The organism is Levilactobacillus humaensis, from assembly GCF_024345185.1.
Taxonomy (GTDB): Bacteria; Bacillota; Bacilli; order Lactobacillales; family Lactobacillaceae; genus Levilactobacillus; species Levilactobacillus humaensis.
Genome location: NZ_BROB01000018.1, coordinates 1 through 56,364, shown reverse-complemented (window position 1 = coordinate 56,364; position 56,364 = coordinate 1). Strand labels below are relative to the sequence as shown.

The 56,364-nt window shown below is 50.0% G+C and carries 57 protein-coding genes, 18 tRNA genes, 1 pseudogene and 1 other annotated feature (1 of these 77 only partly in view); of the genes and pseudogenes, 12 read left to right on the top strand and 64 right to left on the bottom strand.

Features of this window, described 5'->3' with window-relative positions:
* Together OCU14_RS07320 and OCU14_RS07315 are read right to left on the bottom strand one after the other, a co-directional pair.
* A protein-coding gene (locus tag OCU14_RS07320; RefSeq protein ID WP_057877956.1) for an HD domain-containing protein crosses the window boundary here: on the bottom strand, positions 1-199 show its 5' portion. 299 nt of this gene lie to the left of the window's left edge; the window shows 199 of its 498 coding nt (coding positions 1-199); the start codon lies at positions 197-199; its stop codon lies beyond the left edge, outside the window.
* 122 nt (positions 200-321) lie between these two features.
* Complete coding sequence (locus tag OCU14_RS07315; RefSeq protein WP_261810446.1) at positions 322-1,089, bottom strand: TrmH family RNA methyltransferase; 768 nt, start codon at positions 1,087-1,089, stop codon at positions 322-324.
* A gap of 108 nt (positions 1,090-1,197) precedes the next feature.
* Here OCU14_RS07315 and OCU14_RS07310 point away from each other — a divergent pair, with 108 nt between their 5' ends.
* Both OCU14_RS07310 and yidC read left to right on the top strand, forming a co-directional pair.
* A complete protein-coding gene (locus tag OCU14_RS07310) occupies positions 1,198-1,470 on the top strand; it encodes an acylphosphatase (protein ID WP_261810445.1) in 273 nt (90 codons plus the stop codon).
* A 104-nt stretch (positions 1,471-1,574) separates the two neighbouring features.
* Positions 1,575-2,480 (top strand): membrane protein insertase YidC, encoded by a 906-nt coding sequence (yidC, locus tag OCU14_RS07305; RefSeq protein WP_261810444.1) that lies wholly within the window; start codon positions 1,575-1,577, stop codon positions 2,478-2,480.
* A 217-nt stretch (positions 2,481-2,697) separates the two neighbouring features.
* On the opposite strand, the gene OCU14_RS07300 is transcribed toward yidC, so the two are convergent.
* The 3 genes from OCU14_RS07300 to OCU14_RS07290 form a co-directional block, all read right to left on the bottom strand.
* On the bottom strand, positions 2,698-3,102 hold the full coding sequence (locus tag OCU14_RS07300) for a YxeA family protein (protein WP_261810443.1): 405 nt from the start codon (positions 3,100-3,102) through the stop codon (positions 2,698-2,700).
* 157 nt (positions 3,103-3,259) lie between these two features.
* The gene (locus tag OCU14_RS07295; RefSeq protein WP_261810442.1) at positions 3,260-4,897 is read right to left on the bottom strand and encodes a HAMP domain-containing sensor histidine kinase; all 1,638 of its coding nucleotides are present in this window, start codon (positions 4,895-4,897) and stop codon (positions 3,260-3,262) included.
* A complete protein-coding gene (locus OCU14_RS07290; RefSeq protein WP_057877962.1) occupies positions 4,894-5,580 on the bottom strand; it encodes a response regulator transcription factor in 687 nt (228 codons plus the stop codon). Before OCU14_RS07290 ends, OCU14_RS07295 begins: the two co-directional genes overlap by 4 nt.
* A 416-nt stretch (positions 5,581-5,996) precedes the next feature.
* Here OCU14_RS07290 and adhP point away from each other — a divergent pair, with 416 nt between their 5' ends.
* Positions 5,997-7,013, top strand: a complete 1,017-nt coding sequence (gene adhP / locus OCU14_RS07285; RefSeq protein WP_261810441.1) for an alcohol dehydrogenase AdhP — start codon at positions 5,997-5,999, stop codon at positions 7,011-7,013.
* Positions 7,014-7,081: 68 nt separating this feature from the next.
* Here the strand turns inward: adhP and OCU14_RS07280 are convergent, their stop codons facing one another.
* From OCU14_RS07280 to OCU14_RS07140, 29 genes are all read right to left on the bottom strand, one after another.
* Entirely contained in the window at positions 7,082-7,723 is a 642-nt protein-coding gene (locus OCU14_RS07280) for a matrixin family metalloprotease (protein ID WP_261810440.1), read from the bottom strand.
* Positions 7,724-7,979: 256 nt separating this feature from the next.
* Entirely contained in the window at positions 7,980-8,618 is a 639-nt protein-coding gene (locus OCU14_RS07275; RefSeq protein WP_261810439.1) for an HAD family hydrolase, read from the bottom strand.
* 5 nt (positions 8,619-8,623) lie between these two features.
* Positions 8,624-9,451, bottom strand: a complete 828-nt coding sequence (locus OCU14_RS07270; protein WP_261810438.1) for a Cof-type HAD-IIB family hydrolase — start codon at positions 9,449-9,451, stop codon at positions 8,624-8,626.
* A 120-nt stretch (positions 9,452-9,571) separates the two neighbouring features.
* Complete coding sequence (gene rpmF / locus OCU14_RS07265) at positions 9,572-9,760, bottom strand: 50S ribosomal protein L32 (RefSeq protein WP_057877966.1); 189 nt, start codon at positions 9,758-9,760, stop codon at positions 9,572-9,574.
* A 67-nt stretch (positions 9,761-9,827) separates the two neighbouring features.
* Positions 9,828-10,382, bottom strand: a complete 555-nt coding sequence (locus tag OCU14_RS07260; protein WP_261810437.1) for a YceD family protein — start codon at positions 10,380-10,382, stop codon at positions 9,828-9,830.
* Positions 10,383-10,434: 52 nt separating this feature from the next.
* Positions 10,435-11,604 (bottom strand): nucleotidyltransferase, encoded by a 1,170-nt coding sequence (locus OCU14_RS07255; RefSeq protein ID WP_261810436.1) that lies wholly within the window; start codon positions 11,602-11,604, stop codon positions 10,435-10,437.
* Positions 11,605-11,608: 4 nt separating this feature from the next.
* Positions 11,609-12,352 carry a class I SAM-dependent DNA methyltransferase gene (locus OCU14_RS07250; protein ID WP_261810435.1) on the bottom strand — a complete coding sequence of 248 codons (744 nt, stop codon included), beginning with the start codon at positions 12,350-12,352 and terminating at the stop codon, positions 11,609-11,611.
* Complete coding sequence (rsfS, locus tag OCU14_RS07245; RefSeq protein ID WP_057877970.1) at positions 12,349-12,711, bottom strand: ribosome silencing factor; 363 nt, start codon at positions 12,709-12,711, stop codon at positions 12,349-12,351. Before rsfS ends, OCU14_RS07250 begins: the two co-directional genes overlap by 4 nt.
* Before the next feature lie 25 nt (positions 12,712-12,736).
* Positions 12,737-13,357, bottom strand: a complete 621-nt coding sequence (gene yqeK, locus OCU14_RS07240) for a bis(5'-nucleosyl)-tetraphosphatase (symmetrical) YqeK (RefSeq protein WP_261810453.1) — start codon at positions 13,355-13,357, stop codon at positions 12,737-12,739.
* The gene (locus OCU14_RS07235; RefSeq protein WP_057877972.1) at positions 13,347-13,979 is read right to left on the bottom strand and encodes a nicotinate-nucleotide adenylyltransferase; all 633 of its coding nucleotides are present in this window, start codon (positions 13,977-13,979) and stop codon (positions 13,347-13,349) included. The genes yqeK and OCU14_RS07235 overlap by 11 nt, the downstream gene beginning before the upstream one ends.
* A gap of 14 nt (positions 13,980-13,993) precedes the next feature.
* A complete protein-coding gene (gene yhbY / locus OCU14_RS07230; RefSeq protein WP_261810434.1) occupies positions 13,994-14,317 on the bottom strand; it encodes a ribosome assembly RNA-binding protein YhbY in 324 nt (107 codons plus the stop codon).
* Between the two features lie 4 nt (positions 14,318-14,321).
* On the bottom strand, positions 14,322-15,464 hold the full coding sequence (yqeH, locus tag OCU14_RS07225; protein ID WP_261810433.1) for a ribosome biogenesis GTPase YqeH: 1,143 nt from the start codon (positions 15,462-15,464) through the stop codon (positions 14,322-14,324).
* Positions 15,445-15,987, bottom strand: a complete 543-nt coding sequence (locus OCU14_RS07220) for a YqeG family HAD IIIA-type phosphatase (RefSeq protein WP_057877975.1) — start codon at positions 15,985-15,987, stop codon at positions 15,445-15,447. The genes yqeH and OCU14_RS07220 overlap by 20 nt, the downstream gene beginning before the upstream one ends.
* A 233-nt stretch (positions 15,988-16,220) precedes the next feature.
* Positions 16,221-16,580, bottom strand: coding sequence for a 50S ribosomal protein L20 (rplT, locus tag OCU14_RS07215; protein ID WP_057877976.1), 360 nt, complete (start codon positions 16,578-16,580; stop codon positions 16,221-16,223).
* Between the two features lie 70 nt (positions 16,581-16,650).
* A complete protein-coding gene (gene rpmI, locus OCU14_RS07210; RefSeq protein ID WP_057877977.1) occupies positions 16,651-16,845 on the bottom strand; it encodes a 50S ribosomal protein L35 in 195 nt (64 codons plus the stop codon).
* 50 nt (positions 16,846-16,895) lie between these two features.
* Positions 16,896-17,399 carry a translation initiation factor IF-3 gene (infC, locus tag OCU14_RS07205; RefSeq protein ID WP_057877978.1) on the bottom strand — a complete coding sequence of 168 codons (504 nt, stop codon included), beginning with the start codon at positions 17,397-17,399 and terminating at the stop codon, positions 16,896-16,898.
* 347 nt (positions 17,400-17,746) lie between these two features.
* Positions 17,747-19,690 (bottom strand): threonine--tRNA ligase, encoded by a 1,944-nt coding sequence (gene thrS, locus OCU14_RS07200; RefSeq protein WP_261810432.1) that lies wholly within the window; start codon positions 19,688-19,690, stop codon positions 17,747-17,749.
* Between the two features lie 708 nt (positions 19,691-20,398).
* Positions 20,399-21,325, bottom strand: coding sequence for a primosomal protein DnaI (gene dnaI / locus OCU14_RS07195; RefSeq protein ID WP_261810431.1), 927 nt, complete (start codon positions 21,323-21,325; stop codon positions 20,399-20,401).
* Positions 21,326-21,328: 3 nt separating this feature from the next.
* The gene (locus OCU14_RS07190) at positions 21,329-22,696 is read right to left on the bottom strand and encodes a replication initiation and membrane attachment family protein (protein WP_261810430.1); all 1,368 of its coding nucleotides are present in this window, start codon (positions 22,694-22,696) and stop codon (positions 21,329-21,331) included.
* 18 nt (positions 22,697-22,714) lie between these two features.
* Entirely contained in the window at positions 22,715-23,200 is a 486-nt protein-coding gene (nrdR, locus tag OCU14_RS07185) for a transcriptional regulator NrdR (RefSeq protein WP_057877982.1), read from the bottom strand.
* 11 nt (positions 23,201-23,211) lie between these two features.
* Entirely contained in the window at positions 23,212-23,832 is a 621-nt protein-coding gene (coaE, locus tag OCU14_RS07180; RefSeq protein ID WP_261810429.1) for a dephospho-CoA kinase, read from the bottom strand.
* On the bottom strand, positions 23,825-24,685 hold the full coding sequence (gene mutM / locus OCU14_RS07175) for a bifunctional DNA-formamidopyrimidine glycosylase/DNA-(apurinic or apyrimidinic site) lyase (RefSeq protein WP_261810428.1): 861 nt from the start codon (positions 24,683-24,685) through the stop codon (positions 23,825-23,827). The genes coaE and mutM overlap by 8 nt, the downstream gene beginning before the upstream one ends.
* A 17-nt stretch (positions 24,686-24,702) precedes the next feature.
* The gene (gene polA / locus OCU14_RS07170; protein WP_261810427.1) at positions 24,703-27,360 is read right to left on the bottom strand and encodes a DNA polymerase I; all 2,658 of its coding nucleotides are present in this window, start codon (positions 27,358-27,360) and stop codon (positions 24,703-24,705) included.
* A gap of 140 nt (positions 27,361-27,500) precedes the next feature.
* Positions 27,501-28,205: a Bax inhibitor-1/YccA family protein gene (locus OCU14_RS07165; protein ID WP_261810426.1), complete on the bottom strand. Its 705-nt coding sequence runs from the start codon at positions 28,203-28,205 to the stop codon at positions 27,501-27,503.
* Positions 28,206-28,347: 142 nt separating this feature from the next.
* Entirely contained in the window at positions 28,348-29,073 is a 726-nt protein-coding gene (pnuC, locus tag OCU14_RS07160; protein WP_261810425.1) for a nicotinamide riboside transporter PnuC, read from the bottom strand.
* A 246-nt stretch (positions 29,074-29,319) separates the two neighbouring features.
* On the bottom strand, positions 29,320-30,651 hold the full coding sequence (gene murC, locus OCU14_RS07155; RefSeq protein WP_261810424.1) for a UDP-N-acetylmuramate--L-alanine ligase: 1,332 nt from the start codon (positions 30,649-30,651) through the stop codon (positions 29,320-29,322).
* Between the two features lie 139 nt (positions 30,652-30,790).
* Positions 30,791-33,475 (bottom strand): DNA translocase FtsK, encoded by a 2,685-nt coding sequence (locus OCU14_RS07150; protein WP_261810423.1) that lies wholly within the window; start codon positions 33,473-33,475, stop codon positions 30,791-30,793.
* Positions 33,476-33,760: 285 nt separating this feature from the next.
* Positions 33,761-34,399: a YtpR family tRNA-binding protein gene (ytpR, locus tag OCU14_RS07145; protein WP_261810422.1), complete on the bottom strand. Its 639-nt coding sequence runs from the start codon at positions 34,397-34,399 to the stop codon at positions 33,761-33,763.
* 21 nt (positions 34,400-34,420) lie between these two features.
* Positions 34,421-34,753: a thioredoxin family protein gene (locus OCU14_RS07140; RefSeq protein ID WP_261810421.1), complete on the bottom strand. Its 333-nt coding sequence runs from the start codon at positions 34,751-34,753 to the stop codon at positions 34,421-34,423.
* A gap of 234 nt (positions 34,754-34,987) precedes the next feature.
* Here OCU14_RS07140 and OCU14_RS07135 point away from each other — a divergent pair, with 234 nt between their 5' ends.
* Complete coding sequence (locus OCU14_RS07135) at positions 34,988-35,254, top strand: PepSY domain-containing protein (protein ID WP_261810452.1); 267 nt, start codon at positions 34,988-34,990, stop codon at positions 35,252-35,254.
* A gap of 70 nt (positions 35,255-35,324) precedes the next feature.
* Here OCU14_RS07135 and OCU14_RS07130 read toward each other — a convergent pair whose 3' ends face one another.
* On the bottom strand, positions 35,325-35,813 hold the full coding sequence (locus OCU14_RS07130; RefSeq protein WP_261810420.1) for a universal stress protein: 489 nt from the start codon (positions 35,811-35,813) through the stop codon (positions 35,325-35,327).
* Between the two features lie 32 nt (positions 35,814-35,845).
* Complete coding sequence (pepV, locus tag OCU14_RS07125; RefSeq protein WP_261810419.1) at positions 35,846-37,246, bottom strand: dipeptidase PepV; 1,401 nt, start codon at positions 37,244-37,246, stop codon at positions 35,846-35,848.
* Between the two features lie 145 nt (positions 37,247-37,391).
* Between pepV and OCU14_RS07120 the strand changes: the two genes are divergently transcribed.
* Complete coding sequence (locus OCU14_RS07120; RefSeq protein WP_261810418.1) at positions 37,392-38,219, top strand: NAD(P)H-hydrate dehydratase; 828 nt, start codon at positions 37,392-37,394, stop codon at positions 38,217-38,219.
* A gap of 139 nt (positions 38,220-38,358) precedes the next feature.
* Here OCU14_RS07120 and OCU14_RS07115 read toward each other — a convergent pair whose 3' ends face one another.
* Positions 38,359-39,063 (bottom strand): S4 domain-containing protein, encoded by a 705-nt coding sequence (locus tag OCU14_RS07115; protein ID WP_261810417.1) that lies wholly within the window; start codon positions 39,061-39,063, stop codon positions 38,359-38,361.
* Positions 39,064-39,075: 12 nt separating this feature from the next.
* Positions 39,076-40,716, bottom strand: a complete 1,641-nt coding sequence (locus tag OCU14_RS07110; RefSeq protein ID WP_261810416.1) for a putative polysaccharide biosynthesis protein — start codon at positions 40,714-40,716, stop codon at positions 39,076-39,078.
* A 225-nt stretch (positions 40,717-40,941) separates the two neighbouring features.
* On the opposite strand from OCU14_RS07110, the gene OCU14_RS07105 reads away from it, so the two are divergent.
* Both OCU14_RS07105 and OCU14_RS07100 read left to right on the top strand, forming a co-directional pair.
* Complete coding sequence (locus OCU14_RS07105) at positions 40,942-41,265, top strand: hypothetical protein (protein WP_057877999.1); 324 nt, start codon at positions 40,942-40,944, stop codon at positions 41,263-41,265.
* 189 nt (positions 41,266-41,454) lie between these two features.
* The gene (locus tag OCU14_RS07100; RefSeq protein ID WP_261810415.1) at positions 41,455-42,219 is read left to right on the top strand and encodes a flavodoxin family protein; all 765 of its coding nucleotides are present in this window, start codon (positions 41,455-41,457) and stop codon (positions 42,217-42,219) included.
* Positions 42,220-42,278: 59 nt separating this feature from the next.
* On the opposite strand, the gene OCU14_RS07095 is transcribed toward OCU14_RS07100, so the two are convergent.
* On the bottom strand, positions 42,279-43,040 hold the full coding sequence (locus tag OCU14_RS07095; protein ID WP_261810414.1) for a hypothetical protein: 762 nt from the start codon (positions 43,038-43,040) through the stop codon (positions 42,279-42,281).
* A 142-nt stretch (positions 43,041-43,182) separates the two neighbouring features.
* Positions 43,183-45,612, bottom strand: coding sequence for a leucine--tRNA ligase (gene leuS / locus OCU14_RS07090; protein WP_261810413.1), 2,430 nt, complete (start codon positions 45,610-45,612; stop codon positions 43,183-43,185).
* Between the two features lie 70 nt (positions 45,613-45,682).
* Positions 45,683-45,883 (bottom strand) — a binding site (T-box leader).
* A 130-nt stretch (positions 45,884-46,013) separates the two neighbouring features.
* On the opposite strand from leuS, the gene OCU14_RS07085 reads away from it, so the two are divergent.
* Entirely contained in the window at positions 46,014-46,655 is a 642-nt protein-coding gene (locus tag OCU14_RS07085; protein ID WP_261810412.1) for a phosphatase PAP2 family protein, read from the top strand.
* Positions 46,652-47,218: a tRNA 5-(aminomethyl)-2-thiouridylate-methyltransferase MnmM gene (gene mnmM, locus OCU14_RS07080; protein WP_261810411.1), complete on the top strand. Its 567-nt coding sequence runs from the start codon at positions 46,652-46,654 to the stop codon at positions 47,216-47,218. The genes OCU14_RS07085 and mnmM overlap by 4 nt, the downstream gene beginning before the upstream one ends.
* Positions 47,219-47,354: 136 nt before the next feature.
* Here mnmM and OCU14_RS07075 read toward each other — a convergent pair.
* The 6 genes and pseudogenes from OCU14_RS07075 to OCU14_RS07050 all read right to left on the bottom strand — a co-directional run bounded on the left by OCU14_RS07075 (position 47,355) and on the right by OCU14_RS07050 (position 52,313).
* Positions 47,355-48,655: pseudogene (locus OCU14_RS07075) on the bottom strand (glycosyltransferase family 2 protein).
* A gap of 11 nt (positions 48,656-48,666) precedes the next feature.
* Positions 48,667-49,176: a hypothetical protein gene (locus OCU14_RS07070; protein ID WP_261810410.1), complete on the bottom strand. Its 510-nt coding sequence runs from the start codon at positions 49,174-49,176 to the stop codon at positions 48,667-48,669.
* On the bottom strand, positions 49,173-49,985 hold the full coding sequence (locus tag OCU14_RS07065) for an EAL domain-containing protein (RefSeq protein ID WP_261810409.1): 813 nt from the start codon (positions 49,983-49,985) through the stop codon (positions 49,173-49,175). Before OCU14_RS07065 ends, OCU14_RS07070 begins: the two co-directional genes overlap by 4 nt.
* A 110-nt stretch (positions 49,986-50,095) precedes the next feature.
* Positions 50,096-50,818, bottom strand: a complete 723-nt coding sequence (locus tag OCU14_RS07060) for an adaptor protein MecA (protein ID WP_057879392.1) — start codon at positions 50,816-50,818, stop codon at positions 50,096-50,098.
* A gap of 137 nt (positions 50,819-50,955) precedes the next feature.
* Positions 50,956-51,372: a transcriptional regulator SpxA gene (spxA, locus tag OCU14_RS07055; RefSeq protein WP_261810408.1), complete on the bottom strand. Its 417-nt coding sequence runs from the start codon at positions 51,370-51,372 to the stop codon at positions 50,956-50,958.
* A gap of 200 nt (positions 51,373-51,572) precedes the next feature.
* Positions 51,573-52,313 (bottom strand): MBL fold metallo-hydrolase, encoded by a 741-nt coding sequence (locus OCU14_RS07050; RefSeq protein WP_261810407.1) that lies wholly within the window; start codon positions 52,311-52,313, stop codon positions 51,573-51,575.
* Positions 52,314-52,437: 124 nt separating this feature from the next.
* Here OCU14_RS07050 and OCU14_RS07045 point away from each other — a divergent pair, with 124 nt between their 5' ends.
* The 3 genes from OCU14_RS07045 to OCU14_RS07035 all read left to right on the top strand — a co-directional run bounded on the left by OCU14_RS07045 (position 52,438) and on the right by OCU14_RS07035 (position 54,504).
* Complete coding sequence (locus tag OCU14_RS07045) at positions 52,438-52,980, top strand: monooxygenase (RefSeq protein ID WP_261810406.1); 543 nt, start codon at positions 52,438-52,440, stop codon at positions 52,978-52,980.
* Positions 52,981-53,062: 82 nt separating this feature from the next.
* A complete protein-coding gene (locus tag OCU14_RS07040; RefSeq protein ID WP_261810405.1) occupies positions 53,063-54,283 on the top strand; it encodes a DUF2075 domain-containing protein in 1,221 nt (406 codons plus the stop codon).
* Between the two features lie 53 nt (positions 54,284-54,336).
* On the top strand, positions 54,337-54,504 hold the full coding sequence (locus tag OCU14_RS07035) for a hypothetical protein (RefSeq protein ID WP_261810404.1): 168 nt from the start codon (positions 54,337-54,339) through the stop codon (positions 54,502-54,504).
* Between the two features lie 108 nt (positions 54,505-54,612).
* On the opposite strand, the gene OCU14_RS07030 is transcribed toward OCU14_RS07035, so the two are convergent.
* From OCU14_RS07030 to OCU14_RS06945, 18 genes are all read right to left on the bottom strand, one after another.
* Positions 54,613-54,686 (bottom strand) — tRNA-Asp (locus OCU14_RS07030).
* 5 nt (positions 54,687-54,691) lie between these two features.
* Positions 54,692-54,765: transfer RNA gene (locus OCU14_RS07025), tRNA-Met, on the bottom strand.
* 22 nt (positions 54,766-54,787) lie between these two features.
* A tRNA-Glu gene (locus tag OCU14_RS07020) sits at positions 54,788-54,860 on the bottom strand.
* Between the two features lie 9 nt (positions 54,861-54,869).
* A tRNA-Ser gene (locus OCU14_RS07015) sits at positions 54,870-54,957 on the bottom strand.
* Between the two features lie 4 nt (positions 54,958-54,961).
* Positions 54,962-55,036 (bottom strand) — tRNA-Ile (locus OCU14_RS07010).
* A gap of 5 nt (positions 55,037-55,041) precedes the next feature.
* Positions 55,042-55,112 (bottom strand) — tRNA-Gly (locus tag OCU14_RS07005).
* Between the two features lie 21 nt (positions 55,113-55,133).
* A tRNA-Phe gene (locus OCU14_RS07000) sits at positions 55,134-55,206 on the bottom strand.
* 50 nt (positions 55,207-55,256) lie between these two features.
* Positions 55,257-55,330, bottom strand: a tRNA-Asp gene (locus OCU14_RS06995).
* 5 nt (positions 55,331-55,335) lie between these two features.
* Positions 55,336-55,409, bottom strand: a tRNA-Met gene (locus OCU14_RS06990).
* A 10-nt stretch (positions 55,410-55,419) separates the two neighbouring features.
* Positions 55,420-55,509, bottom strand: a tRNA-Ser gene (locus OCU14_RS06985).
* A gap of 30 nt (positions 55,510-55,539) precedes the next feature.
* Positions 55,540-55,613: transfer RNA gene (locus OCU14_RS06980), tRNA-Ile, on the bottom strand.
* 14 nt (positions 55,614-55,627) lie between these two features.
* A tRNA-Met gene (locus tag OCU14_RS06975) sits at positions 55,628-55,701 on the bottom strand.
* A 28-nt stretch (positions 55,702-55,729) separates the two neighbouring features.
* Positions 55,730-55,803: transfer RNA gene (locus OCU14_RS06970), tRNA-Pro, on the bottom strand.
* A 6-nt stretch (positions 55,804-55,809) separates the two neighbouring features.
* Positions 55,810-55,883, bottom strand: a tRNA-Arg gene (locus tag OCU14_RS06965).
* A 43-nt stretch (positions 55,884-55,926) separates the two neighbouring features.
* Positions 55,927-55,998: transfer RNA gene (locus OCU14_RS06960), tRNA-Gly, on the bottom strand.
* A 9-nt stretch (positions 55,999-56,007) separates the two neighbouring features.
* Positions 56,008-56,080, bottom strand: a tRNA-Thr gene (locus OCU14_RS06955).
* A gap of 46 nt (positions 56,081-56,126) precedes the next feature.
* A tRNA-Lys gene (locus OCU14_RS06950) sits at positions 56,127-56,199 on the bottom strand.
* Positions 56,200-56,202: 3 nt separating this feature from the next.
* Positions 56,203-56,275, bottom strand: a tRNA-Val gene (locus tag OCU14_RS06945).
* Positions 56,276-56,364 lie beyond the last annotated feature (89 nt).

The following is a 56,364-nucleotide window of genomic DNA, read 5'->3' as shown; positions in this document are numbered from 1 at the left end:
CCCGTGCAGTGGCCCGGGTATTCAAACCAAGTTTCTTCGCAATCAAATAACTGTTATACGACACCGAAATAGAATGTTCCAAGCGTGTCGAATGGTGGTGCTGGGTGTAATTCGCCAGGCGTTGGACCGGCTCCTTTTCCAACAAGTCAGAAACTAAGGCAAGGTACTCGGGGTCATCACGCCAAGTAAGTTTGTTCATAGAATGCTTCCTTTTCATATAGATTATGATTTTTGTCTCTCAATTACACTATATCATACTGCCTTTGGCGCAAAAAGCAACCAAATTGCTCGTGATCGACCGCGGTTAACCCTTTCTTAACCTTATTCGGCTAACCGAAACATCACGATCCCCGCGGCGATAGCGACGTTCAATGACTCCGCCTGACCCTTAATTGGAATGTAAAGGTTCTGTGTGGTCATCCGTTGTAGATCGGGGGCCATCCCATTGCCTTCATTTCCCATGACAATGGCTCCCTGGCTCAGACCGGGCACGTCACGATAGTCCTTGGCCTGCGGGTCCAGATTGGTCCCATAGACGGGTAAATCACGTTCCGTAAAGGCTGTGATCCAGTCATGAAGGTCACCTTCGACCAGCTGAATGTGAAATTGGCTTCCCTGCATGGAACGCAGCACCTTGGGCAGAAAACGGCTAACACTCCCACGTCCCAAGACAACGCCGGTCAGACCGGCCGCATCGGCAGTTCGCACCATGGTGCCAATGTTTCCGGGATCTTGAACTTGATCCAAGAATAACCAGATGCCACTGGTTTGCTTCGGATCAACGTGATCGTCGTTAGGCATGGACGCCGTTGCAAAAATCCCCTGTGGTGTGCTGGTATCCCCAATCGTTTGGGCAATGCTGTCCGTCAATTCATAAATTGGGACCGCCGGGAAAGCCCCCTCATGTGCCGTGAGCTGTTCTTCAGTGCCCATGATGGCTGTGAGTGGGAGACGGGCCTTAATGGCCTCCTGCACCAAATGCCAGCCCTCTAAGAGGTAAGTCTGCGTCGCCTTGCGTCCCTTCTTCGTCGTTAAGGCCCGCCATTGCTTGACCCGTTTATTTTGACTCGATGTAATCCGTTCTCTCACCTTTGATTACTCCCATCCGTTACTTTTTTCTAATTTTACCACACCACTAGGCAGACCTGAGCACTCGCGGTATGATTAACCTAAATCTTTTATAGGAGGTTATTCGCCTTGGAAACGCAAAAAATCATGGTTGCCGGCCAGGTTCAGGGCGTCGGCTTTCGCTGGTCGGCCAGCCAATTGGCCCAGCAAATCGGACTGACCGGCACCATCCGTAACTGTCGCGACGGTCAGGTAGAACTGATCGCTACCGGGTCAGCGGATCAGCTCGCCGAACTCATTGTCCGACTCAAGCGGGGACTGACTCCCTGGATTGTGGTCGATCGGCTCAGTATCACCCCGCTCCCCTTACATAAGTTTTCTGACTTCCAGATTATTATTTGAAAAACGGCGTCAGATCAAGTAATATGTTGACTGTTAATGACGATTTCGTCGTTTGGGGGCGTGCGCGCTCTACATCGTTTACTAAAAAGGGGTTCAAATTAAATATGAAGATTTCCAAAAAAGTCTCGGTAACCGCCGCATTGGCGGGACTAGCCTTAGTCCTCAGCGGTTGTGTGCAGACTAAGAATGGTAAACCGTACGGCTTTGTCTACGATTACCTCGCCATTCCGGGACAACATGTCATGGATTGGCTTGCTAACGCCTTTGGCGGTAGCTATGGCTGGGCCATCATTGTCTTGACCTTCCTCGTTCGGATGGTTCTGCTGCCAGTCATGATTCGCCAGATGCGTAGCGCGACCGTTCAACAAGAAAAGGTCTCGATGATTCGACCACAACTGGCCAAGTACCAAGAGATGCAAAAGAATGCCAAAACTCAAGAAGAAAAAGCAGCGGCTGGCCAAGCAATTATGGCTGTCTACAAGAACAATGGCGTTAGCATGACCGGTGGTCTCGGTTGTCTGCCTCTGTTGATTCAAATGCCAATCTTCGCGGCCCTCTATGCGGCAATCCGGTACTCACCAGAACTTTCCAAGGCTGCCTTCTTCGGGATTCCTTTAGGAAAGTCTAGCTGGATTCTCGCCATCTTGTCCTTTGCCGTCTACCTGTTGCAAGGTTACCTCTCCACATTGGGTGTGCCTGCTGAACAGAAGAAGCAAATGCAAACGGCGATGCTGATGTCACCCATCATGATCTTATTCTTCACGATGAGTTCACCCGCTGGTCTGGGACTTTACTTCTTCGTCGGTGGACTGTTTGCCTGTGTGCAAACCTTAATCATTAACTTCTACCGTCCTCGTATCCGACGTGAAATCAGTGACCAAATGGCTAAGAATCCAAAGCCAGTCGTTGAGGTGCCAATCGTCAAACCAACAGAAGTTAAGGCCGCTAAGAAACAAGTTCAACAGAAGAATCGCCAACGTAACGCTGGTAAGCAACAACATCATAAATAAAGTCATTTCAAAAGGGCCATTACTGATAACTCAGTAATGGCCCTTTTTGTATCTAACAATATCCGATTTTTTCGTTTTGACTTAAGCCAATCAATCATCTCAAACCACTCTGGTTAAACAACCGAATAGCCCGCTCCAATCATGAAATCATCAGAATAGATAGATTAATTATTGCTAATAGCAATATGCTTACCAACAGCGTTAATGACATGCAACTTTAGCTCATCATCAGGTTCTGCCGCACACCACTTGGAACGTTTTCTCGTTCGACAGCTTTCCAAGTCTCGACATTTTGTCCCTTGGTTTCAATTTTCAGGTAATGATGTGGTTTGAGCTTCCACTGAACGTCAAAAGTCAGCTTCCGTGATTTACCTTGTTCGTTGTAAGTTTGTAACACGTAGGTGTACTCGTCCTCACCGCCACCCCCGATAAAATGTTTGATCGGTTGACTCGTGGTGTCAGCATACACCGTCTCATTCTTCACCCAGGGATTCACGTTATCGAGTGCCATGGCCATCTCACTCCCCCGATTACGTGTCATGGCTGGGGCAAAGATGGCCCCAATTGCCAACAAAATTAACAATGTCCCCACGATGGTCAATAACGTTTTAAGAATTTTCATGAATAGTCTCCTCCAAGTTGCTTAGTTACTAGACTAACTAACTAGTTATCTTAGAATACCCATTCTTTGCTAACCTGTCAACCCCATGATCGTTTTTTGACGACAAAAAAGTCGCGAACAAAAGATCCGCGACTCACAACACTGTATTTAGTGATAATTAGGACTTTGGTTCTTCCGAATGATTAGTGTCATCCTCTAATAGGGCTGACTTAATCCCGGTTGGCACACTGCCATTGGCGATTGCCTGGGCCTGTTCCTTTTTGGCATTCAAGATCTTGGCCGTCGCATCTGGCAAGATAGGTAACGAAATCCGGAACACGGAGCCGTGACCTACCGCACTTTCGATGGTGATTCGCCCATGGTAGGCCTCAATCAGACGCTTGGCAATTGCCAGACCTAATCCATTGCCACCCTTGGTTCGAGAACGGGCCTTGTCAACACGATAGAACCGATTGAAGACCCGATCCATATTCTGTTGCGAGATCCCTTCCCCGAAGTCCTGAACAGCGACCTCGACGTTACGCATGTCACTCTCGAACGTCAGGTGAATCTCCTTACGTGCCTGGGCCTGGGTGTACTTGACCGCATTATCCAAGAGAATAATAAGAATCTGTTCCAAATGGTTTCGGTAAATTTGCACCTGAACTGGGCGATGAACATCGTCGTCCAGAATAAAGGTGAAATCTGGATGAATCATCTTGAAGTTATCGTAGACCTGTTGGACAACCTCACTAACATTGGTCACCTCGTTGGTATAGTTGACTTCAATCTGTTCAGCCCGCTGGAGATCTAACATCTCTTGGACCAGACTCTTCATCCGCTTCGTTTCCTGCAAGGAAGCCTTGATCGACTCGTCTAAGACCTCTGGATCATCTTTCCCCCAGCGATCCAACATTTCCATGTGGCCTTGAATAATCGCCACCGGCGTTCGCAATTCGTGAGAAACGTCTTCAACGAACTGCTGTTGTTGGTCCATATACCCCTGGGTTGTGTCTAACATGTCGTTAAACAGCGTTCCCAGGTCGCTGAGCTCATCGGTATGCCGAATCTCGGGCACTCGCCGGTCAGTCTGTGGGTCTTCTCTAACGGCATGAATGGTCTCTCTGATAGCTTCTACTGGCCGCAGTAGAAATGACGCCAAAATGTAACTCAAAACGGCTGCCGCCAGTCCCGCAATAAGTCCAAGCACCAAGGCGACTTGGTAGAGTTTCACCTGTGTCGCCCGATAATCTTTCAGATTGTCGGTCACTTGCACGTATCCTAACAAACGATTCCCTTGCTTACTGCGGATGGGCATCCGACCCACAAGGTGTTTCACCTTATTAATCGTCTTCACGCCAATGTGCTGGTGTGAAGAAGTCTTAAATGGGACCACTGTCTTGTCAGTCGCATAAAGAATTTGACCTTGGGTATCGTACACCGTCACCGTTTGACTATCCCGTGACAACGTCGATAGCACGGCATTGTTGTATGGCATAGCCGCTTTGCCTTTACCACTGGGTTCGTCAGCCAGGACTGTCCGTGGCCGTAACAATTCGTCAACTTGGCCACTCGACAACGCCTTCTTCTGACTACTCAAGCGTTCCACGACGACGTTTAGTGAATCTGCCACGTGAGTCCGTTCCTGCCGCATTAACACCGTCATAAAACTGTTAAAAATAAGAATGATGATAACCGCGAAGATGACGAGCACCCCAAGTGCGGTGGACAGAGTCCATTCCCATTTCAAAGAAAGACGGAAGCCCCGCTTTCTAGGCTGTTCTTCCGTTTCCTGTTCTAATTCAGTTGCTTTCACGACCGCATCACGTACCCTGTCCCACGGACCGTCTGGATGTAACTCTTCTGGCCAGGAACATCAATTTTATTTCGTAGGTAACGCACGTAAACGTCGACCACGTTGGTTTCAACTTCGGATTCATAACCCCAAACCTTGGTTAACAACACGTCACGCGCTAACACAACGTTGATATTTTCCATTAAGGCCAGGAGCAATTCGTATTCTCGCTTCGTGAGATTGATCACTTCATCGCCACGCCGAACAATCCGGTTTTCCTTTTCGATGGTTAAGTCCTTGAATTTAACCGTGGTTTGCTTGGTGTTCTTTTGTTCGCCCTCAAGGTGAATCCGCCGTAAGAGTGCCCGGACCCGAGCCAAGAGTTCTTCAATGGCAAATGGCTTCACAATGTAATCATCGGCCCCATGGTCCAACCCAGAAACGCGATCGATCACGGAATCTCGCGCGGTCATCATGATAATTGGCGTACTCTTCACTTCACGGACCCGACGAGCCACTTCAATCCCATTCAGTTCGGGGAGCATCAGGTCGAGCAGAATCACATCAAAATCCTGTGACAAGGCTGCTTCCAACCCCGTCCGTCCGTTAAACTGCACGTTGGTTTCATACCCTTCGTGCTTTAGTTCCAGCTCAACAAAGCGAGCAAGATTTTTTTCATCTTCAATAATTAAAATTCGACTCATTGCACTTTAACTCCTCTGGTTGGTTAACTGCGTTCAAGTCGCCGCAAAACCACCAGCGACAAGGACGTCCGATATTCATTTCAACATTTAATTTTATCATAGTTTCTCATAATTGTATGCGAAAACCACCATCCCTTTCATATTTATCTAATTTTTAAGGCTTCTGGTCCTTCCCACAAAGCTAGACAAGAAAATGCAACCGGTTGTACCCATTTAGCGTTCTTGCTTCTGAAAGGCCTACTAGCACGTTGCTTCACATTCGGTTATTCAGCGTATAATCTGATTGATCCGGTTGTGACGGGCCCAGGTACGACGGCGTTTGAAAAATATTTATTTTTTGTTCATTTTTTCACTTGAAATTGAGAGCGAATTTAGTATACTAGCCTTGTAGACAAAATAAAAAGGAGTCTTAAATTATGAAAGCAGCAGTTATTCGCGATTCAGTTGACGGTTACGTTGACATTAAAGATGTTACCTTACGTCCTATCACCCATGGTGAAGCCTTAGTTAAGATGGAATATTGTGGTCTTTGCCACACCGACTTACACGTTGCCGCTGGTGACTTCGGTAAGCAGCCAGGCCGGATCATTGGCCATGAAGGTGTTGGTCGTGTTATCCAAGTTGCCGACGATGTTGACAACTTAAAGATCGGCGACCGTGTTTCTATCGCGTGGTTCTTCAAGGGCTGTGGCCACTGTGAATACTGCTTGACTGGCCGCGAAACACTTTGCCGTAACGTCAAGAACTCTGGCTTCACTGTTGACGGTGCCATGGCTGAAGAATGTATCGTTGATGCCAACTACGCCGTTAAGGTTCCAGAAGGCTTGGACCCAGTCGAAGCAACTTCCCTTACCTGTGCCGGTGTTACCATGTACAAGGCTCTCAAGGTCGGCGAAACGAAGCCAGGCCAATGGGTTGAAGTTGTTGGTGCCGGTGGTTTAGGTAACTTGGCTATCCAATACGCCCACAATGTCTTCGGTGCCCACGTCGTTGCCGTTGATGGTAACCCTGACAAATTAGCTGCTGCTAAGGAAAACGGTGCTGAACTCCTGATCAACCGTCATGACAACAACGTTGCCGAACAGATCCAAGAAAAGGTCGGCGGTGTCAACAACGCCCAAGTCACTGCTGTTAACAAGGATGCCTTCACGCAATCCGTTAACGCTTTGAAGCCAGATGGTAAGTTAGTTGCCGTTGCCTTACCACAAGGTGACATGGAATTAAACATTGCCAAGACTGTTCTGGATGGTATCTCCGTACGTGGTTCCCTGGTTGGAACTCGTCAAGACTTAGCCGAAACCTTCCAATTTGGTGCCGAAGGTAAAGTTCACCCAATCGTTCAGACCCGTCGTTTGGATGAAGTTAATGACATCATTGACGAAATGAAAGCTAACAAGATTGTTGGCCGGATGGTCGTTGACTTTACTAAGTAATTAAAAACTTCAATACTTCCATGAAAAGCCCGCTCTCCGTGACAGAGCGGGCTTTTTGCTGATCTTTTTTAGATGTACAAAGCGTGTAGTGTTTTAAGATCCGCGGCCGAGAGTTTTAAGTGCCCCTGATCCATGTGATACATGACCGAGCGGCGGCTCTGACTGTGGTCGAGGCCGATGGCGTGGCCGACCTCGTGAATCGCCACCGACGTTCGAATTCCCGTCTGTGGGTGCGCCAGGTTCATTCCAGCATGGGCCCGATTGATGGTATAGGTTCCCAGGCCGACGTAGTGCTCGATCTCAGGTCCGCCCTCACCCAACTCTAAATAGTCCGGTCGCCGGTCATCGGCCTCGCGGTGATAGGTAAAGAAGGTAATCCCATTCTGGCGTCCTTGCGGTTTTCCAGGAATTAAACGGACCGCCCCGGTTTGATTATAAACTGCCACCGCCTTCTTAAAGGCAGGCCGCACCTCACTGGGAACCTTGGCGTCGAAATGATAGTAATAGGTTCGCCGAAGTGGATGTTCGCCGGCAATTTTTTCAATTGGTGTTGGTGCGCCATCCTTTGGTCGTGGAAGCGCTGTCTCTAATTTTCGCACAACATGTTTGGCCTGGATTAGGCTGGCGTGAAAGTTACGCGGCATTTCCCAAATTAAAAATACGAGTGACACAACAAATATAACGAGCAGTCCCCATCGACGTTTGGTCATCGGTAATCTCCTTGTCTCTTATGATTAAAACTAGTTTAGCCGCTTTAGCCGCTAATCCCTAGAGATATTCGACCGAATGCTCAAATCCTGCGACGCTAACTTTTATTTTTGAGCCGCCGATAATTATTCTTATTATATTTTAATCAACCGACCGTCAAAGCTATCTAGTTGTGCACAACCTTTCGATCATATGAGAATTTGGTAAAACTTTTGAAATCAAAAAAGACGGAACCAATCGGTCCGTCTTCACTATCATTTATATCGTTAGTAAGTCTGCCGGGGTCTTTAATAAATACGTCGGTTGTTCCGCCTTGACCGACTCGGGGTCAGCCGCTCCCCACATGGCCGCTGCGGTGGCTACCCCGGCATTATGGCCCATCTTCATGTCATACTTGGCATCGCCAATCATGACACTCTCTGCCAAGTCCAGGTCAAAACGGGTTACCAGGTTCCAGATACCATCTGGCGCCGGCTTGTAATGGTCGACTGTGTCAGATCCACTCACCGCCGCAAAGGTCCCGCTTAATCCCACTTGATCGAGATTACGCTGAAGGGGAACCGAATGCTTGCTGGACACCACGTAGAGGTTAGCCCCCCGTCGGGTTAATTGTTCCAGAGTTGTTGCCATGCCGTCGAACAAGGTAATCCCCTCTTGTTCCGTGACATGATACTGAGAACGAAAGACCGTATAAAGGTCTTCCAAATCTTGGTCGCTCAAATCTTCCTTCGCCATTTTAGCAAAGGAGACTTCGATTGGCACGCCCATATAGCTCACGACGGCCTCGCGACTAGGAATGGCCAGCCCTTGCGCGTCATAGGCGCGTTGCGTCGACAACACCGCAACATTACGGGTATCTGCCAAGGTACTATCAAAATCAAAAAAGAAGTTTTTCATATCACTCACCTCGTCAAATCATCTGCTAGCAACGCCGCTTGAATCGTTCGCAGGACGCCATCATGCTCGTTGTCGAGACTGGTGGTCTGCGTCGCTGCCTCCCGGATTCTTGCCGGTGCATTGGCCATGGCCCAGCCTTGACCAGCATAACTGATCAGGGGGAGATCGTTATCCCCATCGCCAAAAGCCATGATATCGTCAGCCAGCACGTCAAAATGCCGGGCTAACCACTGGACGGCAGGAAGCTTACCAACGTTCGCCCCGACCACGTCAACCACGCCATAGCCACTGTCATGAGCGCGTAACCGGCCATTAAAATAGGTATTGAGGGCTGTCACCAGTTCAGCCGCCTGTCCCGGTGCTGTTGAGACACTGATCTTTTTGATACGATCGGTCACCGTTGCCAGATCATCAACCTGTTGGAGATTGTCATAGAACTTGGCCGCGGCATCGAGCAACACTTGCGGTGCACCAGTCTCGGTATAAGATGCATTCTGTCCCACCAAAATGATATACGCATTCGCTAGGACTGCCTGCTGACGATCAACCGTCACAAACTGATGAACCTGTTCGTCCGTCAGACTGCCATCAAAGACCTGTTTACCTTTGAGATAGATAGACGCCCCATTCTCCGCCACGATCGCTAAGTTGTCAGCCATGACGTCCTTGAAAAGCTGCTTCAGATGGGCGAATTGATTGCCAGACGACAACACCAGCTGAATCCCCCGCTGATCAAGGGCTTGAAGTATTTCCTTAAAGAGGGTCTGATTGAAGCTCTGGTCATTGTGTAGTAGCGTCCCGTTTAAGTCGGTCGCGATTAATTTAGTTCCCAAAATTTCACTCCTCGGATAGTAGTCAGTGACGTCATTATACCTGTTTTTTAATTGAAATGACAAAAAAACTCCCAGAAGCCGCGGACTTCATGGGAGTTTCTTATTGCTAATTCGTTAAAATTAGTTGTTTGCGTTCTTAACCGCAACGACCTGACGGCCATCGTAGAAACCGCAACTTGGGCAAACCATGTGTGACTTACGTAATTCACCACAGTTTGGGCAAGGAGTCAAACCTGGGGTAGCCAACTTAATGTGACCCCGACGCATACGCTTCTTCGTCTTAGACGTTTTCCGTGCTGGTACAGCCAAAGAAAACACCTCCTTTTAATAAAATTATATCCACTAGTGAAAAAATTTTTAAGGCTTACAAAGGCGATTATTGATCATCCTGATCAGGGAAGAAATCTTTTAACTTTGCAAGACGTGGATCAACTGATTGATTTTCCTTCTCGACCTTAGCAAGATCGGCTTCCGCAACCACCGCCCAGTCATCACCGGTTGGCATTGCGGCACCTTGCTTCTCGGTGTCTGAAAGAATGTGCATCGGAATTTCTAAAATAATGTTGTCCCCGATGGCCTTGTCGAAATCGATCAGGTCATCCTTGACCACCATCACCACATCGGTTTTCTCAAACCGTTGTGTGGCTTCGGGGTCGGACACATAAAATTCCGTCATGTTAAAGGCTACTGGTAAGTCCACCGGTGTAAGTGACCGGCTGGATGGGACCGTTAAGTCCGCGGTAACCTGTGCGTCAACGACAACGTCACCACCCGTAATCACGGATACTTGACCCTTGACGTGGACGGGACCGAGGTCCAAGACCTCTTCGCCGTATCGTTCCATCAAATCGGCGCGTAAATCTAAAGTGTCATCAAACGCCAACGGGTCGTTACGGTGACTTCTTCGTAGCTCGGTCAATGACCATTTCATCGTAATCCCTCCAATGCAACGTGATAAATTATACCTGTCAAAAATAATGATGTCAAGGTAATTTCCTTGATAGTCGATCAGAATCCGCTATTTTTACGGGAATTCGACCATAATCCTGTGGGACACCGGTAATCAAGGTCCGAATCGCCCCCATCCGATTATCCAAAGCGCCGGCCCCATTTAACCACTCCCGATCAGCACGGCTGATCAGCGGCAATGAGACTTGCTTCTTAATCTGATGGAGATAAGCCTGCCCACGATCCGAATAACCCAAAACCCGTAGATATTGTGGGTTGGCGACCATCTCTGCTGGCTTGATCTGACCCAACAGATAGGTTGCCTGTCGCTGTAAACGCGTATAGGTATAGCGTTTTGTCTTCACAGCCTGCATAAAGGCCGCAAAGCTGGCACTGCCTAGCGCCGCGCGCTGCAGACGATACTCGATACCTTCTGTAATCTGATAATGCTGCCGCAAATCTGCCACATGACCGCTCACGAGTTGGTACTGTAACGCTGGCCAGAAATCTTCCCAGTCGGTCAGCTGAGCCGCCTGTAACGCTGCTAGCGTACTTGCAGGTACAACCGGGGTAATTGCCCCCCAGTCGTGTTCAAGGGCCGCAGAACGGATAGCAGTCGCACTGGCAAACGCGCTCGCCACTGCAATCGTCTGATCACCATGCTGACTTCCCCGACGGGACAAAGGGACGAGCCGCAAGGACTGCCCCTGTTGCCGATTAGCCAACGCATAGAAGAATCCCAAGATGTCATTGGGATCCTCAAGGGCAATCCCCGTTTGATCCTTGAGATAGCCTTGAAATAGCTGGGCATAGGTCTGATCATAGCGCTTAAAAGTCATCGGATCCGTTGGCAGATTTGCCATTAGGCGATCATAGTCCATGTCCGGGTGTTCGGTTCCAAAAGCCAACCAATCACAGCCTAAGGCCCCTAAAGTGGCCACACCGCCAGCGGCAAAAAGATTCGCTGGTTGAATGACGATCGCACTTGGTAGTTCGACCACCAGATCGACCCCACCAGCCAGCGCGGCTTGCGTCCGCTCCCACTTGTCCATGAGCGCCGGTTCACCGCGTTGGACCCAGTTACCACTCATCGCGGCCACCACCACATCGGCTCCGGTCGTGGCCTTCGCCCGACGAATCTGATCGGCATGGCCGTTATGAAACGGATTATATTCAGCGATGATCCCCACTGCATGTAACGTCATGTCACTAGGCCTCCCGCGTAACCTCGAAGAACCAACGCGTCGTGTCCGGTGCCACCTCGGCATTACCAAAGTCGGCACTCACCCGTTGTACCGTGAGACCGGCTTGCGTCAAGGCTTGACGATAATCCACGAGATCATAGGTCCGCTCGTGATGGAGTTCCGTCACCTTGCGATAGTCCCCAGTTTCTTCATTTTGCGTAAAGAAGGTCAAGTCATGCTCAGCAGCATGGGGTTCATCCTCGATGCCATAGCTGGTCCAAATGAAGGCCCGCTCGTCATCAACGTAATTGTACATGTACCCCGGATAGACGTCATCCGTTTGGTGCGGCGTAATCACGTCAAAGAGAAACTTTCCCCCGACTGCAAGGTGTTGTTGCACTTGATGGAAGGCTTGCGTAACCGCATCCAGATCGGGTAAATAACAGAATGAGTCCGCAAAACACGTCACGGTCTGATAAGTACCAATCATCGACAGGTCTAGCATGTCCCCAGCCATCAAGGGCATCGTCACTTCGGCTTCGGCCGCGTGCTTTGCAGCCAGAGTCAACATCTCTTCAGAGAGATCCAACCCACTGACCTGATAGCCCTTCTGTGCCAATAACACACCCAAACGGCCACTCCCACAGGCGAGATCTAACAGGTCTCCGTCCTTGGGATCGACACGTTGGGCGACAAAATCCAGCCACTGATCGTACATGGCTGGATCAAACAATTCGTCGTAAAGCTCGGCAAAGGTTTGGTAAATCATACCTCAGCCTCTACCCATTGGCTCAAGTCCACTTCAGGTGCATCGGACCAGAGCTTCTCTAAGTTATAGTGACCACGTTGGTCTCGCTGGAAGACGTGCACAATGACGTCACCCAAGTCAATCAAGATCCAACTGGCTTCATTCTTCCCTTCAACGTCTTTGATTGGCACGTTGTTTTCATTCATGTGATCCACAATCTCATCGGCAATCGCTTGGACTTGTCGACTTGAGGTTGCTTCCATAATTAGGAAGTAGTCGGCCATGAGGCTAACCTTAGACATATCTAACGCGGTCATGTCCTCCGCGCGCTTATTATCCGCAGCCTTAACTGCGATTTCTAGTACTGACTTGCTATCCATGCAAGCACTCCTCTCATAACTTGTTTTAGTTTTGTTTTAACTCGTCTGCATACCGGGGAACCCAGGCATTGTAGGTGTCCAACGAGGCCGGGTAAACGGCCAAACTGTGGGCAACCAAATATTGGAGGGTGTGTTGGGCCTGAAAGGCCACTCCCGCACCCAAGTTTTCTGCTGTGAGTTTCCGAGCCGCATTAACACCTGGAAAGTCACGGGCTGGCTCGATGTAATCGGCCATGTACACAATCTGTTCCAATGGCGTCATGTAGATCGCACCGGTCGTATGGTGGCGCACGGCATTCAAGACATCTTCATCGTAGATGTGAAGCTCACGTTTGATGAGCTCCGCTCCCACGACACCATGCCAAATAGCATTCCCATATTGCCGGAGTTCTGCTGGCAAATGGTAAGCCGTAATCGCCGCCAAAAAGTCCTCGTCGGGCCGTTGCTTGGCGTAATCGTGGATCAGTCCAGCAATACTGGCCTTTTCTACATCAACGCCATTGGCTTGAGCCAACGAGATGGCTGTCTGTTCAACCCGCAGGACGTGTTGGAATCGTTTAGGACGCAACGCCTGCTTCAGCTCCGCAACCAGAGCCGCCCGAGTCCCGGGAAAAATATGCTGCTGATAACTTAACTCAGTCACGATATAACAGATGCTCCTTTATATAGAGGTCCACCATCGTTGGTACCAGGTAACGCACGGATTGTCCCCGCCGAACCTGATCGCGAACCATGGTCGAACTAATCCCAATCTGGGGCACATCCACCCAAAGTACCGGATACGGCGACTCATGAGTGAAACCCTGCCGACAGACGCCGACAAACTGCACTAATTTTAAAAGATCATTGATTCGATACCACTTCGGCAGATAGGCAACCATGTCGCCCCCGATAATAAAGTAGTATTGATTCTCCGGGTGAGCCCGGGTTAATTGCAACATCGTATCATACGAATAGCTTTTGCCGCCCCGCTCAACCTCGGTCAACTCGAGGGCAAACCGCGGATTGTCCTTGATAGCTGCCTTAACCATGGCAACTCGGTCGGCCGCCGGAATCGCAATCTTGCGATCCACGTGAGGCGGTTCAGCATCAGGCATAAACAAAACCTTGTCGAGCCCTAACTGGGTTGCGACTTGATCAGCGATGACGAGATGACCCAGGTGCGGCGGATTGAAGGTCCCACCAAGAATACCGATACGGCGTTTCTTAGCGGTCGCTGCCATTTGCGTCGCGACCTGCGTACTCGTTTGCTCTGCAATTTTAACCACGACTGCCAGGCCTCCTACATATCTTCAACGATTGATGAAATTCTTTGGTTTTCTTCATCCGTTGCTGGCCGGTACAGAACCAGGACGCGACCAATCGTTTGGACAACTTGAATGTTTGTGTTCTCTTCGATAAAGGCCTTGGTTTCGTCAACCGTCACGTCAGCACTCTGTTGGAGATTAATCTTGATTAATTCCCGGTTTTCCAAGGCGCCGGTTAATTGATCTAACCAGGCTTCGGTTAAACCATTCTTCCCAACTGAGAAGAGTGGTCGCATGTTGTGGGCGTGGGCCCGTAAATAGCGTTTCTGTTTCCCTCGTAACAAATTGTCATCCTCCATTTAATTAAATCATTGCGCGACGTACTAGGACGCCGACTCCTGCTGGTGCCCAACCGGTCACATTGACGCCGGCGGGAACGGTAATCCAACCCAGTCCTTCAAAGACCAGATCGCTTTTTTCAGTGATTTTAAAGTCATGCGCAACCAAGGCTGGGAAGTCGTCGACGTTTTCCGCATGTGGTGGCGTCAACAATTGACCCACCTGACGGGCATAAAAGTCATCGGCATTCTCCAGCTTGGTGCGGTGAATGTAGAGATTATTTTCAAAGTAAGCTGTAAACCCAGCCTTTGGTCCCTTGGTGTAATCAAACCGAGCAACCCCACCGAAGAACAATGTTTGTTGGTCATTCAGTTGGTATTCCTTAGGCTTAACTGGCTTTTGTGGTGTCACAATCTTGAGGTCCTTACCATCCAAGAAGTGGGCCATCTGTTGGTTTTGAATGATCCCAGGGGTGTCCACTAAGACATGGTCATCATCCAAAGGAATTTCAATCTTATCCAACGTGGTTCCAGGGAAGCGAGACGTGGTGATTAAGTCCTTCACCCCGGTGTTTTGCCGGATGATCTGGTTAATCAGTGTGGACTTGCCAACGTTGGTGACCCCAACGACGTACACGTCACGATCGCCACGGTACTTGTTGATGAGTTGCAGTAACTCGTCAACGGATTGGTTGGTCTTGGCACTCAACAGGGCGACGTCCATCGGACGAATACCCTGTTCGTTGGCCCGCTGACGGATCCAGTCCTTCAACTTACTACGCTTCAATGAGCGGGGCATCAGATCTTCCTTGTTCCCCACCAGTAAGACGGGGTTGTCCCCGACGAAACGGTGCAGACCAGGAATCACACTCCCGTTAAAATCAAAGATATCGACGACGTAGACGATCAGCGCGTTGGCATCCTGAATCTGAGTCAGTAATTGTAAAAAATCATCGTCCGTCAGTCCAACCGGTACGATTTCGTTATAGTGTCGTAACCGGAAGCATCGTTGACAATAGACTTCTTCCTTTTCAAGTCCCTTATCAAGCGCCGACTGTGGCGTATAGCCAGGTGCCGTCTTATCCGTCGTCTGAATAATCGCCCCACAACCAATACAGTGAAGTGGTTCGCCATCAATTAAAACGGGTTCAGTGTGTTTTTCGTTCATCAAGATCCTCCTGCCAGGTTAATTCTGGATAATTGTGGTGTAAACGCCACAAAATAACTTTTTCTAAGAGTCGGTTTCCCTTGGTTATCCAAGCATCCGACTTCAAAATGGGTTTTACTAAGACACTTCTAACGCCACTGCGATGCGCAGCCCAGACGTCAGTTAAGATTTGGTCCCCAACCATGACCGCTTCATTGCGGTTAAGATGCCAGCGGCGTAAGGCCCGTCGAATTCCCCAGGTGAGCGGCTTTAAGGCGCGGTGCACATAGGGTAAATCAAATGGGGCTACCGCCCGGTCAACTCGGGCACGACTGTTGTTTGAGACCACAATCACCTGAATCCCGGCCATCTCAAGCATTGTCAACCAATGACGTAACTCGGGGGTCCCATCGGGATTGTTCCAAGCAATGAGCGTATTATCTAGGTCGGTTAACACCGCTTTGACCCCATTAGCCCGTAGTTGAGCCGGTGTCAAATCGTATATGTTCGTAACCATCCACGTTGGCTTGAATCTGGATACCATGCGGGTGACTGCCCCCCTTCGTCCAATTGCCGTTACCGGCTGTCTAGCATTTAATTATACGCAATTCCGGCCTATTTTACCACTCGTAACCGCCGGGATCTATGGCTAATTTCAAGCGTTAGAACGCGGACCGCGTCTCACTGGAATAGAAGGCGCTTTCTCCCCCTCAAGCCCAGCTCGTCACTAATAAAAAAGACCCCGCTTAACAGCGAAGTCCCTTTTCATCGACTGAATTAAGCAGCCAATGCTTCTTTAGCTTGGTCAGCTAAAGCCTTGAATGCAGCCGCATCATTAACGGCTAAATCAGCTAACATCTTACGGTTAACATCGATGTTGGCTAACTTCAAACCATGCATCAACTTGCTGTAGCTCAAACCATTGATCCGAGCAGCTGCGTTGATCCGAGTAATCCAAAGCTTACGGAAGTCACGCTTCGTGGCCTTACGATCACGGTAAGCGTATTGGTAACCCTTCCGAACTTGGTCCTTAGCAACCTTGAATAAACGGTGCTTTGAGCCCCGGTAACCCTTAGCTAACTTTAAAACTTTTCTACGACGTGCGCGTGTAACAGTACCGCCTTTAACTCGTGGCATAATCTTTTCCTCCTAAATCAATTCAAACATTATGTCGACATTTCGTCGACCCGAAAATCTAACGACTAGCTTACTTTTGTAATAATTGGTGGTAAGTCTTTAAAGTCGTTTCATCCATCATCCGGGTTCCACGAAGGTTCCGGCGTTGTTTCTTGGTCTTACCATGGAAACGGTGTTGCGTGTAGGCGTTACCACTCTTAAGGCCGCCATTAGCAGTTACTTTGAACCGCTTTGCTGCAGCACGGTTAGTCTTCATCTTTGGCATAATACGAAATTTCCTCCTTAAATTGGTAGCCGAAGCTACCCCATCAATTCTTACTTTTGTTCAGCGATGGGTGACAGCATGAGGAACATGCTCCGTCCATCCATCTTTGGTCGTTGTTCAACCGTAGCAACTTCAGAAGTCTCAGCTGCCATCCGGTTGAGCACCTGGCGACCAATGTCTTTATGGGTAATTGCCCGACCCTTAAACCGAATTGATACTCGAACCTTTTCACCCTTAGCCAAGAACTTTTTAGCGTTCTTCAACTTGGTGTTAAAGTCGTTAGTATCAATGGTAGGACTCAGACGAACTTCCTTAACACTGACCACTTTTTGCTTCTTACGTGCTTCGCGTTGCTTCTTTTGCAACTCGAACCGGTACTTCCCGTAGTCCATAATGCGGGCTACCGGTGGCTTAGCTTTCGGTGCAACCAAAACTACATCGAGGTTCGCTTCTTCAGCGATCTGTAAGGCTTCACTCTTGGTCTTAATACCCAATTGGTCGCCGTTATCAGCGATCAGCCGTACTTCACGTGCTCGAATCCCCTCGTTGACAATCGTGTCGCTTGCTATGGTAATCCACCTCCAAAATAATCTCGAGAACTTGCAGAAATCAACCCCACAAAAAATGCGGGAACTTTTGATGAAAATCAAACAGCTCCCGCATGAAATTCCATTGTAAAATGGAAATAACGTGCATATCCAGCCCAGTAACTTGCGTCGCTAGGCGAGAAGCGGAAGCCTCTGCTTAATTTCTCAACTTAACCATCATACCAGCTAGCCGATTCGATGTCAACGGATTTTCGCTAAAGTTCGCTGACACCGGAGTCCAGACACAAAACGTGGCCGTTTAAACGACCACGTTTCTTCTATTCTCTGGTTGTCCACCAGAACTAAATTTGAATTTAGTTTTCTTCGCGACTGTATGAAGCGATGTCGCTCAGGATTTCCTTGACGAAGGCGTCACTGCTCATGGAATTACTGTCATCTTCCCCGTACTTCCGGACAGAGACAGTGCCATTAGCCATTTCGTCTTCACCAACAACCAACGTGTATGGAATCTTATGCGTTTGGGCGTCCCGAATCAGGTAGCCCATCTTTTCACCACGCTTGTCGACGTTGACCCGAACATCAGCAGCCTTTAATTCAGCGGCTAACTTGTCGGCGTAAGCACCATGCTTTTCTTCGGAAACAGGAATGATGGTAACTTGCTTAGGCGCCAACCAGGTTGGGAAGGCACCCTTGTAGATTTCAGTCAGGTAAGCGGTGAACCGTTCCATGGTTGAAACCAAGCCACGGTGAATCATAACTGGACGATGTTCTTCACCATCGGCACCGACGTAGTGTAAGTCGAAGCGTTCTGGCAACATGAAGTCCAATTGGATGGTTGACAACGTTTCTTCGTTCCCAAGGGCCGTCTTGGTTTGGACGTCCAACTTAGGACCGTAGAAGGCTGCTTCCCCTTCGGCTTCAACGTAAGGTAAGCCAAGGTCATCCATGGCACCCTTTAACATCTTTTGCGCATTGTTCCACATTTCATCATCGTCGAAGTACTTTTCCGTGTTCTTAGGATCACGGTAGCTCAGACGGAACGTGTAGTCCTTGATGTCAAAGTCTTTGTAAACCTTAACCATCAAGTCCAGGATGCTCTTGAATTCGTCTTGGATTTGTTCTGGCGCAACGAACGTGTGACCATCGTTCAAGGTCATTTCACGAACACGTTGCAAACCACTCAAAGCACCGGACTTTTCGTAACGGTGCATCATCCCTAATTCGGCAATCCGCAATGGGAGTTCACGGTAAGAACGAATGTGGTGGTTGTAAATCTGAATGTGGCTAGGGCAGTTCATTGGCCGCAATTCAAGTTGTTCGCCATCACCCATGTCCATTGGTGGGAACATGTCTTCACGGTAGTGGGCCCAGTGACCGGATTGCTTGTAGAGATCCAGGTTAGCTAAGACTGGCGTGTAAACATGTTGGTAACCGTTGGCAACTTCCTTGTCGATGATGTAACGTTCGATCGTACGACGGATAGTCGCCCCATTTGGCATCCAGTATGGTAAACCGGCACCGACCTTAGGATCAACGAAGAACAAGTCCAATTGGTTCCCGATGACACGGTGGTCACGTTCGCGGGCTTCTTGGCGACGAGCTAAGTCGGCATCCAGGTCAGCTTGCTTGTAGAAGGCCGTCCCGTAAATCCGTTGGAGCATTGGGTTTGAGGACTTGCCTTGCCAGTAAGCACCAGCAACGGAAAGCAACTTGAACTTCTTGACGTCACCCGTGTTAGCTAATTGGGCACCGTCACTTAAGATTTGGTGGTCACCAATCTTTAAGAAGTTAACTTGGTCACCGTCAACGGCGTTGATCAAGTCAGTCGTGTAAGGATCATCCTTGGCTTGGGCCAAAGCATCGACCTTGCTGAGGACAACACGTTCGATAGCGGCCTTGTCAGCAACTAACTTTTCAACGATAACGGCAATGGCATCCAATTCATCAACACTGACTTGTTGGTCATCCTTGTCGGTATCCACGAAGAACCCGTCTTCGTCGGCACGAACTTCACCCAAACGAATGGCTGGGAATTCCTTCTTCAAGGCAATCCGAACCAAGGCAGCGGTCGTGTTCCGCAGAACAGTCAAGCCATCTTCATCACCCTTTGTCACGATCTCGATGCTACCATCGTGTGCGATTGGGGTTAAGTTATCGATCAATTCGCCTTCTAACTTAGCGGCAACAGCCTTTTTCCCTAAGCTAATGGAAATCGACTTTGCAACGTCTTCTGGCGTCGTGCCGGCTGGGAATTCTTTAACGTTACCATCTGGAAATTTCAATGAAATATCTGCCATAGTTTACAATCTCCCTTATTGATTTTGGGGCTGACTACGAAAAAATCCCCAGTGCCAAAGAAGGCACTGGGGACGTCATTAACGTGGTTCCACCCGATATTTTTCACGAGACTGATCCCGTGAACTCTAATCGTCGCTAACGGAACGGACCGGTCGAAAATTTCCTTTCGACAGCTAGGAAAGCGGTAATGCTGGCGGGCGCTAAGTCGGCTTCCAATCTAGGCCGGCTCTTCCTGTGAACGACTCCGCCACCACCATGTCTTTCGTCATAGCTCTTGTGGTTTCAAAGACTATTAAACACTTGCGGCCAAATATTGTCAAGGGATGGCTGTGAAAAACTTCGAATCAACGATTAGTTTAGTAATATCCGCCGCCTCCGGGGCGGTGGCCATGGGCTGGAACGTTGTGGGCGGACGGCTAAAGCCACAAGGCGGTCTTTAGCCTTGTTCTTGAGCCGCTGGGAATCGCGTCTCAAGAACACCAATTCTCTAACCGGCCGAACCCCTGCCGGTAAGAGAATTCCCACGACTGAGCCCATTGCCACCACCCTTCCGGCTCACAGTTTCGTTTTTTTAAACGAGTCAAAACGGCCCCTGCAAATTTCTTACTGTCTGTGTTTTTAGAACGTCTAAATACCTCAAAACAAAAAATAGCCACTCACGAGAGATAAATCCACGTGAATAGCTAGTTTGAAACTTATAGTCAGCCTTACTGTGGCCGGCGGTTAACGCCAACCATCGTGATCTCGCGGGCTAAGAAACGAATCCGTTGCATCAGCCGTTGGGCCTTCAGTGGTTCGTCGTCCCCACGCGTTGAGATCCGCAAATGTTCCTTCTCCAATTGAGCCATGGAGAAGTTGGAACTGAAGAAGGTTGGTAATTCCTCTTGCATCCGGTATTCCAGAATAACACCCAAAATATCATCCCGCACCCACGCCGACATGGCATCGGCCCCGATATCATCAATCATCAGGACTGGGGCCTTCTTCAATGATTCCAACTTGTCCGCCACCCCATTTTGAGCGATGGCGTTCTTCATTTCAACGGCAAAACTTGGGAAGTGGACCAACGTCGTGGCAAAGCCATCCGTTGCCAATTGATGGGCAACGGCCGCTAACAAGTAGGTCTTCCCAACGCCGAAACTACCGGCCAAGTAGAGAGCCTGGTGGCGACGTTTAGGATTAGCTTCGTAGGCGTCGATGAAATCCAAAGCAGCCATTAAGGCTTCGGCTCGATCATCGTCCTGATCAAAATTGGCCAATGTGGCCTCCCGAATACTCTTAGGCATCGCGATTGACTTCACCCGCTGACGAAGCTGTTGCTGGGCCTGACGTTCCTGAGTCTGAGCCGTTGGCACGTAGGCCACGTCGATCAAATGATTGGAGACGATCAGTTGTGGTTCGTAGCCTGCCGCAAACGTCTCGCCACCATTGGCAACCTTCGCGCGCTCCGTCACAAATTCATAGAGTTTAGCCGCCGAACGCGTCAACACATCCTCAGCCAATTCTCCCTTGTGGTTTTGTAGAAATTTTTTAACCTCGGGATCATTGGTTGCTTTCGACATCAATTGACGGTAATTGTCATTGAGATGACGTTGATTCATCAGCTTTTGCATCGTCTTACTTAGATCTTCCATGCGTTAGTCCTCCTTCCCCTCTTTGGATCGCTGTTCTAATCGCGCAATCCGGGCTTTTAATTGTTCTTGTTGCTCGGGTGACAACTTGGCCTGACTCGACGTCTGGACCTGTTCGCTCGGCTTCTTGGCCCATTCTGGCAAAGTTTCCTTGACCGTCGGCTGCTTCCGTGATCGACGTGGCTTAGCCGCTGCCGCCTGGCGTTCGCGAATCTTGTGAATCGCCAGCTGAGGCGTGTTGACCTTGGCCTTGCTCCAGTCGTTAGCAATCGTATCCAAGAGATTCTTATTCAGGGTTGGCCGATCCTCATCCACGAGCACGTGGAAGATCATCAGGTTCAACACAGATTCTGGAAATAATTGACGACTCACGAGGTCGCGAACGACGCGTTGTTCGCCGTCCGTGACAAAGCCACCATTCTTCTGCTTGATAGCTCGTAAGAAAAGTGCCGGGGCTGTCGTGCTGGCGACCTTGATGAGGGCTGCCTCTTGGCTAGAAGTTCCCGCCGACTGACTAACCGTTGATGTTGCTGTTGGCGTCGTGGCGGCCACCGTTTGTGGTGCTGACTGCCGGCCAAATTGATCGGCAATCAGTCGTTTGAATTGTTGGGGGTTAAATTGATTTGAGGCCAGATCAGTTGCCTCACCAATGAAGCGTGCCAGAGTGGGTTCATCCAAGCCATACATTGTAATTTCAGTAATCAGTAACGACCGATAACGACCCAAGTCTTGGGTATCAACGTACGAGCGATTGAGGATCTCTCCAAGCAGTTTAAAATCAAAATCTGCTGGTTCTGCCGCTGTTTCGGATGACTCATTGGCCGGCGTCAAAGCCTGCCGCGCGTTTGAAACGGCCTCTGGCACGTTCATGATCTGTCGGCTGTTGACGTGAAAGACATCCAAGAAATTCTTACTGATGTTTTCTTCGTCCGGATCAGCGTCAACGGCAACCGTATTAGCCGCTACCAAAGACTGATACAGCGAATCTCCCAGCATCCCCAGTAACTGGACACTCAGGAGGTCATCATTAAAGAATGCCGCCGGACTCAGAGGCGCATGCAGCTCGTAAATAAAGCTCTGTAACCCCTGTTCTGTTTTAACGCGTGTCGTCAACAGGCCCGTGGCCTCCAGCCGCAATCGCGCATCATAAAGGTGCGAGAGGTCCATGCCCAGCTCTGCCAATAAGGTGGCATGTCGCTGATAGGTTCCCCGCTTAGGGAGCCAAAAAAGGGCCGAGAAGAGCCCCGTGGCACTCGGTCCGATGATCGGTTGATACAGTTGCGTTAGCGATTGCCAACTTTGATCGGCAACCCGATCGACCACGCGGACCAAAAAAGTGGTCTTGGGTTGTAACTGATGCCAAGAGTCTTCCATTCCCAATTTCGCCTCGCTTTATTGCTTCGACCGTTTCTGGGCCTTCTGCTTGTCTTTATCCATCATGTCTTTCAATTCATTGAAGAACACGCCGGTATCCTTAAATTGCCGATAAACACTGGCAAAACGGATGTAGGCAATCTCATCCACGTCGACCAAGCGATTCATGACATACTCCCCAATCAATTGACTAGAGATTTCATTGACGCCGAGTGCGCGAATTTTATTTTCGACTTCGTCCACGACCTTGGTCATGACGTCCATCCCCACCGGCCGTTTCTCAGCAGACCGGATAATACCTTTTAAAATCTTTTCTCTGTTAAATTCTTCGCGGGTCCCGTTCTTCTTAATTACTAATAACGGGGTCACTTCGACGCGTTCAAACGTCGTGAAGCGGAAGCCACAGCTCTCGCACTCACGTCGCCGGCGAATGACGCGGCCGTCGTCGGTTGGCCGACTATCCACGACCCGCGACCCATTATGATGACAGTGCGGACACTGCATACGTGGTCACCTCATTTTATTTGATTACTTCGTCCAAATTTATTCGTGTCAAGCCATTTTACCACTTGTTGCCGCGTTTGAGCAATCGTTCCCCCGTTATCAATCACCACGTCGGCCGCCGCCACCTTGCGGGCGATCGGCCATTGTTGGGCCATTCGGGCCAGTGCGCCGTCGACGGTCAACCCGTCTCGTTTTTGAAGCCGCTGTTGCTGCGTCGTGACGTCGGTAGCCACGACCAAGACGTGATCAACCAGATCAATTAGGTAACCCACTTCAAAAAATGTCGGGGCATCGATGACCACCACCGGATCATGACGGGCTTTGGCACCCGCCAATTGGCGGGTGATTTCCGTTTGAATCAGTGGCTGGGTAATTGCTTCTAAGCGGCTAAGTTGCGTGGCGTCATGAAACACCAGGTTACCCAGTTTTTTTCGATTCAGTGACCCATCAGGCTGACGATAACTTTCACCGAACGTGGCCACGATCTTGGTCAATCCTGCGGTTCCCGGCGCGACCACCTGGCGAGCAATCAGATCGGCATCGATCACGGTCAACCCGGCTTGGTGTAGCCAGTGGCTGACCGTTGACTTGCCGGTCGCAATCCCCCCCGTGAGTCCCCAAACCTCAGTCATGATCTAGCGCCTCTAAGGCCCCAGCTGGCACTGGTTGACAGTGCGGACAGTAGTGTGTCCCACGTTGGGCAACCTTAATTTTTACGATCTCGGTGCCGCAACGTTCGCAGGGTTCCCCTTCGTGTCCGTAGACGTGTAGACTATTCTGGAAGTTTCCGGTCTCGCCAAAGGCATTGGAGAATGTGTGCACCGTGGTACCGTGTCCTTGGATGGCCTGGCTAATCTCATCAATAATGCTTCGCCGCAATGTCTTGAGCTGGTCAACGGTCAATTCATCCGCCGGTGTCAGGGGATTAATCTTTGACAACCAGAGAACCTCATCCACATAGATATTTCCTAGTCCCGCAATGCGTGACTGGTCCAACAAGAAGGGTTTAACCACCTTATGTGACTTACCGAATATTGTCTGCATGTACGCCAGTGTCAGGCTCTCTTCGGTTGGCTCTGGCCCCAGCTTTCCTAGTGACGGTAAGGCCTCATCCTCCGTCCCGGTTGGAACCAGGCGCATCCGGCCAAACTTCCGCGTATCGTTATACCGTAGTTCGCGTTGATCCGTCAGGTGAAAAACCACATGAGTATGTTTGGCCAGTGGGCTCCCCTCTGGCTGGACATCATACTTACCTTCCATTCGCAGGTGAGACACCATCGTCAGGCCACCACTAAACCGAAACAACAGGTACTTTCCCCGTCGATCAATCCGTTCAATCTTGCGGCCAATCAGGTCTGCCGTAAATTCTTCGGCATCCGGTCGCACCATTTTGGCGTAGAACACGTCAACGTGGTCGATAGTGGCGCCTTCTACCAAACGGGTCAGGCCCCGTCGAACCGTTTCAACTTCTGGTAATTCAGGCATCGTCTCACTCCTTTACGCTATTTTGCATCGTACCAGGTTGGGCCATAGTGACTCTCAACTTTCAGTGGAATCTCCAGCTTAATGGCCGAATCCATCACACTTGGCACTAGTTTTGACAACGTTTCGATCTCCTCAGCCGGAGCCTCGAAGATCAATTCATCATGGACTTGAAGCAACATGGTCGCTTGAAGATCCTTGATAGCGTCTTCCATCTGAATCATGGCAATCTTAATAATATCTGCGGCACTCCCTTGGATCGGCGTGTTCATGGCTGTCCGTTCGGCAAATGACCGTTGATTGAAATTACGTGAGTTGATGTCTGGCAAGTAACGCCGCCGATGAGCAATCGTTTCAACGTAACCCATCTCGTGCGCCTGCTGCACCATGCGGTCCATGTAATCCTTAACACCAGGATACTCCTGGAAGTAGGTGTCGATAAACGCCTTGGCCTGCTTACGAGAAATCCCGATATTTTGTGACAAGCCAAAGTCACTGATGCCGTAAACGATTCCAAAGTTAACGGCCTTGGCCTGGCGCCGAATATTAGGCGTGACTTCCTCGTCCGGTCCCATCTTAAAGATCCGCCGGGCAGTTGCCGCGTGAATATCTTCGCCTTCCCTGAAGGCTTCTTGCATGTTGGCATCGTGGCTCATGTGAGCGAGCACCCGCAATTCAATTTGCGAATAGTCAGACGAGAAGATTTGCCAACCTTCGTGCCGTGGGATAAAAGCCTTCCGAATGGCCCGTCCCTCTTCGGTTCTCACTGGGATATTTTGTAAGTTTGGATCGACTGAAGACAACCGACCAGTCTGGGTCAGTGTCTGCAGGTAACGCGTGTGCACCTTCTGATCCTTAGGATGGATCACCTTCAAGAGGCCCTCAACATAGGTCGATTGGATCTTGGCAATCTTACGATAACGCAAGATATTCTCAGCAATCGGAGCGTCTGGGGCTAATTTTTCCAACACACCCACAGCCGTTGAATAACCCGTCTTGGTCTTCTTGATGACTGGCAAACCCATCTTTTCAAAGAGAATATGCCCGAGTTGCTTAGGTGAACCGATGTTAAACTCCTCACCGGCTTCGTTATAAATAGTCTGTTCGATTTCGGCCAATTGTTCGGTAAATTTACTGCCCATAGCTTCCAACTCACTGGCATCCACCGTAATCCCGGCAACTTCCATGCGAGCCAACACAAAGCTCATTGGCAATTCGATGTCGCGATACAACTGATCCTGATCATTTTCCTTTAATTCGGTTAATAATTTCGGCCGTAAGTCGGCGATCGCCTGAGCCTTCCGTGCTAAATGACTGAACAGCACTTGGTCGTCAGTTGGAATGGCCCGTTTGGCACCCTTACCATAGACGTCCTCATCCAAGGCCACTTGCTCATCGCCATGTTCATGCGCCACTTGACCCAGATCATTACTGTTGTCGTAGGTATTTAACAGGTAAGAACATAACAGGAGGTCACCGTCGACCCCTGCTAAGGTCACGCCTAAGCGATTCAAGCCCACGTACGTCCGCTTAGCGTCAAAGACCTGTTTGGCCACGTCAGCGGACTCTAAGAGGCCTTTAAGTGGAGCCTGTGTCAATAGGCTGACGTCTCTGCTGACCCACCAGTGTTGATCGGTCCCGATGACGAAGCCCACGAAGTCTGCCAGGTGGTAGTTATCCCCGTCCATTTCCAGATAGAAATCGCAACCAGCTGAAAAGTCTGGCAACTGATCACAGTTGTCGGCCGTTAACGTGGTAAAGGTAATGGGCTTAAGTTCAGCGGTATCCGTCAAGGGCTCACCACCATCCCCCATCTGTGCCAAGAACTTTTTGAAGTTCATTCGCCGATAGAAGTCGACCAGCTCGTCATGGTTGTCGCCTTCATAAACCAGATCGGCCACCTGCTTGGTCACGGGGGCGTCGCGCTTGATTGTGGCTAAGGTCTTGGATAGCAAAGCCTGCTCATGATCAGCAATCAAGTGTTCCTTGAGTTTTTTGGCGGTAATCTCGTCAATATGGTCATAGACCCCCTCAACACTGCCATACTTGCTGATCAGATCAACGGCTCGTTTAGGTCCCACACCAGTGACCCCGGGATAATTGTCGGAGTTATCCCCTTGAAGCCCCTTAATATCAATAATCTGAGCTGGGGTAACGCCCATGGTTTCCTGGACGTAGGCCGGCGTGTAATGTTCAACATCGCTAACCCCCTTTTTAGAAATCGCCACCGTCGTATGGTCATCGGCAAGCTGCGTCAAATCCCGGTCCCCAGTCACAATGGTCGTGGTAAAGCCCTGTTCCCCAGCCTGCTTGGCAAGGGTCCCGATGATGTCATCGGCCTCAAAATTTGGCAATTCGTAAGTTTGGATTCCCCGATGTTCCAGGAGTTCCTTTACATAAGGGAACTGCTCGGAGAGTTCGGGTGCGGTCTTTGGCCGGCCACCCTTGTAGTCGTCATACATCTTGGTGCGAAACGTGGTCTTCCCAGCGTCAAAAGCCACCAGGGCGTGCGTAGGCTTCACCGTCTTCAACATTGTCTCCAACATCGTGTTAAAGCCGTATATTGCGGTCGTGTGGAGCCCCTCACTGTTGGTAAATGTGCCTAACGCCGTGTACAACGCGTAAAACGCCTTAAACGCAACGCTGTTACCATCGATTAATAAAAGTCGTTTCTCCACCATAATGCGCTCCTTTCGAGCAACCGGATCCGGTCGTTCGAGTATTCTGCTTACATTCTACCAAAAAAGGATGAGAATCCGAAGTAAATAAAAACGAAGTTCCAGGAGAGTCCTGAAACTTCGTTCGTAGTTGGTTCTGTTTAGTCGCGACTGCCACCAAACATCCCAAAGATTTGTAAAAATTGTAAGAACAAGTTCACAAAGTCGAGGTACAGTTGCAAGGCCCCGTTAACGGCTAATCCGTTCACAGAAACCTGGTCCCCGTACTGCAAGTACATCTTCTTCATCCGTTGTGTATCCCAAGCGGTCAGTGCCGCAAAGACAATCACAGCGACGAACGAGAAGATAAAGGCGATGAGTTGGCTTCTCAGGAACAAGTTCACCACCATCGCGACAATTAACCCAATGAGAGCGGCCGAGGCTTGCGTCCCAACTTTGGTTAAGTCACGCTTGGTCATGGCACCCATAGCGGCCATCGAAAGGAAGACAGCGGCACTGGAAACAAACGCAGCGGCCATGGTTTCACCCGAGTAGACAATGCTATACATCGAGATCACGGCACCGGTCACTGCGGCGTACACCATGAGACCAACGAAGGCCACGGTTGGCCGTTTCATGGATTGACCACTAATCACGAATGGCAGGATAATCCAGACGATCAACGGAATAAAGAGGCTCCCGCCACGCATGTTGGCAATGGAGACGCTGTACATGTTCATGGCAAACGCAGTTGCCGCTGAAACCAGTACGGCGAGACCCATCCAACCGAACATCTTGGTCATAAAACCATTCAGACCGACCTCGGTGTTAATCGTCTGACGGGGCTGCTGTTCATAATTGTTCATTCAAACGCTCCTTCTTTCAAGTCAATTCCCGGCTTAGCTATCACCATGATAGTTAAGTGCTCCGGTTGATTAAGGACCATTTTATCAAATCTATAATGAATTACAAGTATTCTGTTGCCAAGCCAATCCCCGCATACTCGCCTTATGCCTGACCAGCTCCACCTTCGTTATCGGCCTCACCACGCGCCCAGACCCGGTTGGCATAAACCGCATTAAAGAGTAAGGCGACCTGTAGCGCCACTTGAGATAGGTTGGCTCCCAGGCTACCCACGGTCGATGAACCCATCAGGAGTTGCCCCGTCAAGATGCTCCAGTAGATCACGTTGGCCACATTGACCACGATCCATAATGACCAGTTTTCCTTAAACTTCAAGATATAAAGAACTTGCGCGATCAAGCTCACCACGAAGTTAATGGAATCAAAGTAAGGTAACTGCCCATTTAAAGCGGCCAAGACGACCCAGCCGATGCCCCAGGCCACAAAGGCGCCTAGAAAAATCCAGCGGCGCACCTGTGGACTAAAGCCGCGTGTCGCCTCATCGTGACCCCACATTACCCAGCCAATAGGTTGGGAGATGACGTAAATGATATCCATGGCAAAGGACCCATAGGCATGACTGATCCAGGCGACATAAGTCATCGCCAAACACTGGATCAGCCCAAAGATAAATGAAATCTTGCGGCCCTTCATCCCGTAAACCAGGCAAAGTACACCACCCACGCCGGAAATCATGCCAATAATGCTGTCAGGCACGACCAGATAGACGGCCAATTGGAGTAGCAAGAGCACACTCACGTACCCCACTTCAAACTTTTTCCAATTCGTAAAGAGCTGGTCATACCACCAGCCATGTTTCGCTGTTGTCATCAATATTAACCCCTTTATAGCGGTGTCCCCACACCGATTTGTCATCCAGTAATACCATAGCTGCCGGTCAATTACTAGCCAACGATGGATCTGTCGAATACGGTCAAAGAGGCCTGACCCGCGGCAGATCAGGACGCCCGTCCCATAAGGGAATTTATAGGGAAATTATCATCGGGAGTTGTTTTCGGAATAAGAGACTAAAATACCCGCCAACCAAAACGGCTAGCGGGTACTCTTGATATAAATTTAGTTGTTCTTCAAAGATAAATGACTTAATAATTCTTCATAAGCACGTTCGTACTTCTGAACGTCACCGGCACCCATGAAGACGACCACAGCGTCGTGGAAATCCAATAATGGGGACATGTTGTCCACTGTCAGGATCTCGCCACCCTTGGCAATTTTGGCAGCCAAGTCTTTGCTGGAGACGGAACCGTTGCTTTCACGAGCAGAACTGAAGATGTTGGTCAGGAAGACCTTGTCGGCCAAGTTAAGGCTCTTGGCAAAGTCATCCATCAACGCAATCACCCGGCTGAAGGTGTGGGGCTGGAAGACCGCGATAATTTCCTTATCGGGATACTTCTGGCGAGCTGCATCCAGCGTGGCCTTGATTTCAGATGGATGGTGGGCATAATCATCGATGATGGTCATGTCGGCTACCTTGCGTTCGGCGAACCGACGCTTAACCCCCTTGAAGTCAGCCAGTTCACGCTTGATTTCGGCCATATCGACCTTTTCAAAGTAAGCCACGGCAATAACGGCCAAGCTGTTCAACACATTGTGTTCCCCATACAGATGAATTTCAAAGTTTCCTAAGTTTTCGTCGCCGTGAACCACATCGAAGGTTGACCCAGTCGTTGAGCGCTTAACGTTAACGGCTTGGAAGTCATCGCGTTCGCTAGTCCCGTAATAGTAGACAGGGACGTCGGTCTTCAACTTCCGTAATTCTGGATCGTCACCCCAGGCAAAGATCCCCTTCTTAACTTGGTTAGCCCAGGTTTCAAAGGCACTGTAAACATCGTCAATGCCCGTGTAATAGTCTGGGTGATCAAAATCGATGTTGGTCATGATGGCATAGTCTGGCTTGGTAGCCAGGAAGTGACGCCGGTATTCATCGGCTTCGTAAACGAAGAACCGCGCGTTTGGCGTTCCCTTCCCGGAACCATCCCCAATTAAGTAAGACGTTGGGGCGATACCACTCAGCACGTGAGACAAGAGGCCCGTCGTACTGGTCTTCCCATGCGCACCGGCAACCCCAATACTGGTGTAGCCTTCGATGAGGTGCCCAAGGAATTCGTGGTACCGATAAACCGGCAGACCCATTTCGCGGGCTTTTTTAATTTCTGGATGATCATCGGTGAACGAATTGCCGGCAATAACCGTCAATCCCTCGTGGATGTTTGCTTCGTCAAAAGGCAGAACCTTGATGCCCGCCTTTTCCAAGCCACGTTGTGTGAACGTGTACTGCGTGATATCTGACCCCTCAACGTTAAAGCCCTTATCATGTAAAATCAAGGCGAGGGCACTCATCCCTGATCCTTTAATGCCTACAAAGTAATACACCGTTGCGTTATCCATTAATGATCCTCTTTTCTACTCTCTGCGGTTGGGCCACTGGACTATTCCCTACCGTTCAAGTGACTCTAATTCCATTCTAGCATATCCCCCCACCCCATAAAAGAACCGCGCGGTCAATGGTTAGTGAGGAGTATTCACTCTATGATGAAAATGGTGCATTCTGGTCATGGGGTTCCGGTAAATCTTTCCCCAGGTCTTCTGGTTTCAAATAAACTTCACGCGGCTTGGATCCGTGCTGTGGTGAGACATAGTGATGGCGTTCCAAGTCATCGATCAGGTTGGCTGCGCGATTGTAACCAATCGAGAAGACCCGTTGGAGTTTAGACGTGGAAACCGTTTGTTCGGCTGCCACATATTCTAACACCTTCGGTAACAAGTCATCCTGATTTTCCTCGGCGGTCTCCCGTTTTAGGAGGCCTTGCGGTTCGAACGCATAGTGCGGTTGGCCCTGAGTCCGAACGAAGTCGGCGACGGCATCCACTTCGGATTCCACAAAGGCCCCTTGCAGACGCATCGGTTGACTGGCCCCGTTGCCAAGGTACAGCATATCCCCGCGTCCCAACAAGTTTTCGGCTCCGGCGGTATCCAAGATGGTCCGTGAGTCAATCTGACTAGAGACCATGAAGGCAATCCGCGTGGGGATGTTGTTCTTGATGGTCCCGGTCACAATGTCAACACTTGGTCGTTGCGTGGCAACCAACAAGTGAATGCCGGCCGCTCTGGCCTTCTGCGTAATTCGAACAATGTAATCTTGAACTTCACTGGCCGCCATCATCATCAGATCGGCTAATTCGTCGATAATGATCACGATGTAAGGCATCTTGAGTCCGGGTTCGTCATTCGCATCGGCCCGATCATTGAACTGTTCAATATTACGGACGCCAGCCGCTGCCAACTTCTCGTAACGTTGATCCATCTCGGTAACCACCCATTTCAGAGCAGCCGCTGCCGCCTTCGGATCGGAGATGACAGGTGCCAACAAATGTGGCAACCCGTCATACGGTGCCATTTCAACGGCCTTCGGATCAATCAGTAACAGCTTGACTTGTTGTGGATTTGCCTTATACAAAATGGACAACAGCAAGGAGTTAATGAAGACACTCTTACCGGAACCCGTGGCTCCGGCGATCAGCCCATGTGGCATCCTTCGCAAATCGGTGACTTGTGGCTTCCCAAAGAGATCGACTCCAAGTGCAACCGTCAATGGTGACTCACTCTTCTTAAAGGCTGGCGAATTCAACACTTCAGACAACATGACTGGCCGAGACTTCAGGTTAGGAATTTCAATCCCAACCGTGGTCTTCCCCGGAATTGGGGCTTCAATCCGGATATCCTTAGCGGCTAATGCGAGCTTCAGGTCATCATTTAAATTCGTAATCTTATTGACCTTAACACCCAGCGCTAAGCTGATCTGGAATTGCGTGACGGTTGGACCAACCGTCCAATCCGTGACGTGAGCATCGACGTGAAAGGCGCTCAATGTGGCGTCTAGAACCTCTGCCTGATGCTCAATCCACTCGTCTAAGGCGGCCTCATCCGGAATCACCGGCTGTGGCAGGAGTGAGATATCTGGGAAGTGGTACCCACGTTTCGGTGTTTCTGCTTCGGTCGTTACTTCAGGTGCCGCTGGCCGATCAAAGAGGGCCAGGTTACGCTGATCGTTCCCCTCTTCTTGCATGATATCGCCCAACGAATGACCTAATCCCCGGGCTGGCTTGGCCTTTGCCGATGCAGGCGTTGTTGTCGCCGTCTTCTCTGTTGGGGCTTGGGCCCGTTCTAAGAGCTGACTGACCTCGGCAGGTTGCTCAGCTACTGACGAGCCCGCCGTCTCGTGAGTGGCGGCATCAGTCGCCGCTGTTGCAGAACCTTCGGCAACTGAACTTGCGCTTACGGGTGCCACGCTGTCCGGCGTGTCATCAGCCTCAGTAACCCCTGAGCCTTCATCGGTGACCTGAACAGCCGCACTAGCTGGCTGCTCAGTCGTCTCAGGCGTTGCTGGCTCCTGGTCGTCTTCACTATTGTCCGGTTGGGCATCTTCAACCGGTGTGGTTGTTTCAGCAGGCGCATCCGCTGCGGTTGCGGTCGACTTAATTGTCCCGACCGGCAGATACTCTGGGCTGTTGTCTTCATGCAACTCATCAGGCTCAGTCACTGCGTCGTCTTGTGAGGTTGCATCCTCAGTTGGATAGAAAACCTCAACTGGGGCTTCATATTTCTCAGTAGTAGGCGTTGAGACAGGTGTCGCGTCCACCGCTGTTTCTGGGACCGCCGAATCCGCCGACTGGTTCGATGTAACCGCAGCTGGCGTTTCCGAAACCGTCGCTTCTGACGCCACCGGTGCTGCACTGGCCTGTGTCGTGACCTCAGTAGCCGATGTTGTCTCTGGCAAATCACTCGCTTTCCCAAATAGGAAAAAGCTGCTGTCATCCTTTTTGAGTCCTGCAACTAATTGTTGATACCGTTGCCGCGAACGCCGTGTCGGCCGCGACCAATGAAGCTGCTTAGGGACCTGAGTGACTTGAAATGGCCGATAACTCTGATTGGCACTACCTACGACGGGTTCATCCGTCTCGAGTGTCACTTGGCGTTGTGGCGTCTTCTTGGGTTTGGGCTGTTGTGCAGTCTCACGCTGACTTCTGGCCTCTCGTTGCCGTTCTGCGACACGCTCTTGTTCCTGCTGTTTTCGCAGTTTTAGGCGTTCATTTCGTTCCTGACGATGCTTCACCAGGCGTTGTGCCCGGTCATCGGTGGTATCTTCTAATTCCTCCGCGGAGGGTTTTACCGCAAATTTGCGAAAAAACGCTGGTCCATCATAGTGCTCCATGTTTCTTCCTCCTTGACAAGCCTGCCACTTGTCGAAATTCTTTGCCATGGGAGGAGACGCCGTCAAATCGACGGCTACCGTACTCATTCCCGCTTTAAACTTCGATTGGTTAAACCGAAGATTCCTAGTCATTACAAGTCGTGACTTTTCGGCCAACAACGGCGCGTAGCCATCGCTGATCAGGCACCCTAGCTTGCAGTGCCACTTTGCCTAAAAGCCAATCTCCCCTATTGTACACAAAAAAGCGGGCCGCCGACAAGGGCTGACTCGCTTTCGTAATGTTTCTTAAGCATTAAAGATTGATTGTCCCCGTTCAAAATCGAAGGGCTCACCGACAACGTAATCGTCTGGTAAAATCAAGGCACCCGGGCGTTGAGGGGCATTAGCCAACTTCAACTCACGTCCGGAACAAATCATGCCATCACTCTCGACACCCCGCAAGGCACCGGGCCAAATAATCAAGCCACTAGGCATCATGGCCCCAACTTTGGCCACAACAACCTTGATATCGGCCTGCATATTAGGCGATCCACTCACGATCTTTAACGTCTGATCGTGGTCCACTACCGTTTCGGTCACTAACAAGTGATCAGAATCGGGGTGTGGCGTCGCCGTCTTAACGTAGCCAACCACAAACTTAGGATCGGTATCCGCCACCAACTCGCCGGCGAAACCAGCGACCTCGAGTGCGTCGTTTAACGCCGCCACGTCGGCCTCGGTCAGATGAATCTGTCCGTTACCTGAAATAGCCGGTAACACCTTGGAGATGGCTAAGAAGTTATAGCCCAAAGTTTGTTCAGTTTCTGGATCATAGATTCTGGCAACACCATCACGAACGGTATGCGCCTGTTGTGGTGTATCTTGAGCAACAATAACAATTAAAGTATCCCCTAACTCGCGGGGATTGTAACTAGCAATTAACATGTCGGGATCCTTTCCAACGGTTTAGTCAGCGTTGGTCGCTAACGAATTAATAAAGTTTTCTACTTCAGTCTGAGTCTTCCGGTCCTTGTTGACCAATCGGCCAATTTCATCCCCATTTGAGTAGGCAATGAAACTCGGAATACCAAAGACGTTCAGTTCGGCAGCGAGGTCAATGTTCTCATCTCTGTCGACCGCAATAAACTTAAAGTCGGGATATTCAGCTTCAATGGCAGGCATTGCTGGTTTGATGAATGCACAGTCTGGGCACCAAGTAGCGGAGAAGAATAGCATCGTCTTGCCGTCTTTAACGACGTCCTTCAGTTCTGCAGCTGACATTTTAGGTAATTGTTCCATGAATAAGCACTCCTTTATTTAAGTTTAAAAATTTTCACAAGCACCATTATAGCACGCCCACAACATTTTTCACTATTTTTGCCTTTTTACGGGAACTTCCCTACGAAGATTGCTATACTAGGGGCAGATAAACAGATGATATTGCTCAGCAATAACTGCTAAGGAGGCGGTAGGATGACTGCTAAGAATGGACAATTGTATCAACTCAGTCTCACCGGAGTCATCGGCGGGTTAATGGGCATCTTCATCACACGCGTCTTTGGTGGCGGCTTTCGCTTGAACCCCGATATGATTCTGGAACAGGTCAAGGCCCAATTCCGTCACGAATCGCCAATCGCGGGTAGCTGGATTGAAAAACACGCCGTACCGTTCCAAAAATTTGCCGTTAAAACACAAGTTTACTATGGCGGCATTACTCGCTATGAGGATGACCAACTCGTTCAGTATCAGTTCATTGCCGATGCCAAGACGGGAAGCGTCCTCGACATTCACCGCTTATAATCACGCAACTTACCACTAACATAGAGGAGGCTCAGGATCGCAACGATCCTGAGCCTCCTCTTTTTAATTTTTATTTCGCTTTTGCGTGGTTTTGCATGTCTGTCCGAACAATCAGGACATCACAGCTGGCATTAGCCACGACGTAACTTGCCGTGGAACCCATTAACATCCGTTCCACCACATTGGCCCCGGTCGCACCGAGCATGATCAGATCCGCTTGGTATTCCTGAGGCAACGTCTTCGCCAAATCAACCTTGGCGTGGCCATAGAAGACCGACGTCACAACCTGCTTTACCCCTGCGTCTTGTGCTTTTTGCCGATACTCATCAACGGTGTGTTCCCACTGCTGACGAGCCTCGTCCATGACTTCTTGGTCAACATACCCGAAACCAACCTGGGTATTTTGACCAATGCCAACATAGTCGCCCCCACTCATAATGGTGACGATGATTAATTCAGCATCATTTCGTTCTGCGACGGCGATGGCTTTCTCCACCGTGCGCTTGGATTGACGGGAACCGTCAACCCCCACGAGAATTCGCTCATAACGTTTGGTCATCTGTACCACTCCTTTGTGGGCCGCTGGACTCCCTACTTCGTTAACTCGTAGATGGCTTGCCCGTAAATGGCCATGGCCTTCAACAAATCAGCTTCTGGTTGAAATTCATCGGCCTGGTGCATGGTGTCTTGTGTGCCGGGGAAGAGGGCCCCAAAGGCTACCCCACGCTTCATCAACCGGCCGTATGTTCCACCGCCGACAACCTCTGGTTGGGCGTCGTTGTCACCGGTCTGTTCGCGATAAACATTCATCAAGGTCTTCACGATTGGGTCTTCTGGATCCACATAGTGCGGAACCATTTCTTTACCCTGTTCAACGGTCACGTTCATGGTTGCCGTGGCCTGTTGTAAGCCCGCTAAGATCTGAGCGGCACCGGTCCCGGTTGGGTAACGGAAGTTGGTGTTGATTAAACCACCCTTGCCGGCAGTGAATTGCATGATCCCGACGTTCATGGTCAGGTCACCCATCACTTTATCCGTGAAGGCAATGCCTAGTTTGTTGGCGCGTGAGTCATCATGCAGTTCGTTAGCCAACAGGCTCAGAAAGTCGGCAGCATCCCCACCAAAGGCGTAGCTGGTTAAGAAGCTAGCCAGGTAAGTTCCGGCGTTGATCCCGTTCTTAGGCTCCATCCCGTGAGCGGCCTTACCGATCACGTGGAAATGAATTCCGGAACCATCGACATTAACATCCCCGGTCACTGGGGCTTCATCGAGAAAGGCCGTGAAATCCGTTGCCAGTTGTTCATTATCAGCCGTCTCAACGGTCGCTTCGGCATCCCGTGGCACCATGTTTTCTCTAAGGCCAGCGTCGAATTCCGTCAAGGTGAAATCACCGGAATTGCTACCTTCAAAATGGTTTTCGAAGGTCACATTCCCTTTTTCACCGTTGATCAGTGGGAACTCAGCATCAGGTGAGAAGCCCAACGTTGGGGCTGGTTCGAGGTCGAGGTAATGGTTCATCCCGGTCCAGTCGCTCTCTTCGTCGGTTCCGATGATAAAGCGAATCTTGATCTTAGGCATGATGCCCTCGTCCTTTAACATCTTCAAGCCATAATAAGCAGCTAATGAAGGTCCTTTATCATCAGAGGTTCCACGGCCGTACAAGTTACCATCCTTGGCCGTCAGTGTGAAGGGATCGGTGTGCCAGCCCTTGCCAGCGGGCATCGCATCGGCGTGACCCAAGATAGCCAAGGTGTCGTTACCTTCACCGTATTCTACGTACCCGACCAGATTGTCGAGATTCTTAACCTCAAAACCATCGCGCTGAGCCAAACCTAAGAAGGCGTTTAACGCCTTAGCTGGACCGGGGCCTAATGGATAGTCTTCAGTCGCTTTAGAATCATCGCGGGCACTGTCAATACCGACTAATGTGGTTAAGTCAGCAATGTAGGCGTCGCGGTACTTTGCAGATAATTGTTGCCAATCAATTGCCATGATTGGACCTCCCTATAATTTATTCGGACCTCATCGTCCAACTTTACTTACCGTCAATTCTAGCATACCCACTGCCAATTGTAAGCCGTTTTCCCTTAGTAAAATGCTATACTGAAAGCGAGAACATCTGTCAGGAGGCTTTCACATGGAAACGTTATCGCCAAGCATTTTAACCCGTACCATTCGTCAACGACCGGCAGAAAGTCATAAGGGCACCTATGGCCGCGTAACCCTGGTGGGCGGCAATGCCAATTTCGGTGGCGCCATCATCATGGCGAGTGCCGCAGCCGTCTACTCCGGTGCCGGCCTCGTCACCACGGTCACCGATGCCAGCAATCAGTCGAGCCTGCATGCCCGGTTACCCGAGGCCATGTTTGCCGACCTCAGCAATCTCCATCAGCTCAGAGACCTGGTAAGCACCGCTGACGTCGTTGTGGTCGGACCCGGCCTTGGGACCGATGAGGCCAGCTTAATGGCCTTAAACGCCACTTTTAGTGCCATACACGCCAAGCAAACCGTCGTGATCGACGGTTCGGCCATCACACTGATAGCCAGCCACCACCTCACCTTGCCCGAGGCTCGGTTAGTGATGACCCCCCACCAAATGGAATGGCAACGATTAAGTGGCTTAGCCATTGCCGAGCAAACAGTCGCGAATAACCAGGCGGCTGTGGCCGATCTGAAAGCCACGGTGGTTGTTAAATCCCATCGCACCCAGATCTACACACCAAGCGGCGTCTATGAGAATCCCCTGGGAACGCCGGCCCAAGCAACTGGAGGCATGGGTGATACCCTTGCCGGCATGGTCGGTGGCTTTCTGGCCCAATTTGCCAATCCCACCGATGCCGTGCTCGCAGCTGTTTACAGTCACAGCGCCATTGCTGAAGAATTGGCTGCGACCCAATACGTCGTGTTGCCACATCAGATTATTACCGAAATCCCTCGATTTATGAAAGCCCATGAAGCCAAATAAGTTTGACAACCAATACGAGACCAGGACAGGTGTCCTCCTCTCGTATTTTTTAAGAAGAATTAGACGAAAAGAGGTAGGCAACACTGGAATAAATTCCAAGTGTCGCCTACCTCTTGTTGCATTTAAATTTTAAAAAGTTCTAATCGTTTTTTAGCAATTCATCCTCATCAACCAATGGTCCGGTGAGATTATCAATCTCATCAGGATACAAGCCGCGATAGGAAGACACGGAGAGGTCAACTGGTAACTGTAGCGGCCCAAAAGCCACGCGACTGACCAATCCATCAGCCCCCTGGAGGTTAGCCAAGGTGGGCACACCAACCGCTAAATCGCGGGTTCGCGCTAAGACGATCGTCTCTTGATGAATCTTATCGGGCATTAAGTCCACTTGGTCAAACGTGAGATCATTATCCAATGCCGGTAATTCTGACACCACACCTGCCAAACGGACACGTAACGTGCTCAGCCAGTCCTGGTTGGCGACGTCTTGTAGAAATTGGTCATCATCACTGACAATCACCAGTCCCGTCGCGTCTTTCGGCAGATCGGAGAAGACCTTTAACGCCTGTTCACGGTCTAGGGCATTTAACAAACCGCCTAGACTGTGGGGCGCCGTCGCGTCCAGGTTCAACTGGACACCGACAGGCTTGTTGAAAACCAGATAGCTCGGTTGTCGCCCCGTGACCGGGCGACCGTCAACTCGCACGTCATCTTGTTCCGTGACCGATGTTAATGGCGAATCAATCGCTGTTTGATTGACAGTGACGCGCCCCTGACGCAACAGTCGAAAGACCTGACGTCGTGTTCCTTGATGGAAATCCGTTAGGTATTGGTCAATCCTCATCGTATTGCCTCCCTAGTGAATGTGTAGCCGGCGCCGTAGCCCGGCAACTCGTGATCCTAGGATATCATCTGCCAGACGGCTCTTCAAGACCATGTAAACGTAGAAATAACCACCAACAAGCGCAGCCACGATCGTAATTAGAAAATTAATGGTTCGGCTTTCACTGCCCATTAAACCACCAATCAACGTAATCGCCCGGGCCAAGGCAAAGGTTCCCAAGGCTGCCATCAAGATACCGTTGGTGCGTTTGGCAATCTGAGCATAGTTAATCCCAAATTGCACATCAAGTGAATGAATAATCAGGTAACAGGTTACAAACAGCCCGATCCCGGTCGCCACCAGTGGGCCAAAGGCCCCCAAGAAGTAAACCAGTGGCCATTGAACAACGAACTTCACAACCGTCCCCACGGCAAAGTAACGCACCGCCCGTTTGTTTTGTGAGATCCCCTGCATCAGGGCCGCCACCACCGTGTACAACCCTAACAAGATTGACAGATAAGACGAGAAGGCCAGAATAGATGACGCTAATTTTTCTTGGGTTGGGCCATAGAAGATAATGTTCAATGGCCGTGAGACGGCCGCCATCCCCAAGGCACTGGGTAACATGACGAATTCAAACATCAGAAAGGCATTGGTCAATTGACCAGAAATCTCGCGCTTGTTGCCTCGCGTATAGGCTTCCGACAATAGCGGGACAACGGTCACTGCCAAGGCCGAAGCTAATGAGATGGTAATCATAATTAATTTGTTGGCGTTAACGCCGAACAGGGCGAAGAGGTCATTCAGGTGTTCCGCCGAATAATTTCCCGCCATGTGCATGATAGGCGCAAAGGTATATTGGTCAATCAATTGGAAGATCGTAATTCCGGCTCCCAGAACCACGAATGGCACGGCTTGCGCGATGATTTCGCGGTACAGTTGAGAAGCTGGTACGACCAATTCATTATTACTATTGGCCACCAAGTCCTGAAATTCACTCCGCCGACGTAAATAGTACACGCCCAAGATCAGTAGACCACCTAAGGCTCCGACTGCGGCCGCAAAGGTCGACTGAGACACAGCTGTGACCCAGTTGCCCTTCATCACTCGCATGATGACAAAAGCTGTCATTAACATGTAAATGACCCGAATCAGCTGTTCCACAAATTGAGAAATTGCGGATGGTGCCATCTGTTGGAACCCTTGGAAGTACCCCCGCGTAAGACTCATCGTGGGGATAATCAAGATCGCCCAGGATAAGGAATGTAAGACTGGAATCAGATGCTCATCACCACCGGTAAATAGTGGTGCCCCGAAGTACATCAGGGCAGCGATCCCAATTCCGGTTGCGATGGCAATCTCCAGCCCCCGTTTGTAGAGCCGGACACTGACCCCATATTCATTGAGAGCGTTGTAGTGGGCGACCTGTTTGGCAATGGCCGAAGGTACCCCCGCGATCGCTGCGATCAGGAAGAAACTATAGATATTATATCCCTTACCATATAGCGCGTTACCTTGAAGATAGAAGGCACCGAACCAGATGTTCCACGGAATAATATAGACTGCCCCGAGAATTCTTGAAAAGATACTTCCCGCAGTCATCCACGCCGATCCCGCAACCATTTGGTCTTGCGCGCTGGTGGTTTGACTCTCCGTGTTATCCCTTGCCGACATTTGACACCCTACTTTCAATTTGTAGATTCAACAGTTCCGTACTCGACGATTGTCGAGCTAATCAAACAAACATTATACCATAGCTTTTTCCCCACATTTATCAGGTTTCTTTAAAGTTTTTCGTGAAACCGTTCCCATCACACCGCAGATAATTTACCGAATATCGGGAACAGTGGTATGCTGGAGGTAGTCAAGAAACAAGATTATTCAAGGAGGAATGGCAATATGACGCAGGCAACAGCTGGTGCAACCGCGACCCCAAAGATGCAGATGTCCCCGGAAAGAGCACGGCAAGTCGTACGGATGACCAAGAGTATTCGAGAACATTTTCCAGAACTGGCAAAGGTTCCCGATGCCCAGTTGATCTACTCCACATGGCGTAGTTTCAAGCGGATTGACCAAACCAATGACAGTGATTATCAAACCATGGCTGACGTTTTCTTCCACGAATTTGACCGCCACTTACTCGATTATCAATTCTCCAAGGCTGGCGAAGACGAGCAGGTTCGCCAACGATTCTTCGCAATTTTAACTGAACTCTTACAGTAAGCTTGTCCCCTCACCCGCCATTAAAGGCTAGTGAGGGGTTATTTTTTGGAATTAAATTAGCTTGCGGTATACTAAATATGGTGAGAGTTTGCTCACCTGCGACCGTCCCATGGGGATCGGATGGCCTGACAACTTACATATCATCCCCCAAAACAGATTGAATCTTAATCTTTAAGCGAGGCGATTGATTTGCGTTATTTAGCCTTATTAGGCAGTCATCTCTCAGATGGGATCACTGCTCAGTACCTTCAAGCGGTGACTTCCGCTCTGCCTGAGACTGCCACGGTCGAGACGGTCTTTCTCCGCGACTATGACATTTACCCGGACACCAAGGAAAAACGTTGTCCGGCCCTAGACGAAATCGAAGCCAAAATGGCTGCCAGTGACTTCTGGATCATCTGTGCCCCCACCTATTGGGGTGGCCTTCCTGGCGTCATGAAACAGTTCTTTGACTGCATGCGGTTTCGGCTGGTTCGGATGACTTCTGCCGGTGACACCCTACCTGGGAAGTACAAGGACAAGCACTACCTCAGCATGACCACCTGTTTTATTAGCTCAACGGAGAACTTCTTTACGGGCATTACGGATCAGACCTTCGTGACCATTGATCGCGTCATGTCTGGAGCCGGAATCATTAAGGTCGGTGAATTTGTCGGTACCGGAACCTGGGGTACCCATGGTCCCCGAGAAAGTAAGCTAGCTGAGTGCCGTCGTCTCGGAGCCAAGATCGCCGACCGACCACGAAAGGATGATAATACCTTGAAACGTTACATACAGCTCTTCTTTATGATTGCCCTCATGGCCTTGGTTACCATGGGCTTGCAAGCCTGGTGGTTTGGCGTTTTCGCCGCCGGCAAATTTTGGTTGACCTATGCGACCTTTGTCATCATCTTCTACGTTTTACTGGCCAGCATCCTGCACTTTTTCACCTTCGTCCGCCATCGTCGACGTTAAGCAATACCTATCAACTTAAGCCCGATACAAAAGACCGAATCAGTCGATTCGGTCTTTTGTTAACCAATTTTTGCCTGAGAATCTCGCGGCAGATGCCGACTGACAAAAACACTCACCGCCAGATAGCCCAGGGCTACGATCGCTAGCAACAGGCCATTGAGTGAACTACGTTGATCGCCAATATTTAGCCAGGAAAGGTAGAAACGCACCACATAGGCACACGGATCAACAATAGTCATGACGATTGTGGCGAGCGCCGACTGCCCGAATAACTCAGCGTTGACCCCCAGCAATCCCACGCCAATGTAAGCTGTGGCAATCAGACTCGTCACGGCCCCTCTCACTGGCAGGAGCAGGAAAACCGTCGTAAAACCAGCAATAATTGGAATCAGCAGAAAATTCAGTCCCCATGCCACCACCATCATGTGTTGTAGGCTAGCCGAGATCGGCATCAAGATTGCGAGTACCCCGTCGAAGAGTAGAATTTCTATCTGAATAATTGCCGTCTGTAGGACCAGATTGCTCAGGAGCACGCGATAAGTCTCCTGCCGCGTGAGCGCCTCCACATTCACAGCACCTGCAGCCCAGATACCCATCAGGCTAAACTGAAAGCCACTGATGACACCGACCAAGATCATATAGGCCCAGTAGCCAAAGAGTTGGTTGGTCAGACTGTATCTTTCCAGGGGATGGCCATACTGATTGAAGGTGGCAACTAGTAAGTAAGCCAACGGTACACCAAGTGTGTAAACGAAAATCATTTTCTTCGCCCACGTGACCTGCCATTCCAACCTAACCAATCCCCATAATCGTTTCAGCATGGTCTCCCCTCCTCATTTTTGCCGAGTATACCATATCTAGCAGACACCCGAACCAGTGAAAGATTGGTTGATAAGGCGAGTAACATACGCGGTCAAAAAAGCCCCTGAAGTGTTGGCTTCAAGGGCTTTAACTGCATCAGATTTAGTTAGCAACAATGTTAATCAGCTTGCCAGGAATGACAATCACCTTACGGATCGTCTTGCCATCCGTGTGGAGCTTGACTGTCTCGTCGGCCAGAGCTGCGTCTTCGATGCCTTGCTTGTCGGCGTCTTTAGCCACCTTCAAGTGGGCGCGGACCTTCCCATTAACCTGAACAACCATTTCGACCACGTCTTCTACCAATTGCTTGGCATCGTACGTTGGCCACTTGGCGTAGGTGATGGTGTCGTCATGACCCATGAGGGACCATAACTCCTCGGCAATATGTGGCACGATTGGAGAAATCATCTTAACGAAGCCTTCCATGTAGATCAGAGGGAGGCTGTCGGCCTTGTAGGCTTCATTAACGAAGACCATCAATTGTGAAATAGCCACGTTGAAACGTAAGCCTTCCAGGTCTTCCGTCACCGTCTTAACGGTCTGGTTATAGATCTTGTCCAACGAGCCATCGTTAATCATCGTGACGCGATCACGCAGATGGTTGTTATCGTCAATCAATAAACGCCAGACCCGGTCGAGCCAACGACGAGAACCGTTGATCCCTTCCGTACTCCAAGGCTTAGCTGCTTCCAAAGGCCCCATGAACATTTCGTAAAGCCGCAGGGTGTCTGCCCCGTGTTCTTCGACAATTTCATCGGGATTGATGACGTTACCCTTAGACTTGGACATCTTTTCATGGTTAGTCCCCAGGATCATCCCTTGGTTAACTAACTTCTGGAAAGGTTCCTTGGTAGGCACGACGCCTAAGTCGTAGAGGAACTTGTGCCAGAACCGAGCGTACAACAGATGGAGTACGGCATGTTCGGATCCCCCGATATAGAGGTCCACTGGCATCCAGTACTTCAACTTCTCGGGATCGGCAATCATCTTGTCATTGTGGGGATCGATGTAGCGTAAGAAGTACCAGGAACTCCCAGCCCATTGCGGCATGGTGTTCGTTTCACGTTTCCCCTTACGACCATTCTTATCCACCACGTTGACCCAGTCATCCAGGTTGGCCAATGGGCTTTCCCCGGTACCAGAAGGTTCGAGTTGCTTAGCTGCTGGCAGCTTTAAAGGCAATTCGTCTTCAGGAACTAATGTGGTTTCGCCGTCTTCCCAGTGAATAACGGGAATTGGTTCACCCCAGTAGCGTTGACGGGAGAAGATCCAGTCACGTAGACGGAAGTTAACCTGCTTATGCCCGGCGTCGTGTTCTTCGAGCCAGTCAATGGCGGCCTTGATCGCAGTAGCCTTGTCCATGCCGTCCATGAAATCGGAGTTGATATGTTTCCCATCCCCGGTATAAGCGGCTTCTTGGACATCGGTATCGTCGTCACCGGCGATGACCTGAACGATTGGCAACTTAAATTTCTTCGCGAAATCGTTGTCCCGTTCATCGTGGGCTGGTACGGCCATGATGGCCCCAGTCCCGTAAGATGCCAGCACGTAATCCCCGATCCAGATTGGTAATTTCTTGCCACTCAGAGGATTAATGCCATAGGCACCGGTGAAGACCCCGGTCTTGTCCTTGTTCAAGTCCGTCCGTTCGAGGTCAGACTTGCTTTCAATGGCCGCCTTGTAGGCCTTCACAGCGTCGGCTTGTTCCGGCGTCGTAATCTGGTCAACCAAGGCATGCTCTGGAGCTAAGACCATGTAGGTCGCACCAAATAACGTGTCAGGACGGGTCGTGTAGACCTCAACCTTAGTGTCTTCTTGCCCAGCGACTGGGAAAAAGACGCTGGCACCTTCAGAACGGCCGATCCAGTTACGTTGCATTTCCTTAATGCTGTCGGGCCAATCCAGGTCATCCAGATCGTCAATCAAGCGGTCAGCATAGGCCGTGATCCGCAGAACCCATTGACGCATTGGCACGCGGTAAACAGGATAACCGCCCCGTTCCGTCTTGCCATCAACGACTTCTTCATTGGCCACAACGGTCCCACCCATGAAGTCGGGCGCCCAGTTGACCATGATCTTATCTTCATAGGCCAAGCCCTTCTTGTAGAGCTGTTCGAAGATCCATTGTGTCCACTTGTAGTAAGATTCGTCGGTCGTGTTAATCTCACGACTCCAGTCGTAAGAGAAGCCCAGTGAGCGAATTTGACGTTTGAAATTCTTAATGTTGTGCGCGGTGAAGTCCTTAGGATTGTGTCCCGTCTTCAAAGCATATTGTTCGGCTGGTAAACCGAAGGCGTCCCACCCCATTGGGTGAAGGACGTTAAAGCCTTGCATCCGCTTCAGACGTGCCATGATGTCAGTTGCGGTGTATCCCTCGGGATGCCCCACGTGAAGTCCCTGTCCTGAAGGATATGGGAACATATCCATCACATAGTACTTCGGTTTGTTCTGATTGTCTGACGTCTTGAAAGTTTCGTTGACCCGCCAGAAGTGTTGCCACTTACGTTCAATAATTTGGTGTTTGTAAGCCAAAATTGTCGCTCCCTTTCTCTAAATCGTCATTCTCCCACAAAAAAAGCCCCCAGTAGCCCAAAATGGGCTACTGCAGGGCGTTTTAGCGCGGTACCACCTACATTTCCTCGAAACTGTTTCGAGGCTCATTCCGGCTGATAACGTCGCCAAACGCCCACCTTGCGGCAGAAAGGACTCGGAGATAAGTTCGGTTGTTCAGGTAACGGATTTTCAGCAACCATCCGCTTTCTACATACCCAAACCATCTACTACTTCTCGTCACAGTCTTAGATTAATCAAATTGGTTTAATCTTAGCAAACCACCCCCGGAAAAGCAACCCCAATACGCTTGAGGTTGACCGATCAGAAGGGCCAGCTGTGCTATACTAAAATTTATAAAGAAACCTTGAGGAGGCGTCGTTATGGCACCAATATCTAAGACCCGTTGGTGGGCCACTTTAGGAGCCGCCATTATATTTTGTATCCTGTTATTAGGCGTGAGTCTCCAGCAAACCTGGGTGAAGGGCTTCGATCGCCTCATCATCGGCTGGATTCGTCATCCCCTGCCACCAACGCTTACGCAGGCCATCGTCACCATCACCCACTCCGGTGATCCCCAACCTGTGACCGCGATCACTCTGATCTTGGTGTTAGTCCTCGTGATTACCCGACATGCCAAGGGAGCGCTCTTTCTGGGCTGGAATGTCCTGATCTGGGCAGGGATCGGTAACAGTCTCATTAAACACCTGGTCCAGCGGCCACGACCAACCATCGATCGACTGGTTTCGGCCAGCTCCTACAGCTTTCCCAGTGGCCATTCCATTACGGCCATGCTGCTCTGGGGATCATTAATCGTCATGATCGCCTGGCAATCCCACGAACATCGTCGCTGGGCGTTGAGCCTGACGATTATCTTCAGCTGTTGGATTGTCATTATTGGCCTGTCACGCATCTACGTCGGGGTGCACTACCCCAGTGATGTGGCAGCCGGTTGGTCACTTGGCTTCGTCCTCCTGACCGTTACACAGTGGTTGCTCTTTAGAAAGGAAGCCCCTTCATCATGAACCTACCAAATGCCTTAGCCTATAGTCATACCCTGCTGGGTGAGTGTGTCGGCCCCGGAGATACCGTGGTCGATGCCACCGTCGGCAATGGCCACGATACCTTGTTTCTGGCCAACCAGGTCGGTCCTACCGGCCACGTCATTGGTTTTGACGTCCAAGATGCCGCGCTGAGCGCTACTCAGACGCAACTCACCCTGACCGGCCTCGGTGCACAGGTTGACCTGCATGCGACCGGCCATGAACACGTGGGCGACTACCTTGATGACCCCACCCAGATTGCCGGAGCTGTCTTCAATCTTGGCTACCTGCCTGGCGGTGACAAGTCCGTCGTGACGCAGGCGACAACAACCTTGACGGCGGTTAAAGCATTGTTACAACACCTCCGCCGCGGGGGTCGAATTATCCTCGTGGTTTACTCCGGTCATCCCGGAGGCATGGACGAACGTCACGCCGTGGTTGACTTCTGCCAGAACCTACCGCAGAAGACCTATCAGGTTCTGCAATACGGCTTTATTAATCAGATTCATCATCCCCCATTTTTACTAGCAATTGAACGTCGCTAAAAATAGTGACAACTTAAAACAAGGGCCTGGGAAAACTCCCAGGCCCTTTCGTGTTGCCAAAATTATAGGGTTGAAACGTGCACCAACAGGCAGCTGGTTCCGCTTAATCCTGATAACCGCCTGTTGGTGCCCGCCTTTATTTTTTCATTGATTGCCGTTTAGGGCTAACCCAGGTTCCGGATCCAAAACCCAGAATTGTCTTGAGGGCGGGAACAAAGGTCATGACCACCGTGATGGGATTAACCATCCAGTAGAGAAGAGGTATTTCATTTTAGCTCCGTGATGGTCCAACAGCAAGGCCGCTAGGAGTTGCATGAAACCCGCGAACATTTCAAAGGTCACAAAGATAAAGGAAATCAGGATCCCATGCATCACTCGCTCGTAGTTCCCCGTGAAGAGAAAATACAGCATCATGCCAATAAAACCTGCCGACGTAATCGTAAAGAAGAAAGACCAGATAATCGACAACGTCGAATCCAAAAACATCGACCACTGATAACGGTGTTCAACCGGATGGCGTAAAAACTTCCAGATGTTCGTTAGCCAGACTTCTGTCCCTCCCTGTGCCCAGCGCTTACGCTGATGGTAGAGATCCTTGATGGTTTCTGGCACGTTCATGTGGAAGATAATGTTGGGGGCAAATCGTGGGACCGCCCCAATCATCTGGTGGTCCCAGGCGATACTAATATCTTCCGTCGCTCGGTTCTGACGAAATCCTCCGACGTCGATCAGAAAGTCTTTCTTATACATGGTATTCGCGCCACTATAAGCGTACATCGAGTCGTTAACGGCCGTCTGACTTCGTTTAATCACACCGACAATACTGGTAAATTCCACCGTTTGTGACTTTCCCAACAGCGTCGTTCGATTCTGAACATCCATGTTGGCCGTAACAGCCGAGGTATTCATGTCGCGCTCCCGCCGAAAGAAATTCATGTATTTCATGAGCGCATCGGGTTCGGGGATGGTATCGGCATCGTTACTGAGAATATATTCGCCCTTGGCAAAATACATCCCAATGTTAAAGGCATGGGCCTTCCCCTTGTTCTTCAGGATCTCCACAGTTCGTAACCGCGGATAGGTCTCCTGCAGACGGTGAATAATTGCCGCCGTCTTGTCCGTCGACCCATCGTTCATGACGAGCACTTCAAAATTCGTGTAGTTTAACTGGTCAAATAGGTACGTAATGGTTTCTTCAATCATGACTTCCTCATTGTGGGCCGGAATCATGATGGTAATCAGCGGTTGCTTATCAACTGGGATGACTTCCCAATCATCGTCACGTTTGTTGGTCTTCAGGAAGCGATAGGACAATGCCCCAGCAAACCAGAAGAACGAACCAACCACTGGGTACAGGCAAAGGATCAGTAAAAGAACGTTGAGGATGGTCTTCCCCAACGTGGCTTTCAGAATACTGTCGATAAAGAAATCAAACATGCCCGTCGCTCCTATTTGTCCAAATCATTGAGATTACGTTGCTGATACAACTGGTGAATCTGATCGGTATCCAAGTTCTGTTCCGGCTTTACTTGATAATCCCGGACATTCTCCCGGAACTCCTGATCACCGAACCGCTGGGTCATAAAATCACCCAGAGTGTCTTCCCGTTTACGTTGGTCGATGGGATTAAAGGTGGGCCACTGTTCAACGACCCGATCGCGCTTTCGGTTTTGAATGATGGTCATCCCCACCGCGAACAGTGAGACCGTCACAAAGGCAAATAGTAACAAAATGCCAATAAACTTAATTTCAAAGATACCCTCGTTGTACGACCACAAGTGAATGACCCGAGGATCGTAGGAGGCCCAAAAAGACAGCACCGTCAACGTGATGGGGACTGCCACACAGATCCAGCCGAAGAGACCAACCACCGTCTGCCAAATTTTCAAGCCCCAATGGCCCTTCTCAAAGTAGTCATCCGTGTAAAGTTGCTGACGACCTGCTGATTTGTCTTTCATTTTGTCCCCGTTCCTTCCTGCGGATTACTCGGTCGGCCAAAGAGATAACCTTGACGCGTCCGAATCTGCAACTTTTCGGCAAGCTGTTGATCCTGTTCATTTTCAACCCCCATCAGGATCAACTCGATGTGGTTACGCTGCGCCAGCCGGTTCCAAAACTGTAAGTTAAGATCCAACCACTCGTTGGGATCCTCTTTACGAAAACTCCGCATGGAACATTTCAAGGAATCCACCTCAGGTAGAATCCACTCAATCGTCTTCAAGTTACTTAATGAAGACCCGACGTTATCGATCCCAAAGGTCATGCCATACTGTCGTGCTTCGCGAATCCGCCGGCGAAAGAGCCGTCGATTCAACCGATGTTTGTGGCGATCTGGCGTGTATTCAACGGACAATTTCATTGGGGTAATCTTGGAAATTGCCCAGCGAACGAAGTAGTGAAAGTCAGGACTGGTGATCTGATCGTACTCTAAATTAATCGACAGCGTGATAGGTTCCTCTGGTAGCGCCTTGAAGGTATCCTCCAGGAGAAAAATCACCCGCTGTAGCGGCAAGGAATCTAGCTGCTTAGGCAGTGTCCAGGAGTCATCGGCGTTATGTTGTCGCAATAGACACTCGTATCCGGTCACCTTCCCCTGATAGTCCACCTGCTTTTGGATAAAGTATCGTAACTCGAATTCATCATTTTCCAGATAGTTATTACTATTCTTGCGAGAATACCAGTAATAAATGACGATGGTTAGAACAACCACCACGGCCATCACCGCTGTCAGGGTCAGTAACACCCCTTCCAATTGTTGTAAGGTCATTTTTATCCTTTCAAATCAATGCACATGGGCCTAGACCATATACAGCCTTAATTATAGAAAAAGGACGCCGCGGCTATACAACCACCGGCGTCCTGATATCCTTCATTCGACTAATCACTCAAAAAATGGTACCGGGTCAGTTCTAATGCGGAATGTTCCATAATTAGCTGGCCATGTTCGGCCAAAACATCCGGTGCAACCTTAGTGCTGTCCCCATATTCATAGGCGACGGCCAGTTCATCTTTGATTGATTCACGCGAAGATTCATTGACGAAGAAAATTAATTCCAAATAGTAGGCGTTCTTGTAACGATAGAGGTTGGACGCTGCGTTCTCCAAGTGGAGAACCCGCGCCAAACTAATCATATCCTCAAATGTTGGTAACCGGACGACCCGAGTCGTGGTTGGTTGACCATCATCATCTAAATAATCCTCGATGTCGTTGGTGTTACCGGTGGCAGATTTAAAGTTGGAGAAGAAATCCTTCTGACCGTCCTTTTCCAGGAGGTGGGCTTTCAACTGATCCGACACCTGATCGGGGTGTTGCCCGTCAACACTTGCATCTGTCACATTCGTGTCAGTGGCACTGTCTTCATCGACATTCTTACTGATAAAGAGCTCGAGACCATTCCGATTTGGTAAAACTTGGAAGGTCACAGCATCGTTATCTTGGAATTGATGATCGACATCGACTTCTTCCAGAATGCTGTAGAAGAAACCTTCGATCTGCTTATGGTTGCCCAGAAGGTCCAAGACCGTAATGCCGCGTTCGCTGAGGTCATCGTTACCAATGACGACGCGGATCGTGTTTTCGTTAATACGTTCCATTTCCATTGAATAACACCCCTTTCTCATGGGTTTGGGGATCGTCCTTGATACTCATTCTAGCCATTTTATTTTACTTGTAAAGTAATCATAACAAAAAAACCAGACTGCAAGACTTATTTTCTCACAAATCTGGTTAGATGCAACTAATTAACCTTATTCGTTTCGTTTACCAGTCGTTGTGCCCGTTGAAGTTCTAGTTCGCGGACTTGTCGGGGTAAAAACCGGCGAATCTCTTCTTCGTTATAACCAACCTGAAGGCGTTTGTCGTCAATCATGATCGGCCGCCGCAGAATTCCTGGGTTCTGGCAAATCAGATCGTAGAGCTCACGCAACGGCAGATCATCCAAGTCAATATTTAACTCCTGGTAGACCCGTGACCGTTTGGAAACGATCTCCTCGGTCCCATCCTCTGTCAGTCGCAAAATGTTTTTAACATCGGCAACCGTCAAAGGTTCAGCAAAAATATTCTGTTCCCGATACGCAATTCCGTGCTTCTCAAACCATAAGCGTGCCTTACGGCAGGACGTGCAACTTGGTGTTGTATAGAGCGTGACTGTCATGATCGTTTCCCCCTCACGTGGTATAAATGATTTTATAAATACATTATACCGGTTTCCGGGGAAATTGGAAGAGGATCTGGGTAAATAATTAATAAACAATATCTATCGGATTGTTTATTAATTGCCATGATGATGGTCATCATCAACGAATTAGTCAGCAACTGTCTGCCAGACAATTAATATTTAACGAATACTTATAATTAGATTTCGTATGTTTTACCAACCTCGACCGTGGCCACTGGGACATCTTGCCCGGCAGCCTGCTGCGCCTCAGCCGTCAACTGCGACCATTCTCCGGTTTGTGGCAGGTGGGTGAGCAATAACTGCTTGACGTGGGCCGCCTGAGCCAAGTGGCCGGACTGTGTTGATGTCAGATGCCAGGCTGGGCCTTGATGGTCGGCGTAGAAATTGGTATCTGCCAGCAAGACATCCGCGTCCTTAGCCCAACCGATTAACCCATCAAAATAGGCTGTATCCGCGGTAAAGACCAACGTCTGACCAGTCGCCCGTTCGGTAATCCGTGGGGCATAGGCCGGTACCGGATGATGTGTCGGTAGAAAATCAATGCTGAGTGGCCCCAGTTCCAACGTTTGCTTAGGATCATAGGCCCGCCCTTCAGTAGCCTGCGGCCAGGTCAGACTCCCAAAGTTCAGTGGATCCGCAGTATGCCCGTAAATTGGCAAGATTGGTTCGGCCTTAGGCTCGGTGCCCAGTTGCCATTCGTATTGAAGGACGCCCACGTCGGCCGTGTGGTCATGATGGTAGTGTGTCAGGAGTACCGCATTGAGTTGTAAGGGACTCAGGACCTTCTGTAAGGCCAGCAAGGCCCCACTCCCGCAATCCAGTAACAGATGGTAATCCCCGCTTGTGATGAGGTAGCTACTGGTTCCCACACCGTTGTATGGGTAACCCCCGTAACACCCTAAAACCGTTAACTTCATCCAATCATCCTCTCATTATGGTTCTTGTCTTCAGTTTAGCGCGTCGTCTAGCGAGTGTAAACGTTTCGCTTTTCTTAGCGATCCCCTATAATGGGCCTAAAGGTCCCTAAAGGAGGCTCGCACGATGTTAACCCAACTTGCTGTCACCTTCGGCAGTCGTTACCTGCTTGAACAACTTGTTTCTAAACACCCGGATCGACCGTTTGTCCTATTAGCGGACACCACCGATCCCACTGGATTACAACTCGTTGACATTTCCGATAAGCCAACCATTTTCCACAGCCGACTGAGCTATCAGGTCCTATTCAGTCACGGTGAAACCGACTGGCACGGCTTCTATCATTTTCTCTATTTCACCTTTGACCCCGACGATGCCAAAATCTTCGAAGATCATCTCGACCGCTTGGTCCGTGGGGCGCTTCCTGTCAGTATGCAGGCCATTCTAGTCTTAAAAAAGGACCGCATTGCTGGCGAATACGTCGTCCTCACCATCTGGAACGATAGCCTGGCCTACGCCCTCTGGCGGCATTCCTACCGATTCCACGAAATTTCACGGTTCACGCAACGGTCGGTGAGTTCTCATGCAGCCACCTATCGGATCGCCCCACCAGAAGAGGCCGAATCTGCTGATGGTGATACTGATGAACAGCCGCCAGTCACACCTTGAGACCCCTGATGGGTCTTTTCTTTTACCCGGAATTCGCGTTACAATAGTTTTATATCTTTTTATAGAAAGCTGGCGACATTTTTTGACTCATGCAACCTCTAATGCAGCGGTGACCAAGATCGCCCCCACTGTACCCTTAACCACGGAGCAGGCTGATCTAGTTCAGAAAATTCTGAAATTTACTAGTGCTCACCTGAACGAGACGACGCCAGCTGTTTTTACCGTATTCGGTGATGCGGGAACCGGAAAAAGTGTCGTTCTGTCACACCTGTTTGATCGCTTACAGACGGCATCACGTACGGACCCAGACAGTGCCTTTGCCCACACGGAGAACTACTTTCTGGTCAACCACCCGGAAATTCTGAAGGTCTATCGGCAAATTGCTGGCGACCGACCGCACCTCTTTAAGAAGGACTTTCAACGACCTACGTCGCTCATTAATCAGGCGGAACAAGGTAAGGTTCACCCAGATGTTCTCATCATTGATGAGGCCCACCTGCTCTTGTCACAAGCTGACCACTACAATAACTTTTACGGTCACAATCATCTGACGTCATTGTTGGCCCACGCCAAGGTCATTATCCTGGTCTTTGACGAAACGCAGGTGTTGCGATTTAAGAGCTACTGGACCGAGAAACGCCTGCAACATCTGCTGGCTCCCTTTCCCCATGACAGTTACCGTCTGACCCATCAATTCCGCATGCAGGCTAGTGACGAGCTGGTCCAGTGGATCAACGACTTTACCCACGCTCGAGTGCGGCTACTCCCCACAACAGCCGGTGACCACTACGACTTGCGGATCTTTGACGATGCCGAGGACATGCGTCAAACCATTGTTAAAAAGAATCAATTGGTAGGCCTCTCACGCATTGTCGCTACGTCAGGCTATCCCTCCACGTTAGATGGCGGTAAACACTACATCACCGAAGGTCGTTTCCACCTACCGTGGGATCAGTACAATTACACCAGTACCCCTTGGGCGGAACTGCCCGAGACGATTGATGAAGTCGGGTCGATCTATACCTGTCAGGGATTTGATTTGAATTACGTTGGCCTCATCATTGGACCTACCCTCAGCCTTGATAGTGACGACCGTCTGTTAGTCAATCTAGACCGCAACACAGATGTCGAGACCTTTAAACATCGTGATGATTTGACCGACCCCCAAGAAGTTCTGTCAGCCAAACGACAACTCATTTTAAATACTGTGAACGTCCTCATGAAACGTGGGGTTAAAGGCTTATATCTTTTTGCCCACGATCAACGGTTGCGTTCGTTCTTAAAGCAAAGTCTAAACAACTAGGAGACTTTAACCGCTGACTGCTAAAGTCATTGGCACTAGTGGCGTGATGGCAAGTGGAAAAAACACCATTAATCAGTGTCCTGAGTCAGGTTTTTCTCGATAATCGCGTCGGTTTATTCGATGACTACGGTTCTGAAAGTGCCGATCTCATCATCGCCAGTCAACGGCCTCTTCAAGAAAAAGTCACCATCATCTTAAAAAACCTCGAGTCTAAGGTATAAAAGACACCGTTGTTGCCAATGACTGTATCAGCCATTGATAACGACGGTGTCTTTTTACCATTTTCTTGTGATATCAAAAAAGCCTTCCCTAAGGAAGACTTGCTCTGACGGTCCGTACGAGACTCGAACTCGTGATCTCCTCCGTGACAGGGAGGCGTCCTAACCAACTAGACCAACGAACCAATGATTGCGGGAGCAGGGTTTGAACCTGCGACCTTCGGGTTATGAGCCCGACGAGCTACCAGACTGCTCCATCCCGCGATAATATTAAGTTGTGTAACAATGACCCGTACGGGATTCGAACCCATGTTACTGCCGTGAAAGGGCAGTGTCTTAAACCACTTGACCAACGGGTCATAACTAAACGGAGAAGGAGAGATTCGAACTCTCGCGCCGCTTCCGCGACCTATACCCTTAGCAGGGGCACCTCTTCAGCCACTTGAGTACTTCTCCATAATGGGCCTAAATGGACTCGAACCATCGACCTCACGCTTATCAGGCGTGCGCTCTAAACCAGCTGAGCTATAGGCCCATATAAGCGGGTGACGAGAATCGAACTCGCGACAACAGCTTGGAAGGCTGTGGTTTTACCACTAAACTACACCCGCATATATTGAGCTTTACCTTAATGGCGCGGGACGGAATCGAACCGCCGACACATGGAGCTTCAATCCATTGCTCTACCGACTGAGCTACCGAGCCATTTGCCATTTAGCATTACGGTTGTTACACTCTGCTGACGAGCATAACAACGGTCCGTACGAGACTCGAACTCGTGATCTCCTCCGTGACAGGGAGGCGTCCTAACCAACTAGACCAACGAACCAATGATTGCGGGAGCAGGGTTTGAACCTGCGACCTTCGGGTTATGAGCCCGACGAGCTACCAGACTGCTCCATCCCGCGATAATAAGAAAGGAGGATGAGAGATTCGAACTCTCGCGTGGTTTGACCCACCTGACGGTTTTCAAGACCGTTCCCTTCAGCCAGACTTGGGTAATCCTCCATAAAAAACTGTACATGATCCAACTGGTGATGGACCTTGTAGGACTCGAACCTACGACCGAACGGTTATGAGCCGTTTGCTCTAACCAACTGAGCTAAAGGTCCAGTCCAAGTCCAAATCGCGGCGGGGGGGATCGAACCCTCGACCTCTCGGGTATGAACCGAACGCTCTAGCCAGCTGAGCTACACCGCGAAATGTTAAATAAAATATTCTTATTTAATCGGGAAGACAGGATTCGAACCTGCGACCCCCTGGTCCCAAACCAGGTGCTCTACCAAGCTGAGCTACTTCCCGTTAAAATGCACCCAGTAGGAGTCGAACCTACAACCTTCTGATTCGTAGTCAGACACTCTATCCAATTGCGCTATGGGTGCAAAAACGTTACTTACTAATGATGCTTAATACCTTTCGGTACTAAGCGGAAGACGAGATTCGAACTCGCGACCCCCACCATGGCAAGGTGATGTTCTACCACTGAACTACTTCCGCAAAATTAAATGCCGACTAGAAGATTCGAACTTCCGACCCCCTGTTTACAAGACAGGTGCTCTACCAACTGAGCTAAGTCGGCATAGTCAGTATCATGAATATCAAATTTCTCATCGTCCGAAGACGAATGAGCCGTGACAGGCTCGAACTGTCGACCCTCTGATTAAAAGTCAGATGCTCTACCAACTGAGCTAACGGCTCAAATGGAGGATACAGGGCTCGAACCTGTGACCCTCTGCTTGTAAGGCAGACGCTCTCCCAACTGAGCTAATCCTCCAAAATTCGCGTAGCAACGTCCTATCCTCGCAGGGGGCGATCCCCCAACTACTATCAGCGTGCTGAAGCTTAACTTCCGTGTTCGGCATG

Excerpts from the sequence above, each read along its gene's own strand:
- OCU14_RS07140 (WP_261810421.1), bottom strand. The coding sequence starts at position 34,753 with ATGGAACAATTACCTAAAATGTCAGCTGCAGAACTGAAGGACGTCGTT.
- OCU14_RS07110 (WP_261810416.1), bottom strand. The coding sequence starts at position 40,716 with ATGTCGGCAAGGGATAACACGGAGAGTCAAACCACCAGCGCGCAAGAC.
- murC (WP_261810424.1), bottom strand. The coding sequence starts at position 30,651 with ATGGATAACGCAACGGTGTATTACTTTGTAGGCATTAAAGGATCAGGG.
- OCU14_RS07130 (WP_261810420.1), bottom strand. The coding sequence starts at position 35,813 with ATGACCAAACGTTATGAGCGAATTCTCGTGGGGGTTGACGGTTCCCGT.
- OCU14_RS07260 (WP_261810437.1), bottom strand. The coding sequence starts at position 10,382 with ATGAAATGGTCATTGACCGAGCTACGAAGAAGTCACCGTAACGACCCG.
- OCU14_RS07150 (WP_261810423.1), bottom strand. The coding sequence starts at position 33,475 with ATGGAGCACTATGATGGACCAGCGTTTTTTCGCAAATTTGCGGTAAAA.
- OCU14_RS07300 (WP_261810443.1), bottom strand. The coding sequence starts at position 3,102 with ATGAAAATTCTTAAAACGTTATTGACCATCGTGGGGACATTGTTAATT.
- OCU14_RS07250 (WP_261810435.1), bottom strand. The coding sequence starts at position 12,352 with ATGATTTACCAAACCTTTGCCGAGCTTTACGACGAATTGTTTGATCCA.
- yhbY (WP_261810434.1), bottom strand. The coding sequence starts at position 14,317 with ATGGAGGATGACAATTTGTTACGAGGGAAACAGAAACGCTATTTACGG.
- OCU14_RS07050 (WP_261810407.1), bottom strand. The coding sequence starts at position 52,313 with ATGAAGTTAACGGTTTTAGGGTGTTACGGGGGTTACCCATACAACGGT.
- OCU14_RS07085 (WP_261810412.1), top strand. The coding sequence starts at position 46,014 with ATGGCACCAATATCTAAGACCCGTTGGTGGGCCACTTTAGGAGCCGCC.
- rsfS (WP_057877970.1), bottom strand. The coding sequence starts at position 12,711 with ATGGATAGCAAGTCAGTACTAGAAATCGCAGTTAAGGCTGCGGATAAT.
- mutM (WP_261810428.1), bottom strand. The coding sequence starts at position 24,685 with ATGCCTGAATTACCAGAAGTTGAAACGGTTCGACGGGGCCTGACCCGT.
- OCU14_RS07045 (WP_261810406.1), top strand. The coding sequence starts at position 52,438 with ATGTTAACCCAACTTGCTGTCACCTTCGGCAGTCGTTACCTGCTTGAA.
- thrS (WP_261810432.1), bottom strand. The coding sequence starts at position 19,690 with ATGGCAGATATTTCATTGAAATTTCCAGATGGTAACGTTAAAGAATTC.
- pepV (WP_261810419.1), bottom strand. The coding sequence starts at position 37,246 with ATGGCAATTGATTGGCAACAATTATCTGCAAAGTACCGCGACGCCTAC.
- nrdR (WP_057877982.1), bottom strand. The coding sequence starts at position 23,200 with ATGCAGTGTCCGCACTGTCATCATAATGGGTCGCGGGTCGTGGATAGT.
- OCU14_RS07255 (WP_261810436.1), bottom strand. The coding sequence starts at position 11,604 with ATGACGTTACATGCAGTGGGGATCATCGCTGAATATAATCCGTTTCAT.
- OCU14_RS07165 (WP_261810426.1), bottom strand. The coding sequence starts at position 28,205 with ATGAACAATTATGAACAGCAGCCCCGTCAGACGATTAACACCGAGGTC.
- adhP (WP_261810441.1), top strand. The coding sequence starts at position 5,997 with ATGAAAGCAGCAGTTATTCGCGATTCAGTTGACGGTTACGTTGACATT.
- mnmM (WP_261810411.1), top strand. The coding sequence starts at position 46,652 with ATGAACCTACCAAATGCCTTAGCCTATAGTCATACCCTGCTGGGTGAG.
- OCU14_RS07280 (WP_261810440.1), bottom strand. The coding sequence starts at position 7,723 with ATGACCAAACGTCGATGGGGACTGCTCGTTATATTTGTTGTGTCACTC.
- OCU14_RS07220 (WP_057877975.1), bottom strand. The coding sequence starts at position 15,987 with ATGGTATCCAGATTCAAGCCAACGTGGATGGTTACGAACATATACGAT.
- OCU14_RS07095 (WP_261810414.1), bottom strand. The coding sequence starts at position 43,040 with ATGCTGAAACGATTATGGGGATTGGTTAGGTTGGAATGGCAGGTCACG.
- spxA (WP_261810408.1), bottom strand. The coding sequence starts at position 51,372 with ATGACAGTCACGCTCTATACAACACCAAGTTGCACGTCCTGCCGTAAG.
- OCU14_RS07190 (WP_261810430.1), bottom strand. The coding sequence starts at position 22,696 with ATGGAAGACTCTTGGCATCAGTTACAACCCAAGACCACTTTTTTGGTC.
- ytpR (WP_261810422.1), bottom strand. The coding sequence starts at position 34,399 with ATGTTAATTGCTAGTTACAATCCCCGCGAGTTAGGGGATACTTTAATT.
- rpmI (WP_057877977.1), bottom strand. The coding sequence starts at position 16,845 with ATGCCAAAGATGAAGACTAACCGTGCTGCAGCAAAGCGGTTCAAAGTA.
- OCU14_RS07135 (WP_261810452.1), top strand. The coding sequence starts at position 34,988 with ATGGGCATCTTCATCACACGCGTCTTTGGTGGCGGCTTTCGCTTGAAC.
- yqeH (WP_261810433.1), bottom strand. The coding sequence starts at position 15,464 with ATGAACGAAAAACACACTGAACCCGTTTTAATTGATGGCGAACCACTT.
- dnaI (WP_261810431.1), bottom strand. The coding sequence starts at position 21,325 with ATGGAAGATCTAAGTAAGACGATGCAAAAGCTGATGAATCAACGTCAT.
- OCU14_RS07065 (WP_261810409.1), bottom strand. The coding sequence starts at position 49,985 with ATGACCTTACAACAATTGGAAGGGGTGTTACTGACCCTGACAGCGGTG.
- coaE (WP_261810429.1), bottom strand. The coding sequence starts at position 23,832 with ATGACTGAGGTTTGGGGACTCACGGGGGGGATTGCGACCGGCAAGTCA.
- OCU14_RS07105 (WP_057877999.1), top strand. The coding sequence starts at position 40,942 with ATGACGCAGGCAACAGCTGGTGCAACCGCGACCCCAAAGATGCAGATG.
- yidC (WP_261810444.1), top strand. The coding sequence starts at position 1,575 with ATGAAGATTTCCAAAAAAGTCTCGGTAACCGCCGCATTGGCGGGACTA.
- OCU14_RS07120 (WP_261810418.1), top strand. The coding sequence starts at position 37,392 with ATGGAAACGTTATCGCCAAGCATTTTAACCCGTACCATTCGTCAACGA.
- OCU14_RS07275 (WP_261810439.1), bottom strand. The coding sequence starts at position 8,618 with ATGAAAAACTTCTTTTTTGATTTTGATAGTACCTTGGCAGATACCCGT.
- OCU14_RS07290 (WP_057877962.1), bottom strand. The coding sequence starts at position 5,580 with ATGAGTCGAATTTTAATTATTGAAGATGAAAAAAATCTTGCTCGCTTT.
- OCU14_RS07060 (WP_057879392.1), bottom strand. The coding sequence starts at position 50,818 with ATGGAAATGGAACGTATTAACGAAAACACGATCCGCGTCGTCATTGGT.
- OCU14_RS07115 (WP_261810417.1), bottom strand. The coding sequence starts at position 39,063 with ATGAGGATTGACCAATACCTAACGGATTTCCATCAAGGAACACGACGT.
- pnuC (WP_261810425.1), bottom strand. The coding sequence starts at position 29,073 with ATGACAACAGCGAAACATGGCTGGTGGTATGACCAGCTCTTTACGAAT.
- rplT (WP_057877976.1), bottom strand. The coding sequence starts at position 16,580 with ATGCCACGAGTTAAAGGCGGTACTGTTACACGCGCACGTCGTAGAAAA.
- OCU14_RS07070 (WP_261810410.1), bottom strand. The coding sequence starts at position 49,176 with ATGAAAGACAAATCAGCAGGTCGTCAGCAACTTTACACGGATGACTAC.